Here is a 55255-nt window from a genome sequence, read left to right on the forward strand (position 1 = left end):
AGCTGTAGGCGGGTCGCCCCGGTTTGCGGGGGCGGATGTGTATCTCACACACGGCCAGTGGCAAGCGTTGGGGGGCCCCGCGCCGGGCGTGGCGGGGGGCCCCCCGGCTCACCGGCCGCTGTAGTTGGGCGCCTCGACGGTCATCTGGATGTCGTGCGGGTGCGACTCCTTCAGCCCCGCCGCGGTGATCCGGACGAACTTGCCGTTCGCCTGCAGCTCCGGCACCGAGCGGGCGCCGGAGTAGAACATCGACTGCCGCAGCCCGCCGACGAGCTGGTGGGCGACGGCTCCCAGCGGGCCGCGGTAGGGCACCTGGCCCTCCACGCCCTCGGGCACGAACCGGTCGTCGGAGGCGACGTCGTTCTGGAAGTAGCGGTCCTTGGAGAACGACCGGCCGCCCTGGCGGGTCTGCTGGGCGCCCAGGGAGCCCATGCCGCGGTAGCTCTTGAACTGCTTGCCGTTGATGAACACCAGGTCGCCGGGGCTCTCGTCGCAGCCGGCCAGCAGCGACCCGAGCATCACGGTGTCGGCGCCGGCGACCAGGGCCTTGGCGATGTCGCCGGAGTACTGCAGCCCGCCGTCGCCGATGACCGGCACGCCCGCGGGCTTGGCCGCGCGGGAGGCCTCGTAGATGGCCGTGACCTGCGGGACGCCGACCCCGGCGACGACGCGGGTGGTGCAGATCGAGCCCGGCCCGACGCCGACCTTGATGCCGTCCACCCCGGCGTCGACGAGGGCCTGCGCGGCGGCCCGGGTCGCGACGTTGCCGCCGACGACGTCGACGTGCGCGGCGGCGCTGTCGTTCTTCAGGCGGGAGATCATCTCCAGCACCGCGCGGGAGTGCCCGTGCGCCATGTCGACGACCAGGACGTCCACCCCGGCCTCGACCAGGCCCATGGCGCGCTTCCAGGCGTCCTCGAAGATGCCGATGGCGGCGGCCACCCGCAGCCGGCCGTTGTCGTCCTTGGTGGCCAGCGGGTACTGCTCGGACTTGACGTAGTCCTTGACGGTGATGAGCCCGGTGAGCCGGCCCGCCGCGTCGACGATCGGGAGCTTCTCGATCTTGTGCTGACGCAGCAGCTGCACGGCGTCGTCGGCGGAGATGCCGACGGGGGCGGTGACCAGCGGCGCCTTGGTCATGACCTCGCGCACGGGGCGGGAGAAGTCGCTCTCGAAACGCAGGTCGCGGTTGGTGACGATGCCCACGAGCGTGCCGTCGGGGTCGACGACGGGAACCCCGGAGATGCGGTAGCGGCCGCAGAGGGCGTCGACGTCGGCGAGGGTGGCGTCCGGCGTCGTGGTCACCGGCTGGGTGACCATGCCCGACTCCGAACGCTTCACCAGGTCGACCTGGACGGCCTGCTCCTCGGCGGAGAGGTTGCGGTGCAACACCCCCAGACCACCCTGACGGGCCATGGCGATGGCCATCCGGGACTCGGTGACGGTGTCCATGGCCGAGCTCAGCAGCGGGATCCGCAGGCTGACCCGCTTGGACACCCGGCTCGAGGTGTCGACCTCGGAGGGGATGACGTCGGACTCGCCGGGCAGCAGCAGCACGTCGTCGTAGGTCAGGCCCACGAAGCCGAAGGGGTCGTTTCCGGACGTCTCGGGGTTCTCCACTCTCACCCTGACGATGCTACGACCCGGCAGGGGTCTCCTCGGACGGCTCGGTGGCGGCCGGGGTGGGTTCGACGCCCGCGCTCGGGGACGGTTCGACGACCGGCAGCTCCGGGGTGACGACCCCGACCGGCACGCTGGCGACGGGTTCCTCGACGACGGCACCCGGGAGGGTCTCGCCGGGCGCCGGTTCCGTCGTCGGCTCCACGGGCGCGGTGGTCGGCGCGGGTTCGGCCGGGGGCACGGATGCGGCCGGCGGCACCGGCTCGGCCGGCGGCGTCCCGGTGTCCGTCGGCTCCGCGGGACCGGTGGTCGTCGGTGTCGACGTCGTGGGCGTCGTGGGCGTCGTCGGCGTGGTCGGCGTGGTCGGCGTGGTCGGCGTCGTCGACGGCTGCCCCTCCGTCGGCGTGGACGGGCTGGTCGGTCCGGTCGTGGGCCCCTCGGCCGGGGGGACGACCGGAACGACCGGGGACGTGGCCGGACGCCCCGGGGACGTGGCCGGACCCGTCGAGCCACCCGTCGACCCACCCGTGGCGCCGGGCGTCGGGGCCGGCGAGGACGGGGCGACCGGAGTGGCCGGCGAGGTCGTGGCCGGTTCCGTCCCGGTCGTCCGGCCCGTCCTCATCGGCGGGGCCCAGGTCGGGACGGTGCTCGGGCTCGGCGCCGTCGTGGGGGTGGCGACGTCGGCCAGCTTGCCCGTCGGGGACGCGGTGGTGCCCGAGGGCGAGGTGGTCGGGGTGCCGGTCGGGCCGGTGGCCTGCCCGACGAGCCCGTCGGCCTCGATGTCGGCGAGCGTCTGACGCACGGAGTCGGCGAGCGTCCGACGCACGGAGTCGGCGAGGTCGGCGTCGACGTCGGCGTCGCCGAGCTGCTTCTGCAGGTTCTTCAGCCGGGCAGCCGCGTACTCGCTGCGGCCCGCCTCGGCCTCCCGCAGGGCCTGGTCCAGTTCACGCTTCACGCGCTCCTCGGGAGTTCCCGCGAAGGCCCGGAAGACGGTGTCGGGGAACCAGCCGGGCAGCTGGGCGGCGAAGGAGGCCGCGACCTGACCGTCGCGGCCGCCGAGCGGACCGGTGCCGGTGGCCGCCGCGGCGGCGGTCCCGCCCAGCAGGGCCAGAACGGCCGCGGCCGCGACGGTTCCCCGGCCCACGCGCTGCAGCGTGCGGCGGTGGGCCAGCAGGACGCGCGGGGCGGACGCGGGGGCCGGCGTGGCCGGGTCGGCGTCGCCGCCCACGCCGACGCCGTCGAGGTCGGGCAGTTCGACGGGCCGGACGCCGGCCGTCTCGGGGTCGGCGTGCAGGGCGTAGGAGTCGAGGAAGCGGGCGACGGCGTCGCGCAGGTCGGCGTCGGTCGCCTCGTGCCGGCCGAGGCGGTCCAGGAGGGCGTCGGTGGCCAGCAGCTCGGGCACCGAGAACGAGTTGTCGTTCACGTCCTCCCCTCCCTGCTCGTCCGGGCCTGTGGTCGTTCCCGTGCTCGTCACGCTCGCGGCACCGCGCAGGTGCCCGTCGCGCAGGTGGCCGCGCTTGCCGTCGCGACCGTTCCCGTTGCCGCCGTTCGTCATGGCGCGACCTGCAGGGAGACGTCTTCCAGGGCCGTCTTGCGCAGCTTCTGCATCGCCCGGTGCTGGGCGACGCGCACCGCACCGGCGGTCATGTCGAGGGCGCGACCGGTCTCCTCGGCGGACATGCCCGCCCCGACCCGCAACGTGATGATCTCGCGCAGCTTGGGCGGCAGGGTGTCCAGGAGCCGCCCCACGGTCTCGGCGTCGAAGGCGTCGAGGGCGAGCTGCTCGGGGCCGGGTTCGGCCGTGGCGGCGTCGGGGACGTCGTCGGTCGGGACCGGCGCACGGTAGGAGGCCCGCTGGGCATCGGCGACCTTGTTGGCCGCGATGCGGTACACGAACGCCTCGAACGGGCGCCCGGTGTCCTTGTAGCGGGGCAGAGCCGTCAACACGGCGATGCAGACCTCCTGTGCCGCGTCTTCGGCGGCGTGATCAGCTCCGGGCAGGCGCCCGAGCTTCGCTCGGCAGTAGCGGTGGACGAGGCGGCGCACCGCTGCCAGGAGGTCGGCGACGGCGCCCTGTTCCCCCGACAGGGCACGCGCCGCCAGTTCCTGGAGCCCCCCGGCATCCGTGCTGTTCATCGGCCGGGTCCTGCCGGGCGTTACACCCTGTGCCGAAGTGGTTTCCGAGAGGCCCTCCCGCTCCCCGGCCTCGTCGGGGCGCTCGTCCGCGAAGTCGTCGGCGGAGTCGTCGGCGGAGTCGTCGGCGGAGTCGTCGGCGGCCTCGTCGGCGGCCTCGTCGGCGGCCTCGTCGGAGGGCTCCCCCGACGGGTCCACGTCGTCGTGCCTGGCCGGCGGGGGACCTGTCCGGGGAACGGCGGGCGCGACGGCGGGACCGACGTCCCGCCGTCCGCTCTCTGCATCGGGCCGGCCGCCGGCACGTGCGTCGACCGGCTCGTCGCCCCCGGGGCTCACCTGCCTACCGTACGAGACCCCAACGGAATCCCACAGCCACTGCCTGCGCACGGTCGGCTGCCTCCAGTTTGCGGAAGAGCCGGCGGGCGTGCGTCTTCACCGTGTCCTCGGACAGGAACAGCTCCCGGCCGATCTCGGCGTTGCTGCGCCCGCGGCTCATGCCGACGAGCACCTGCTGCTCGCGCTCGGTGAGCACGGGCGCCCGGCCCGTGAGCACCGCACGCGTGCGGTTGCCGCCACGACGACGGCTGACGTCCTGCAGCGCCTGGAGCACCGCCGTGGCGAGCTCCTCGCGCGAGACGTCCTTGACGAGGTAACCGCGAGCGCCGGCGGCGACCGCGCGGGCCACCCCGTCGCCGTCCTCGGCCATCGTGGCCATGAGGACGTTCGCCTCCGGGTGGCGCGCCAGGAGACGGCGGGCCGCCTCCACGCCACCGATGCCCGGCATCCGGACATCCATGATGACGAGCGAGGGCCGCTCGACGGGCCAGCGCTGGAGCGCCTCTTCGCCCGAGCTCGCACCCACGACGCGGGTCACGCCCGGGACGGCCGCCACCATGCGTCGCATGGCCTCGCGGGCCAGCGGAAGGTCATCGCAGACCAGTACCGTTGCCACCACAAACCTCTTCCCTGTGGGGTGGAGCGCGGCCATCCGTGGCCTCGCTGCGGCGCACGTCGGGTGCGGCCACGAAGAGAGTTGTCGGCACGCGACCGGCCGCACCTGAGGGGGAAGTGCGCATCTGGTGGCGATCACACGGCGCTCCGTGCTATTGCGCGACCGGTCACCGGGCGCCGGCCGGTGGGCGCCGGTCCCTAGGCGCCGACGGCGTCCAGGCACTGCGCGACGGCTTCCTCGAGGCCGGCGGCGTGCACGGTGCCGGGCAGCCGGGTCGTCACGTCCTGCGGCCAGCCGGGGCCGGTGAGGACGACCAGCGGGGCCGGACGCACCCGCAGGAGCGCCTCGAGCCCTTCGGGCAGGGCGCCGTCGCCCGCGCCGTGCACCAGCACCGCCGGGGGGCGGATCCGGCGGACGGCCGCGACGAGCATGCGCACCGGCACGCCGTCGCCGACGCTGCGTGCGCCGGCGCCGTGCTCGGCCAGGGCCGCGGCTGCGGCCAGCAGGACCGGGGTCCGGTCGGCGGGGTGGCTGGCGCTGGCCAGCAGGACCGACCGTTCGCCGATGGCCACCGGCAGCGTCGACAGCGCCCGGGCGACGGCGGCGTGCATCGCCGCGTCCCGGGTGGCCAGCGCGGGCCCGAGGACGGCGTCCCAGGCCGGGGCCACTCCACGGCTGCGGATCTCCTCGGCGAAGCGGTCGGCGAGGCTGGCGACGGCCCAGTCGGCGCTCTCGTCCTGCTCGTAGCCGTGGTGGCCGTCGTGGCCGGCGGCCGGACGGCTCTCGGCGTCCTCGGACTCGTCCTGCGAGGGGTCGGGCACGGTCAGCGCGCCGTCGAGGACGGCGTCGGGAGCCGCGTCCAGCGGGACCCCCGGCGTGGGGGCGAGCAGTCCCGACGTGGGGCCGGCGATGGCGGCCGCGTCGGTGACGGCGGCCTCGATGACGGCCGCGGGGATGGTCGAGACGCTGGCCAGCGCGAACCCGCCGTCGGCGACGGCGGTGGTCGCGGCGATCTGCGCCGCCTCGGCCGGGGACACCCCTTCGAGGGTGAGGCGCCGCATGACGACCAGGCGTGCGAGGTCGCTGGAGCTGTAGCGGCGGTGCGCTCCGGCGGTGTGCTCGGACGGTCCCAGGCCGTAGCGGCGGTCCCAGGTGCGCAGGGTGGCGGGGGCCACCCCGAGACGGCGGGCGACCGCGGCCACGGTCAGCGTCATCCGCGGCGTGGGCGGCACGGGGGCCCCCCGCCCGGCGGCGGCATCGGCAGCGGTCGACATGCGTCGAGTGTCCCAAGAGGGGTCCTGCGGCGCCACTCGCCACCGCGCCAGAAGTTGTTCAGACTTGTTCGCCGGAGGGTCGGCGTTGTTCAGCGCGCGGAGACGCCGACGTTCTGCATGTTGTTCACGTGTGGTTCAGCAGGTTGTTCAGCGAGGCGCCCACCGGAGGTCCAGGGAGCTCCGACGCGGTCGTGGCCCGTGGACGAAGATCGTGAACAAGTTCGCCACAGGTACTTGAACAACTTCTGACTCGGTTGTAGCTTCGGGGCAGTCAGCAAGATCCCCCCTCCCGCAAGGAGCGCACCATGGCCGAGATCTCCCGCCTCCCCGGACCCGTCGCCGACATCTGGGAGTGGCAGCTCGACGGCTCCTGCCGCGAGGCCGACCCGAACCTCTTCTTCCACCCCGAGGGTGAGCGCGGCCCCGCCCGCCGCAACCGCGACGCGGCCGCGCAGGCCATCTGCGCCGGCTGCCCCGTCCTGGAGCAGTGCCGCAAGCACGCGCTGAAGGTGCGTGAGCCGTACGGCGTCTGGGGCGGCCTGACCGAGGACGACCGTGAGGCGATCTACGCGACCGAGCGTCGTCGTGGGGGTCTGCGCGTCGCCGGCTGACCACCTGCGGTTCCACCCCCGTGCGCGGTGTGGTGCGGCGCACGGACCGTGTGATGGACGCGAAAGGGCCCGGCTCCCCGAGGGGAGCCGGGCCCTTCGCCGTGTCAGGAGGGGCGATCAGTGGCCGTGGCCGTGACCGTGACCCGCGGCGGCGGGCTCCTCCTCCTTCTTGTCCACGACGAGGGTGTCGGTGGTCAGGACCATCGACGCGATCGAGGCGGCGTTGCGCAGCGCGGACCGGGTGACCTTGACCGGGTCGAGGACACCGCCGGCCAGCAGGTCGACGTACTCGCCGGTGGCGGCGTTCAGGCCGTTGCCCGGCTCGAGCGAGCGGACCTTCTCGACCACGACGTAGCCCTCGAGGCCGGCGTTCTCGGCGATCCAGCGCAGCGGCTCGGAGGCCGCCTTGCGGACGAGGGCGACACCGGTCGCCTCGTCGCCGCTCTTGCCCAGGTTGCCCTCGAGCACGGAGACGGCGTGCACCAGGGCGGTGCCGCCGCCGGCGACGATGCCCTCCTCGATCGCGGCGCGCGTCGCGGAGACGGCGTCCTCGATGCGGTGCTTCTTCTCCTTGAGCTCGACCTCGGTGTGCGCGCCGACCTTGATGACGACGACGCCACCGGACAGCTTGGCGAGGCGCTCCTGGAGCTTCTCGCGGTCCCAGTCGGAGTCGGTGCGCTCGACCTCGGCCTTGATCTGGGCGACGCGGCCGGCGATGTCGTCGGCCGAGCCGGCGCCGTCGACGATCGTGGTGTCGTCCTTGGTGACCGTGATGCGGCGGGCGGTGCCCAGCGCGTCGAGGTCGACCTGGTCGAGCTTGAGGCCGACCTCCTCGGCGACGACCTGCGCGCCGGTGAGGGTGGCGATGTCCTGCAGGATCGCCTTGCGGCGGTCGCCGAAGCCGGGGGCCTTCACCGCGACGGCGTTGAAGGTGCCGCGGATCTTGTTGACGACCAGGGTCGACAGCGCCTCGCCGTCGACGTCCTCGGCGATGATCAGCAGCGGCTTGGAGGTCTTGAGGACCTTCTCCAGCAGCGGCAGCAGGTCCTGGACCGTCGAGATCTTGCCCTGGTGCACGAGCACGTAGGCGTCCTCGAGAACCGCTTCCTGACGCTCGGCGTCGGTGACGAAGTAGGGCGAGATGTAGCCCTTGTCGAACTGCATGCCCTCGGTGAAGTCCAGCTCCAGCGCGGTCGTGGAGGACTCCTCGACCGTGATGACACCGTCCTTGCCGACCTTGTCGAACGCGTCGGCGAGCAGTTCGCCGACGGTCGGGTCCTGGGCGGAGATCGTCGCGACGTGCGCGATGTCGCCCTTGCCGTCGACGTCGCGGGCCAGCTTCAGCAGCTGGTCGTTGACGGCCTCGACGGCCGCGTCGATGCCGCGCTTCAGACCCGAGGGGGCCGCGCCGGCCGCGACGTTGCGCAGGCCTTCCTTGACCAGGGCCTGGGCCAGGACGGTCGCGGTGGTGGTGCCGTCACCGGCGACGTCGTTGGTCTTGGTGGCGACCTCCTTGGCGAGCTGGGCGCCGAGGTTCTCGTACGGGTCCTCGAGCTCGACCTCGCGGGCGATCGTGACGCCGTCGTTCGTGATCGTCGGCGCACCCCACTTCTTGTCGATCACGACGTTGCGGCCCTTGGGGCCGAGGGTGACCTTGACGGCGTTGGCGAGGGCGTCGACGCCACGCTCCAGCGACTTGCGGGCGGTGTCGTCGAACGACAGCTGCTTGGCCATGAGTACTTCTTCCCTTCGTGTTCAGCACAACGAGGAACGCCCCGGGGGCCCGGTGACCGGGCGCCCCCGGGGCGTCAGAACCTCGTGCCGCTTACTTGGCGACCTTGGCGAGCACGTCGCGCGCCGAGAGGATCAGCAGCTCGTCGCCGCCGTACTTGACCTCGGTGCCGCCGTACTTGGAGTAGATGACCTTGTCGCCCACGGCGACGTCGACCGGGACGCGGTTGCCGTTGTCGTCCACGCGGCCGGGGCCGACGGCCAGGACCTCGCCCTCCTGGGGCTTCTCCTTGGCGGTGTCCGGGATGACGAGACCGGAAGCGGTCGTCTGCTCCGCGTCGAGCGGCTTGACGACGATGCGGTCCTCGAGCGGAGTGATGGAGACCGACACTGGTGCGGCCCTCCCCTTCTGCTTCAGCGAACTGGCGTACGGGACGGTCGGTGGGAGCGGACGTCCGTCGTCGCGGGTGCCGGCGGCCGCTGCCCGGTTGGCACTCCCCCGTGAGGAGTGCCACCGACGCTGCGCGAGACGTTAGCACTCACGGATGCCGAGTGCCAGAGATCCACACCTCCTGGCAGCATCGTCCGGGTGAACACCACCGACGTCGAGGCGCTGACGTCGCCGGCGGGCCGCGCCCTGCTGGCCGAGCTCACCGGCACGGCCGCCGAGGACCCCGTGGCGCTGGCCACCCGGTTGCGCCGTGCCGGGCACGACCCGGCCCTGGCCGCGCTGGCCACGACCCAGTCGCGGTTGCGGGCCAGGGCGGCGGCCAAGTTCGGGCCGCGGGCCCACGACCTGCTGTTCACCGCGGCCGGCGCCGAGCAGGCGACGCGCGCGGTGGTGGCCGCCGAGCACGCGCGGCGGTTCAGCGCCGCCGGCGTGCGCCGGGTGGCCGACCTGGGCTGCGGGGTGGGCGCGGACTCCCTGGCCTTCCTCGACGCGGGCCTGGACGTCCTGCCCGTCGACGCCGACCCCGTCACCGCCGCGGTCGCCTCCCACAACCTGGGCGTCCCCGTGCGCTGCGAGGACGTGACGGCGGGGATCGTCGAGGAGCTGTCGACCGCGGACGGGGCGTGGTTCGACCCCGCGCGCCGCACCAGCGGCGGACGGCGCGTGTTCGACCCCGAGGCCACCTCTCCCCCGCTGTCCTTCGTGCTGGCCACGGCCGCGCGTGTCCCGGCGACGGGCGCCAAGCTCGCCCCCGGCCTGCCGCACGACCTGGTCCCCGCCGCCGCGGAGGCGCAGTGGACCTCGGTCGACGGCGAGGTCGTCGAGTGCGCGCTGTGGTGCGGACCGCTGGCCCGGCGGGGGGTGTCGCGCAGCGCGCGGGTGGTGCGGGGCGCGGAGGTCTTCGACCTGGACTCGGTGGACCTGCCCGGGGCCGCCGTCGGCGAGGTCGGTGGTTTCCTGCACGAACCCGACGGCGCGGTCATCCGCGCCGGGCTCGTGGGGCGCGTCGCGGCGGACCTGGACGGCCGGCTGGTCGACGAGACGATCGCCTACGTGACGACGGACTCCCCCGCGCGTTCGCCGTTCGCGCGCCCGTTCCGGGTGCTGGACGTCGCGCCCTTCGGGTTGAAGACCCTCAAGGCGCGGTTGCGGGCGATGGACGTGGGACCGCTGACGGTCAAGAAACGGGGCACGGCCGTGGACCCGGACCAGTTGCGCCGGCAGCTGGCGCTCAAGGGTTCCCGGCCGGCGACGATCGTGCTGACCCGGGTGCGGGGCCGGCAGAGCGTCCTGTTCGTCGAGCCCCTCACGCCGTGAGGCCGGCCCGCATGATCAGCGCGTCGACGTCGTCGGGCTGGTAGTACCGGGCCCGGCGGGCGATCTGCTCGAAACCCTCGCTGCGGTAGAGGTTCTGCGCGGGCAGGTTGTCGGCGCGGACCTCCAGCAGCAGGTGGGTGGCACCGGCCCCGTGGGCCTGCGCGCGCAACGCCCGCAGCAGGGTCCGCCCCGTCCCGCGGCCCTGCTGCTCGCGGGCCACGCCGATGGTCTGCACGTCGGCGTCGGCCCCGGTGACCACGATCCCGCCGTAGCCCACGACGCGCCCGCCCTCGAGGGCGACGAGGAACCTGCGGTTGGGCTGGGCCAGTTCACCCCAGAAGGCCTCGACCGACCAGGCCGTCCGGCCGAACAGGTCGGCCTCGAGGGCGTGCACGTCGGCCACGTGCCACCAGCGCATCGGGTGCAGTTCCACGCCGTTCAGCGTAGGTGGCTCGCCGCGCACGGGCTGGCCGGGCACCGGTTTCCGCGGACGCCGACGGGCCCCGGTCCGAGGCGGGACCGGCCGGGCCGCCCCGCCCCCACCCTTCCCGGCGATCAAGGACTCAACGCTGACGATCAAGGATTCGCGGAGGGGTTCGAATCCTTGATCGTCGGGTTCGAATCCTTGATCGCCGGGGAGGGCGGGGCGAGCCTCAGCGCCGCAGCGCACCCCGGGGTTCGGACCAGTGCCCCCCGGCGCGCAGGTGCTCCGCGACGCACCGCTCCAGCCGTGTCCTCGGGTGCACCGCAACCGGATCCAGCACCTCCGCGACCGTGCGGCGGAAGACGAACTTCGCCGCCGCCCGGTCGCCGTGGTCGCCACGCTCGACGGCCCCGACCTCGAACCGCCGTGCGAAACCCGTGATGCGGCTGCCCTCCCCCAGCGCCGGCGGCAGCAGCGGGTCGAGCAGCCACGTCGTGCACGTGAACTCCCCCTCGCCGAACACCTCCACGGCCCGGGCCAGCGAGTCGTCCACCGCGGCCGGGTCCAGCGGCCCCGCCTCGGGCACGTGCACGGCCCGGCCGTCGGGGCGGGGAACCCGCTCGAACTGCAGCCGCCCCAGGGCGACGACGTCGGCGCGGGCCAGCCTCAGCAGCCAGCCGGCGCCGATCCCGACGTCGGGGCCGGCGGCCTCGGCCGTCCCGTAGAACTCCACCTTGCGCGCGACGTCGGCGAGGGTCTCCTGCGCGACGGTCTCGTCGAAACCCAGCTCGCCGAACCGCGCGAGGACCTCGGGTCGCAGTTCCTCCAGCGCCTCGACCACCCGGTCGACGGGGATCCCGGGGTCGGTCACGGTGTCGGCGGCCAGCGCGGCGCGCACCCGCTGCACGTCGTTCACGCCTGCCCCAGCAGCCGCAGCAGCCGCTCGACCTCGACGGCCACGGCCTCGCGGGCCGGTGCGACGTACCTGCGGGGGTCGACGAGCGCGGGATCGGCCTGCAGCCGTTCGCGGACGACGCGGGTGAACAACCCGTTGAGGTGGGTGGAGATGTTCACCTTGGTCACGCCGGCGCGGACGGCCGCGGCCAGCTGGTCGTCGGGAACCCCCGACGACCCGTGCAGCACCAGGGGAACGGGAACGGCCGCCGCGAGCTCGGCGACCAGGCCGAGGTCGAGCGTGGCGACGCGTTCGGTCATGGCGTGGGAACTTCCCACGGCGACGGCGAGGCTGTCGACCCCCGTGGCCGCGACGAACGCGACGGCCTCGGCAGGGTCCGTCCGCGCACCGGGGGCGTGCACGCCGTCCTTGCCGCCGACCTCGCCGAGTTCGGCCTCGACGGGAACCGACCGGTCGTGGCAGTGCCCGACGACCTCCCGGGTGCGGCGGACGTTCTCCTCGTAGGGCAGGGCCGACCCGTCGAACATGACGCTGCCGACCCCGGCCTCGACGGCGGCGTGCACGAGGTCGACGTCGTCGGCGTGGTCGAGGTGGACGACGGCGGGAACGGGGCAGCGACGGGCCACGGCGAGGGTGGCCAGCAGCAGGGGCTCGACGGCGCCGCCGTGGTACTTCACGCAGTTCTGGCTGATCTGCAGGACGACGGGGGCTCCGGCGCGGGCGGCGCCCTCGGCGATGGCCTCGGCGTGCTCGAGCAGGACGACGTTGAAGGCGCCGACACCGCGCGCACGGGCGCGGGCGTCGGCCAGGACCTCGGTGGGCGTGGGCACTTCGGCACCTCTCAGGGGACGGGCAGGGAGAACGGCTGCAGCGGGGCGGGCAGCCCGGGCAGTCGCGCGGCCAGGGCGGGCAGGTCCGCGGGATCGACCTCGCCGGCCGAGGGGCGCAGCACGGCCGCGGCCCCGAGCACGGCGGCCCAGCGCAGCGCCACCTCCGGGGGTGCCTGGCGGGCCCAGGCGGCGGCGATGCCCGCGGTCGCGGCGTCCCCGGCCCCCGTGGGGTTCCCGGCCACGCCGGGCACGGCGGGGTGCTCGCACCGGCCCTGGCCGTCGACGGCCAGCAGTCCGGCGGTGCCGCGGGAGACGACGACGCCCCGGGCACCCGCCCCCAGCAGCCGGTGCACCGCCGCCTCGAGGTCGGCGGCGCCGGTGGCCTCCCGGGCCTCCTCGGCGTTGGGCGTGAGCAGGTCCGCGCCCGCGGCGGCCGCGGCGAGCAGGCCGGGGCCGCTGACGTCGACGACCACGCGCGCGCCGGCCTCGTGCCCCGCGGCGACGAGCCCGGCCACCTGCCCGGCGCCGGCCCCCGGCGGCAGGGAACCGGAGACGACGAGCACTCCGCCTGCCGCGCACCGGATCCGGACGCGCTCGCACAAGGCCGCCCAGGTGCCGGCGTCCAGGACCGGGCCGGGTTCGGTGAGCACCGTGGGGTGCTCGACGTCGTCGACGACCGTCACGGTGCTGCGGGTCTCGCCCTCGACGGGCACGGAGTCGGTGCGGATCCCCTGCGCCGCCAGCTCACCGGCGACCCAGGCTCCCGCGCCGCCGCCCAGCGGCTGGACGGCGAGGACCTCCACGCCGAGGGTGTGCAGGACGCGGGCGACGTTGAGCCCCTTGCCGCCGGCCCGGCGCAGGACCTCGCGCACCCGCACCGTCCGCCCGATCCGCTGCCGGTCCACGCGGTAGGTGAGGTCGACGGCGGGGTTCGGCGTCACCACGGTCACGGGGGTCACCGCGGGCTCACCCGGCGGCGGTCGGCGGCGAGCATCGCCGCGCCGCGGGCGGCCGCGGTGTCGCCGTGCACGGCGGCGACCAGCGCGGGCCGGCGCAGCCCGGGCAGCAACTGCTGCAGCCGCTGCGCCAGCGGCTGCAGCAGCAGGTCGCCGGCCAGGGCCAGCCCGCCGCCGACGACGAGGACGCGGGGGGCCACGGTGGCGACCAGCCCGGCGAGGGCCTGCCCGAGCACGTCGACCGTCTCACCCCAGACGCGCTGCGCGGCGACGTCTCCGGCGCGCACGGCGGCGGCGACCTCACGGGCGCCGGCGGCGCCGGCCCGGCGCGCGGTGGCGGCCGCGGAGGCGACCTCCTCGACGCGGCGGCCGCCGAACGGGCCGTCGGCCAGGACGAGCTGCCCGATCTCGCCGGCCCAGCCGCCGGCGACCAGCGGCGCACCGTCGACGAGGACGGCGGCGGCGATGCCGGTGCCGACGGGGACGAACGCCACGACCCCCGCAGCCCCCACGGCGGCCCCCGTCCGGTGCTCGGCGACGGCCCCGGCGCGCACGTCGTGGCTGACGACGACGCCGTCACCGAGGGCGTCGGCCAGGGACCGGGCCAGGGGCAGGTCGCGCCAGCCGAGGTTCACCGAGTGCACGGCGGTGCCGGCGGTCTCGTCCACGACACCCGGCAGGGCGATCCCGACCGGGTCGCCCAGGCGGTGGCCGAGCCCGGCCGCCAGGGCCGCGACCGTCGCCACGACGCCCTCCCCGGTGGGGTCGGGGACAGGGGTCGACGCGCGGCGTTCGGCGAGGACCGTGCCGTCGCCACCCAGCCGCAGCGCCTTGACGGTGGTCCCGCCGACGTCGACGCCGACCGCCGGCCCGGCCGGCCTCACGTGAGGATGACCGAGCGCGTGAGCGAGCGGGGGTTGTCGGCGTCGAGTCCGCGGGCGCTCGCCACCGCGACGGCGAACCGCTGGGCGACGACGAGCGCGGCCTGGGGGTCGAGGTCGTGGGTGACGAACCGGGCTCCGGTGGCGGCGACCTCGTCGGCCAGCCCGGTGGGCACCTCCCCGAAGGCCCAGACGAGGCGTCCGGGCTCGGCGATGGCGACGGGACCGTGGCGGTAGTCCATGGCGGGGTAGGCCTCGGCCCAGAACCGGGCGGCCTCGCGGGTCTTCAGGCCGGCCTCGTGAGCGAGCCCGACGGTCCAGCCGCGGCCGAGGAAGGTGCACTGCTGCGCGTCCAGCAGGTCGTCCAGCTCGACCTCGAGGGCGGCCGCACCGTCGGCGACGAGGGCGTCGAGGTCGAGCAGGTCCGGGTCGGTGGCCGCGAGCGCGGCCCGCAGCAGGGTGAGCGCGCTGGTGGCGAACCGGGTCTGGACCACGGAGCGCTCGTCGGCGAAGTCCATCGCCACGACCGCGTCGGCCTGCTCGGCGGCGGGACTGTCGGCCACGGCCGTGACGAGGGTCGTCGGGCCGGCGACGGCGGCGAGCAGCTGGACCACCTCGGTCGTGGTCCCCGAACGGGAGATGGCCAGCACCCGGTCGTAGCTGCGGCCGGCCGGGAACTCCGAGCCGGCGAAGGCGTCGGTGAGGCCCTGGCCGGCCTGCTCGCGCAGGACGGCGTAGCTCATGGCGACGAACCAGCTGGTGCCGCAGCCGACGACGGCGACGCGTTCGCCCGGGCGGGGCAGGGCGTCGGCGACGGTGGGCGCCAGGGCGGCGGCGCGCCGCCAGACGTCCGGCTGGGAGGCGATCTCGGCGTCGACGAACGTGGAGGGCATCGGCTTCTTCCCGCTGGCGGCCACACACCGCACCACAGCGCGTTGTGTGACCGGTTCTGATCGATACCCTTCCATCTTGAGCAAGAATGGTCAGCGGCGTCAATCCCCGTCGTGCCATCCTGTGAGACCCGTCCCGAGGAGCCGCCGGACATGACCGCCCACCAGCGCCTCAACCAGGTCCTCGAACTGGTCATCGAGCGGGGCAACGTCTCGATCGCCGAGGTGTCGCAGGCCCTGGGCGTCTCCACCGCCACCGTCCGTCGCGACCTCAACCTGCTCGCCGAGCAGCGCCTGGTCACCCGCACCCACGGCGGGGCCGCCGTGCTCGGCTCGGGGTACGAGCTCCCCCTGCAGTACAAGATCGCCCGGCAGGCCGACGCCAAGCTGGCGATCGCGCGCGCCGTGGCCGACCTGGTCGCCCCCGGCGAGGCCGTCGGGCTGAACGGGGGCACCACCACGACCGAGGTGGCGCGCGCCCTGGGGGCCAGCGAACGGCACGGATCCACCGGCGGCGCGGCGGGGGTGACGATCGTGACCAACGCGCTGAACATCGCCTACGAACTGTCCGTGCGCGAGCACGTGAAGATCGTCGTGACCGGCGGCGTCCCGCGCAGCCAGTCCTACGAACTCGTCGGCCCCCTGGTCGGCTCCTCGCTGCGCGACTTCAGCCTCGACCTGGCCGTCCTCGGCGTCGACGGCCTGACCGGCCGCTTCGGTGCCACCACCGTGCACGAGGGCGAGGCCGAGGCCAGCCGGCAGATCGCGGCGGCCGCCGCCCGGGTCGTCGTGGCCGCCGACGCGACGAAGCTGGGCCGCACCACCTTCGCCCGGATCTGCCCGCTGGAGCGGATCGACGTGCTCGTCACCGACCAGCCCGTCCCGGCCGAGATCGGCGCCGACCTGTCGGCGGCCGGCGTCGAGGTCGTCGTCGCGGGAGCGGTCGACCCCCGCTGACCGCCCCACGCGCCCGACCAGGGCGTCACGACCCGCGGTGTTGCGTTCGTGTTTCGTCCTGCGCAGACGTCTGGTCGCGAGCTTCTCCGACGGCTACTGTCACTTCATGCTCGATCCGACCCTGAATGTGGCAAGTTCGCTCAAAGGTGAGATGAAGTGATCACGTCCGGTCTGCGCGTCGCCGTCATCGGCACCGGTGCCCGTTCCGTCATCGGCCACCACGTCCCCACCGCCCGTCCCGGTTCGGCCGTCACCGCGGTCGCCGACACCACGGCCGAGGGGCGCTCGCGTGCCGCGGAGTTCTTCCCCGGCGCCGCGGTCCACCCCGACCACACCGCGCTCGTGGCCGCCGGTGGGGTGGACGCGGCCGTGGTCACCACGCCCGACCACACCCACGCCGACATCGCCGTGGACCTGCTGCGCGCCGGGATCGCCGTCTACCTCGAGAAACCACTGGCCACGACGCTGGCCGACGCCGACCGCGTGCTCACCACCGCGGCCGAGACCGGCACGCCGCTGTACGTCGGGCACAACTTCCGGCACGCGGCCGTGGTGCGCACCATGCGCGGGATCGTCGAGCGCGGCGAGATCGGCGAGGTCAAGGCCGTGTGGGTGCGCCACTTCGTCGGCCACGGCGGCGACTTCTACTTCAAGGACTGGCACGCCGACCGCCGCCGCACCGGGTCCCTGCTGCTGCAGAAGGCCAGCCACGACATCGACGTGGTCCACCACCTCGCCGGCGGGTACACCCGGCAGGTCGTCGGCATGGGCGACCTGATGGTCTACGGCGCGATCGGGGACCGGCGCGAACGCGCCGGCGAGACGATGCCGGACTGGTTCTCGATGGACAACTGGCCGCCGGCCGCCCAGACCGGGCTCAACCCCGTCGTCGACGTCGAGGACGTCTCGATGGTGCTCATGCAGCTGGGCAACGGCGTGCTGGCCAGCTACCAGCAGTGCCACTTCACCCCCGACTACTGGCGCAACTACACCGTCATCGGCACCGAGGGACGGCTGGAGAACTTCGGCGACACCGCCGGCGGCGTCGTCCGGGTCTGGAACCGCCGCCACGAGTTCGCCGCCGCCGGCGACCGCGAGTACCCGATCGAGGGCGTCGCCAGCGGTCACGAGGACGCCGACCTGGCCACCATGACCGAGTTCCTGGCCCACGTCGCCGACGGCGGGCCCACCCTGGTCTCCCCGGTCGCCGCCCGCGAGGCCGTCGCCACCGGCGCGCTGGCCGCCGAGTCCCTGCGCGCCGGCTCGACCCCGCGCCGCGTTCCCGAACTGCCCCCGCACGTCCTGCAGCACTTCGCCTCCCGTCCCGCCGCCACCGAAGGGGTTCCCCGATGAGCAACCTCACCCTCCGCCCGACCCGCCGCACCACGCTGGCCGGCGCCGCCGCCGGCCTCGGGGCCCTGTTCACCGCCGCGGCGTGCGGCGACTCCGCCGACGACGCCGCGGGCAGCGCGGAGTACTCCGCGCCCGACGCCGACCTGCAGGCGCGGATCACCTACGGCCTGTGGGACCAGACGCAGGTGCAGGCGCTGCAGCAGAACATCGCGGCGTTCAACGAGCAGTTCCCGAACATCGAGGTCAGCGTCAACGTCACCCCGTTCTCGGAGTACTGGACGAAGCTGCAGACCCAGGCCACCAGCGACACCCTGCCCGACGTGTTTTGGATGAACGGCCCGAACTTCCAGCTCTACGCCTCCAACGGCAAGATCGCCCCGATCACCGGTGCCGTCGACGCCGGGGACATCGACCCGGCGAACTACCCCGAGGCGCTCACCGAGCTGTACAGCCTCGACGACGTCCGGTACGGGGTGCCCAAGGACTTCGACACCATCGGCGTCTGGCTGAACACCGCGCTGTTCCAGCGCGCCGGTGTCGAGGTCCCGTCGCCGGACTGGACGTGGGACGAGTTCACCGACACCGCGGTGCGCCTGTCGCAGGCCCTCGCGGCCGAGGGCGCGTTCGGCGCCGCCGGCGGCATGGACGGGCAGACGACCTACTACAACACCATCCTCGAGGCCGGTGGCCAGGTCATCGCCGACGGGAAGTCCGGGTACGCGAGCACGCAGAGCCAGGAGGGGCTGCAGTTCTGGGCCGACCTCATCGCCGCCGGCGGGTCGCCGACGGTGCAGCAGCTCACCGACACCACGGCCGACCAGTGGTTCACCTCCGGCAAGCTGGCGATGTACTGGGGCGGCAGCTGGTTCCGGGCCGCGCTGACCGACACCGACCTGGTGGACACCGTCACGGTGCTGCCGCTGCCGCGCGGTGCCGCCCAGGCCACCGTGGTCCACGGCGTGTCCAACGTCGTCGCCGCCTCCTCGAAGAACCTGCAGGCCGCGCAGGCCCTGCAGGTGTTCCTCGCGGGCGAGGCCGCGCAGAAGCAGCTCGGCGACGCCGGAGCGGTCATCCCGGCCTTCACCGGGACCCAGGAGGCGTTCACCGCCTCGATGCCGAACGCGGACCTGCAGGTGTTCCTCGACGCCCTCGACTACGCCCAGCCGCTGCCCGTCAGCGCCAACACCGCGGCGTGGAACGCGCTGGAGACCGAACTGCTGCCCGAGGCGTTCTCCGGCGCCCGCCCCGTGGCCGAGGTCGCCACCGAGCTGGCGCAGCAGATGGACGAGGTCCTCGCGGATGAGTGAGACGACCGCGCCCACGCCCACGCCCACCCGTTCCGGCCCCGCGCGCCCCCGGGCCGCGCTGCGCCGGGACGGGGCCTGGCCGTGGGCGTTCGTGGCGCCGCTGGCGCTGGGCGTGGCGGTGTTCTACCTGTGGCCCATCGCGCAGACGGCCTGGTACTCCCTCACGACGTTCGGCGTGTTCGGCGGCACGACGTTCTCCGGCCTGGACAACTACGCCGAGCTGCTGACCGACCCCACGTTGTACCGGTCGCTGGGCAACACGTTGCTCTACACCGCGATCGTGCTGCTGAACATCCCGCTCGCCGTCTGCCTGGCGAGCCTGCTGAACCTGCCCGGTCTGCGGTTCGCCGCGGTGTACCGGGTGCTGTACTTCCTGCCCTACGTCGCGATGCCGACCGCGGTGGCGATGGTGTGGCGCATCATCTTCAACGGCGACTTCGGCATCCTCAACTGGGCGCTCGGCCTCGTCGGCATCGACGGCCCCTACTGGATCAGCACCCCGGGTGCGGCGATCGTGGCCGTCGCGGTCGTCGGCCTGTGGTCGTCCCTGGGCTTCTCGATGATCGTGCTGTCGGCGGGCCTGAAGAACATCCCGCCGGAGCTGTACGAGGCGGCGGAGCTGGACGGGGCGAGCCGCTGGCGGCAGTTCCGGTCCATCACCGCGCCGCTGCTCACCCCCAGCACCTCGTTCCTGACGGTCGTGACCGTCATCGCCGGGTTCCAGCTGTTCGACCTGCTCTACGCGATCCTGGGCAGCACCAACCCGACGCTGTCGCGCAGCATGTCGCTGGTCTACTACTTCTACCGGGCCGGTTTCGTCGAGAACGACAAGGGACTGGCGGCCGCGACCGCCATGGTGGTCCTCGCGCTGGTGGCGCTGGCCACCCTCGTGCAGTTCCGGCTCCAGCGGCGGTGGGTGCACGGTGGTTGACCAGCTGGCGCAGCAGCGGCGCCCGTCCGTGGCCGCGGCCCGGCGCGCCACGGCGAAGGCCCAGCGCCGGCGGCGGGGTTCGCACACCGTGGCGCACGTCGTGCTGGGCCTCGGGGCGTTCGCGATGGCGTTCCCGTTCCTGTGGCAGGTCGTCATGTCGCTGTCGACGAACGCGGAGGTGCAGAGCGTCACGCCGACGTTCTGGCCGGAGTCGCTGCAGTGGGGCAACTACGCCGACGTCTTCGCGCGGCTGCCGTTCCTGGAGCAGTTCCGCACCTCGGTGGTCATCACGGTCGTCCGGGTCCTGGCGCAGATCCTGTTCTGCACCCTGGCCGGGTACGCGTTCGCCCGGATGCGGTTCCGCGGGAAGAACGTGCTGCTCGCGGCCGTCCTGTCGATCCTCATGGTGCCCTCGCAGGTGTACCTGCTCTCGCAGTACCAGATCGTGCAGCGGCTGGACCTGCTCGACAGCCTCGGCGGTCTCGTCCTGCCGGGCCTGTTCAGCGCGTTCGGGACGTTCCTCATGCGCACGGCCTTCCTCGGCCTGCCCGACGAGCTGGAGGAGGCGGCCCGCCTGGACGGCGCGAACCCGTTCCAGGTGTTCTGGCGCGTCATGCTGCCGCTGGCCCGGCCCACCATCAGCGTCCTGGCGATCACCGCGACGCTGTGGTCGTGGAACGAACTGCTCTGGCCGCTGGTCGTGTCGACCTACAGCGAGCGCATGCCGTTGTCGGCGGGCCTGGCGACCCTGGTCAGCGACCGGACCACCGACTACCCCGTCGTGATGGCCGCGAGCCTGCTGGCCATGGCGCCGGTGCTGGTCCTGTTCGTCGTCCTGCAGCGGCGGGTCATCGACGGGCTGGCCAGTTCCGGCCTGAAGTGACGCCGGACCCCGGTGGCCGACGGGTCGGCCACCGGGGTCCACGGGTCACGGGTCAGCGGGTGGCGCTGCCGTCGGGCAGTTCCTGCGGCGCCTGGTCGGCCTGCAGCAGGGTGTCGGCGCTCAGGCGGAACCGCGCGGTCCCGAGCATGAGCACGGCCGCCAGGAACGGCAGCACGCCCAGCGCGGCGACGCCCAGGGCGTCCGAACCGGTCGCGCCCACGATCCAGGCCCGCAGGTTCGGGGCCACGAACCCACCGAGGTTGCCCAGGGAGTTCACCAGGCCGATGCCGGCCGCCGCCGCGGTCCCGGACAGGAACGCCGTCGGGTAGGACCAGGTGATCGGGCCGATGCCGAGGAAGGAGGCCACGGCCAGGGTGATGAACACGATGCCCACGAGGGCGAACCCGTTCGCACCGGCCCAGGCCGACCCGAGGATGAAGACGCCGGTGGTGACGAACAGCACCGCGCCCCAGGTGCGGCGGCGGGCCACCGTCACGGCGTGCTTGCCGACGTAGTAGCAGGAGAAGATCCCGACGAACCACGGGATCGCGGTGACCAGCCCGACCTGCCAGCCGACGTCCTGGCCGAGCAGCCCGGAGACCTGGCTGGGCAGGAAGAACGTCACGCCGTACACGGCGATCTGCAGGCAGAAGTAGATGGCGGTGAAGTACCAGACCTTCCCGCTGCGCATGGCGGCCCACACACCGCTGGGGCCGTCGACGTCCTTGACGACGTTCTCGTCGGTCATGACGTCGCGCAGGACGCGCTTCTCGTCCTCGTCGAGGAACGTCGCCTCCTGCGGGGAGTTGACGAGGAAGAAGAACGCCGCGATGCCGGCGACGACGGCCAGCAGGCCCTCGACGGCGAACATCATCTGCCAGCCGGTGACCCAGTCGGTCCGGTTCCCGATCGAGATCAGTGCGCCGGACAGCGGCGAGCCGATCATCTGCGAGAACGGCTGTGCCAGGTAGAAGATCGCGAACATGCGGACGCGTTCGCGGTTGGGGAACCACTCGGCCAGGAACATGATGATGCCGGGGAACAACCCGGCCTCGGTGATGCCCAGCAGGCAGCGCAGGACGATGAACGACGTCTCGCCCTGGACGAAGGCGAAGCACGCCGAGACCAGACCCCAGGTGATGGCGATGCGCGCCAGCCAGGCCTTGGCCCCGAAACGCTGCAGCAGCAGGTTGCTGGGGATCTCGAAGATCGCGTAGGCGACGAAGAACACGCCGGCGCCGAAGGCGTACGCCGCGGCGGAGATCCCCCGGTCGACCTCCAGCGCCTGCTCGGCGAAACCCACGTTGGTGCGGTCGAGGAAGGCGACGACGTAGAGGATCACGATCATCGGCATCAGGCGCCGGGACGCCTTGGAGACGGCCGAGGCCAGGACGGGTGAGTGCAACCGGTCGTGCGCGGTACCGGCGTCGGACATGCCTGTGCTCCACTTCGAGGCTCAGATGCTCACAGCAACCACCGTGATATTCGATAGAAAAGCCTGGCCTCGGCGGAGTTGTCAAACCGCAAGCGTCTGGTCAACCGGTTGCACGCTCTCCTCCCTCGTCGCGGACCTCCAGCAGCCGGTCGGCGCGCAGCCGGAACCTCCGCGTCCCCCACATCAGCACCGCGGCCACGAACGGCAGGACCCCCAGCGCCGCGACGCCCAGGGCGTCCGACTCCGTGGCCGAGGCCACTCGCGAACGCAGGATCGGGGCGACGAAACCGCCGAGGTTGCCCAGGGAGTTGATCAGCCCGATGCCCGCCGCGGCGGCCGCGCCGGTGAGGAAGGCCGTCGGGTACGACCAGCTGATCGGGCCGATCGACAGGAACGAGGAGACCGCGACGGTGATGCAGACGATCCCCACGAGCGCGTAGCCGCTCGCCCCCGCCCACGCCGAGCCGATGACGAAGACCCCCGTGCTGACGAACAGCCACGCTCCCCACCGCCGCCGGCGGACGACGGTCACGGCGTGCCGGCCCACGAGGTAGCAGGCGAACATCCCGACGAACCACGGCACCGCGGTGATCAGCCCGACCTGCCAGCCGACCTCGCGGCCGGTCAGCCCCGACACCTGCGTCGGCAGGTTGAACGTGACGCCGTAGACGGCGACCTGCAGGCAGAAGTAGATCACCGTGAAGTACCAGACCCGGCCGTTGCGCATGGCCGCCCAGACCCCGCTGGGACCGTCCGCCGTGCGCAGGGTGTCCTCGTGGGCCATGGCCTCGCGCAAGGCGGACTTCTGCCCGGCCGACAGGAACTTCGCGTCCTCGGGGGAGTTCACCAGGAAGAAGATCGCCGCGATCCCGGCGACGACGGCCAGCAGCCCCTCGACCGCGAACATCAGCTGCCAGCCCGCGATCCCCTCGACGGCGTTCCCGAGGTCGATGAGGACCCCGGACAGCGGGGCTCCGACCATCTGCGAGAACGGCTGCGCGAGGTAGAAGATCGCGAACATCCGCACCCGTTCCCGGTTCGGGAACCACTCGGACAGGTACATGATGATGCCCGGGAACAGTCCGGCCTCGGCGACCCCGAGCAGGAACCGCAGCACGATGAACGACGTTTCGCCCTGCACGAAGGCGAAGCAGGCCGACACCAGCCCCCAGCTGATGGCGATGCGCGCCAGCCACGCCTTCGCGCCGAACCGGCGCAGCGCCAGGTTGCTGGGGATCTCGAAGATCGCGTAGCCGATGAAGAAGACCCCCGCCCCGAAGGCGTAGGCGGCGTCGGAGATCCCCCGGTCCAGCTCCAGGGCGTCCTCGGCGAAGCCCACGTTGGTGCGGTCGAGGAAGGAGACGACGTACAGGACCACGATCATCGGCATCAGCCGGCGCGAGGCGTGGCTGATGGCGGACCGCAGTTCGCCGGGTGCGTCGACGGCGTGGTCGGACACGGCGGGACCTCCTCGTCGAGGGACCCGGGTCAACCTACGCCGTGACGCGTTTGCGCGCTCCCGGTTCCGTGGCGTCGGGGCGACGCAGGTACAGCGGCTCCGGCGGCAGCAGCTCCCAGGTCCCCCGGCCGGCGAGACCGTCGACGACCAGCTGCGCCAGCGCGCCGCCGTCGACGTCGAACGGTGCGCGCACCGGGCCCAGGACGTCGGGGTACAGCCGGGTCCCGGCACCGACCACGGGCACGTCGGGGTGCACGTCGGCGGGCGCCACGACGTCCGGTCCCGCCGTGCGCCGCACCCCGGCGTCGGTGGCGACGTAGCGCGCCGTGTGCACCTCCCGGCGGCGGGCGTCGCTGGCGACGAGGAACTCCCCGCCCAGTCCCTCGGCGACGGCCTGCGCGGCCAGCGCGTCCAGCGAGCAGACCCCGTGCACCGCGGCGCCCCAGGCCAGCGCCAGCGTGCGGGCCGTGGCCAGCCCCACGCGCAGGCCCGTGTACGGGCCGGGTCCCACGCCCACCGCGATGTCGGTGACCTCCGTGCGCTCCCGCCCGGCCTCCTGCAGGACGGCGGCGACGGTGGGGACCAGCACCTCGTTGTGGTGCCGGGCGTCACCGGCGCGGGTGGCGGCGAGGACCCGGTTCCCGTCGTGGACGGCGACGGCCACGCCGTCGGTCGCGGTGTCGATGGCGAGCAGGAGCACGCCAGGAGTCTAGGCGGACCCCTCGTGGGTGGTGCGCCGCGCGAAGCGGACCGAGGCGGCGAAGGCGGCCGGGGCGTCCCGGTCGGAGGTCAGTTCGTGGAAGCTGTTGGCGTACACCACCTCCGTCACGTCCTGCGAGGCGATCCCGGCCAGCACCGTGCGCGCCGACAGGGCCGGGACGACGTGGTCGACGCGCGAGCGCAGCAGCAGGACGGGCTGGCGGACCAGCCCCAGGTCCCGGCGCACGTCACGCCATCCCCCGGTCTGCGAGACCAGGGCGCGCAGCGGCGTCCGGTCGTAGGCCAGGACCTCGACGTCGGGGTCGCACAGGTCGCCGGCGATCGCGGGCCAGCCCGGCAGCACCCGGCCCAGGGTCGCGACGGCCAGGGCGCGCGCGGGGTGCAGTGCGACGGCCGGGTTGGCCAGGACGAGACCGTGCACGCGGTCCGGTTCCAGCTGCGCCAGCCGCAGCGCCAGCCCACCGCCCATCGAGGTCCCGGCGACCACGACCCGCTCGTTGGCCAGCCGGTGCAACGCCGTACGGGCCGCGTCCAGCCAATCGGCCCACGTCGTGCGGTCGCAGTCGGCGACCGTCGTGCCGTGACCGGGCAGCAGCGGGACCTCGACGTCGAAACCCGCCGCGGCGAACTCCTCGGCCCAGCCCGCCACCGTCAGCGGGGTCGCGGTGAACCCGTGCAGGACGAGGACCCCCGTCCGGGGCCGCGGGTCGTGGTGGCGGGAGAAACCCCGCACCCGGTCGTCCCCGGTCCGCTCGGCGAGCTCGGTCGGGGACGTCACGACAGGTCCAGCCCCGCCCAGCGCGCGCCGATCCCCCGAACCCGCACGCGGCGGGGCTCGACGAGCAGTTCCCCGTGCGTCTGCGCGGCCCCGTGCGGGCGCAGCAGGTCGATCTCGAGGCGTTCGCCGGACAGTTCCTCGACCAGCCCGCGCCCCCACTCCACGACCGTCACGGCCTCACCCGCCGCGGTGTCCAGGTCGAGGTCGTCGACCTCGGCCAGCGAACCCAGCCGGTAGGCGTCCACGTGCACGAGAACCGGCCCACCGACCAGCGAGGGGTGCTCGCGGGCGATGACGAACGTCGGGGACGTCACCGGGCCGCGCACCCCGAGCCCGTCGGCCAGGCCCCGGGTGAACGTCGTCTTGCCCGCCCCCAGGTCCCCGGCCAGCACGACGAGGTCACCGGCGCGCAACTGCCTCCCCAGCCGCGCACCGAACTCCGCCGTCTCCTCGGGGGTGCCCAGTTCGAGGTCGAGTTCGAGTTCCGCTGTGCTCACCGCGACCTCCGTCGGGACCGGACCGGCAGGGGGACCACGACCTCGTCGGCCGCCGCGGCCGACGGGGTTCCCGCACGGGTCAGCAGCCGTTCCAGCCGGGCGGTGACGACGGTCGGGTGCTCGAGCATGATGAGGTGGCCCGCCCCGCGGACCAGGACGTGCTCGGCGCCGGGGATCGCGTCGGCGATCTGCCGGCCGTGCGCGGCGGGCGTCATGAGGTCGCGTTCGGCGGCCAGCACCAGCACGGGCCGGCCCGCCAGGCCCGCGAGTGCCTCCCGCACGTCGAGCGTCCCGAACGCCGGCAGCAGGTCGGCGATGACGTCGGTCGGGGTTCCGGCCATCATCCGCGCGGTGAGGCGGACCAGTTCGGGCGAGACGGGGCCGGCGAAGTTCCAGTGCCGCACCAGGCGCTGTTCGAGGTCGGCCCCCAGGCGCCGGCTGCGTTCCAGCGGCTCGTAGCGGCCGGCGGCCCGTTCCAGGGCGAGTTCGGCCCAGTGCACCAGGTGGTGCCCCAGCAGCGGCAGCCCGTGGTCGACCGCGGCCAGCCCGCCGGCGCTGGTGGTGACCAGGGCGACGGCGTCCAGCCGGGGCAGCAGGTCGGGGCGGCGGGCGGCCAGTTCCATGACGGTCATCCCGCCCAGGGAGTGGCCGACCAGGACGAAGGACCCCTGGCCCACGACCGCGTCGAGCACCTGCCCCAGGTCGTCGGCCAGCCGGGCGACGTCCAGCAGGCCGGCGGGCCCGCGCCCGGACCGCCCGTGCCCGCGCAGGTCGGGCAGGACGAGGCGGTACCGGCCGCGCAGCGCCAGCCGCTGGAAGTGCCAGCTGTCGCTGGACAGCGCGTACCCGTGGACGAAGACGACCGTCGGGGCGTCGGAACGGTCGGCGCGGTCGACGGGGTCGACCTCCACGTGCAGGCGGGCGCCGTCGTCGGTGACGACCTCGACGGCCTCGCCCACCAGCGGCTGCAGTTCCTCCCGGCGCGCACCGGAACGGTGCCGGCGGGCGACGCGCAGGGCAGGCCTCACGCCACGTCCCCGCCGGTCGGCCCCACGTACCGGCGGGGAACGCGCGAGCCGATGCGGGTGACGATCTCCCAGGAGATCGTCCCGGCCGCCGCGGCCCAGTCGTCGGCCGTGGCCTCGCCGTCGGCGCCGGGCCCGAAGACCAGGGCCGGGTCGCCGGGTGCGGCGACGTCGTTCCCGAGGTCGACGACGACCTGGTCCATGCAGACCCGTCCGGCGATCCGCCGCCGCGCGCCCGCGACGAGGACCTCCCCGGAGTGCTCCCCGTTCCAGGAGGCGTGCCGGGGGACGCCGTCGCCGTAGCCGACCGGCACCAGGCCGAGCGTCGTCTCGCGCGCCACGGTGTACGTCAGGCCGTAGGAGACGCCGGCCCCGGCCGGGACCCGGCGCACGTGGGCGAGCCGGGCGGCCAGCGTCATGGCCGGTCGCAGTCCGAGGTCGGCGCCCGTGGCCAGTTCCGGGGCCGGGCTGAGGCCGTAGACCGCCAGCCCGGCGCGCACGAGGTCGTAGCGCGCGGAGGGCACGAAGAAGGCCGCCGCCGAGTTCGCGTGGTGGCGCAGCCCCGGGTCGACGCCGTGCTCGCGCGCGGTGCGCAGGGCGTCCTCGAACGCCTGGAGCTGGGCCGGGACGGAGGCGTCCCCGGGCACGTCGGCGCTGGCGAAGTGCGCCCAGGTGCCGCGGACCTGCACGGCCCCCGCCTCGACGTGCTTGGCCACGGCGTCCAGCAGCGCGGGCCACTCCGCCGGCGAGGCGCCGCCGCGGGACATCCCGGTGTCGACCTCGAGGTGGATGCGCGCCCGCCGGCCGGTCGCGCGGGCGGCGGCCACGACCGCCTCCAGCGCCCACACGGCCGCGACCGAGACGTCGACCCCGGCGCGCACGGCGGGGACCAGATCGGTTCCGGGGGTGAGGATCCAGGCCAGCACGTCGGCCTCGACCCCCGCCTCGCGCAGGGCCAGCGCCTCGTGCACGTGGGCCACGCCGAGCCAGGTCGCGCCGCCGGCGAGCGCCGCGCGGGCCACCGGGACCAGGCCGTGACCGTAGGCGTCGGCCTTCACGACGGCCATCACCGCAGCAGCACCCACCCGCCGGCGCACGACGCCCACGTTGTGCGTGATCGCGGCGAGGTCGACGACTGCCTCAGCGGGCACGCCGGGTCGGGGTTGCACGCTCCGACGGTACCCGCCCCGGCTCAGGCCCGGACGTCCCATCCCGGCAGGCTGGTGAGGGCTGCGGGGACCGCGTCGGCGACGTCGAGGGCGGACAGCGGCCCACCGGCCGAGGCCAGGGTGGCCGCCCAGCCGTGCAGGACGGCGGCGTCGGCGGCGGTCTGGGCGGGGTCGCCCCCGGGCCGGCCCGCCAGGGCGGCGCCGAGGATCCCGGCCAGGACGTCACCGGCCCCGGCGGTGGACAACCAGTCCGGCGCCGCGGCCGCCGTCAGCACCCGGTCCCCGACCACGGTGGTGACCGATCCCTTGACCAGGACGGTCGCGCCGGTGCGCTCGTGCAGGCGGCGCGCGTGCCGCAACGGGTCGGCCTCGACGTCGGCGCGCCAGGCACCCAGCAGGCGGGCCAGTTCACCGGCGTGCGGGGTCAGCACGTGCTGCGGCCCCAGCGCGTCGGGCAGGTCGGCCAGCGCGCCGGCGTCGACGACGGCGGGCTCTCCCGAGGCCAGGGCCTCGCGGATGCGCTGCTGGGCGGGGTCGTCCGGGGAGACCCCGGGGCCGAGCACCCACGCCTGGACCCGGCCGGCGCCGACGACGGCCTCGGGGCGGCGCTGCCGGACGATCTCGGTGGGGTGCTCGGGGCCCAGGTAGCGGACCATCCCGGCGCCGGCGCGGACGGCGGCCTCGACGGCCAGCACGGCGGCGCCGGTGTAGTCCGGTCCCCCGGCCACGACGCCGACCACGCCCCGGGAGTACTTGTCGTCGGTGGGCCGGGCGCGTCGCCAGCGGGCGGCGACGTCGGCCGGCTCGACGCGTTCGACGGCGGGGGCGGGCAGGTCGCTCAGGCCGATGTCGACCACCAGGAGGCGGCCGCACAGCCCCGCGGCCGGACCGAGGAGGTGGGCGGGTTTGGCCGTGCCGAACGTGACGGTGAGGTCGGCGGCCATGACCTCGCCGGTGACCGTGCCGCTGTCGGCGTCCAGGCCGGAGGGGATGTCGACGGCCACGACGACCGGGCCGTCCAGGGCGACCAGACCTTCGAAGGGCGGGCGCAGTCCGCCGCGACCCCCGATGCCGGCGATCCCGTCGATCAGCAGGTCCGCTGCGGCGCAGACGTCCTCGTCACCGGCCCGCCAGGCGCGCAGGCGGACGCCGGCGCGCCGGGCGGCCCGGGCGCCCTCGTCGTGGACCCGCTCGGCGGTGCTCAGCGCGGTGACGGCCGCCCCGCGGCGGGCCAGCCGGCCGGCGGCGAACAGCGCGTCTCCCCCGTTGTCGCCCGAGCCCACCAGGACGACGACGGCGCGCCCGACGATCCCGCCGGTGGCGTCCCGCAGCGCCTGCGCGCACGCCACGTCGAGGGCGGCGGCGGCGCGCTGCATGAGCGTGCCGGGCGGGAGCCGGGCCATCGCGGCCAGCTCGGCGCGGCGGACGTCCTCCACGAGGTGCGCGGTGATCACGCTCCCAGCCTCCCCGCGATCAGGGGCGGGCGCCAGACGTCACAGGCTCTCGGCGACCACCATCGCGGTCGCGATGCCCGCGTCGTGCGAGAGCGAGAGGTGGAACGTGGTCACGCCCATCCCCTCGGCGATCTCCTTGGCGCTGCCGCGCACGACGATCTCGGGCCGGTGCCCGGCGTCGCGTTCGACGACGACGTCGCGCCAGACCAGCCCGACCGGTGCGCCCAGCGACTTGGCGACGGCCTCCTTGGCCGCGAACCGGGCCGCGAGCGACTCCGCCGGCAGCCCGCGCTCCCCGTCGCCGAACAGCCGCTCCAGCAGCAGCGGCGTCCGTTCGACCTGTCGCTTGAAGCGGGCGACGTCGACGACGTCGATCCCGATCCCGATGATCATCCGCGCATCCCTCCACGCCGTGCCACGGGGCCCCTCCCGCCGGCGTCACGTTCCCACGAGGGTCCGCGCCGCCGGACGGCGGGGTCACCGCGGCGCCGGGAGGCTCACTCGACGGTGACGGACTTGGCCAGGTTGCGCGGCTGGTCGACGTCCAGCCCCTTGGCCGTGGCCAGCTCGCAGGCGAACACCTGCAGCGGCACCACGGCCAGCAGCGGCGAGAGCAGGGTCGAGGTCTTCGGGATGCGGATGACGACGTCGGCGAACGGCTCCACGGCGGTGTCGTCCTGCTCGGCGATGACCAGCGTCCGGGCGCCGCGGGCGCGGACCTCCTGGATGTTCGAGACGACCTTGGCGTGCAGGGAGTCCCGGCCCCGCGGGCTCGGCACGACGACGAACACCGGCTGGCCGGGTTCGATGAGGGCGATGGGGCCGTGCTTGAGCTCACCGGCGGCGAAACCCTCGGCGTGGATGTAGGCGAGCTCCTTGAGCTTGAGCGCACCCTCCATCGCCACCGGGTAGCCGACGTGCCGGCCCAGGAACAGCACCGACCGGGTGTCGGCCATGTACCGGGCGATCTCGCGGACCTGCTCCAGGCCCTCGAGGACCTGGCGGACCTGGCCGGGGATCTCGTGCAGCTGCGCGAGGACGGTGCTCACCTCGTCGGCGAACTTGTTGCCGCGCAGCTGGGCCAGGTACAGGCCCAGCAGGTAGCAGGCGGTGATCTGGGCCAGGAACGCCTTGGTCGAGGCGACCGCGATCTCCGGGCCGGCGTGGGTGTACAGCGCCGCGTCGGACTCGCGCGGGATCGTCGAGCCGTTGGTGTTGCAGATCGCCAGGACCTTCGCGCCCTGCTCACGGGCGTGCCGCACGGCCATGATGGTGTCCATCGTCTCGCCCGACTGGGAGATCGCGACGACGAGGGTGCGCTCGGAGACGACGGGGTCGCGGTAGCGGAACTCGTGCGCCAGTTCCACCTCGACGGGGATGCGGCACCAGTGCTCGATGGCGTACTTGGCGACCTGGCCGGCGTACGCCGCGGTGCCGCAGGCGATCACGACGATCTTGTCGACGCTGCGCAGTTCGGCCTCGGAGATCTTCATCTCGTCCAGCTGCAACCGGCCGTTCACGTCGGTCCGCCCGAGCAGGGTGTCGGCGATGGCCTGCGGCTGGTCGTGGATCTCCTTGGCCATGAAGGACGGGTAGCCGCCCTTCTCCGCGGCCGCGGCGTCCCAGTCGACGTGGAAGTGGCGCCCCTGGGTCGGGGTTCCGTCGAACCCGACGACGCTGACCGACGAGGGGGTGATGGTGACGATCTGGTCCTGGCCCAGCTCCAGGGCCTCGCGGGTGTGCGCGATGAACGCGGCCACGTCGGACCCGAGGTAGTTCGCGCCCTCGCCCAGCCCCACGACCAGCGGGGAGTTGCGGCGCGCGCCGACGATCGCGTCGGGCGCGTCGGCGTGGACGGCCAGCAGCGTGAAGGCGCCCTCCAGGCGCGCGCACACGAGACGCATCGCCTCGGTCAGGTCGCCCGTGTACGCCCGCGCCAGCAGGTGGGCGACGACCTCGGTGTCGGTCTCGCTGGTGAACTCGACACCGTCGGCGAGCAGCTCGGCGCGCAGCGTCGCGAAGTTCTCCACGATGCCGTTGTGGATGACGGCGAGCTTCCCGCCGACCCCGACGTGCGGGTGGGCGTTCTCGTCGGTCGGCCCGCCGTGCGTGGCCCACCGGGTGTGGCCGATGGCCGTCGCGGCCTGCGGCAGCGGGTCGGCGCCCAGGAGCTCGACGAGGTTGGCGAGCTTGCCGGCCTTCTTGCGCACGTCCACGCCCCCGTCGGTGACGGTGGCGATGCCGGCGGAGTCGTACCCCCGGTACTCCAGGCGGCGCAGCCCCTCCAGAACGACATCGGTGCCCTGCTGGGCAGCCCCCACGTACCCGACGATTCCGCACATGCCATCGAGGGTACGGTCCGCGGGACCTGCTCCCGGTCATCTTGCACCGGTGCACGCCAGGTAGCCTCACGACGGTGAGCACGGGCGCACCTCCCTCCTTGACCGCCCCGCCGAGCTCCCCCACCCCCTACGTCGTCCTGGACCGGGCGCACTGGAGCGCGCTGCGCGCCAGCACCCCGCTGACGCTGACGGCCGAGGACGTGTCCCGGTTGCGCGGTCTGGGTGACCGGGTGGACCTGCGCGAGGTCGAGGACGTCTACCTGCCGCTGTCCCGGCTGCTGACGCTGTACGACCGTTCCGCCGGGTCGCTGCACGCGGCGACCTCGACGTTCCTGGGTGAGGGCGGCCGGCGCACGCCGTTCGTCATCGGCATCGCCGGGTCGGTGGCCGTGGGGAAGTCGACCACGGCCCGCGTGCTGCGCGAACTGCTGGCGCACTGGCCGGAGACCCCCCGCGTCGAACTGGTGACGACCGACGGGTTCCTGCTGCCGAACGCCGAGCTGGAACGCCGCGGCATCCTGCACCGCAAGGGTTTTCCCGAGAGCTACGACCGGCGGGCGCTGCTGCGGTTCGTGGCGGCCGTGAAGTCGGGGGTGCCCGAGGTGAGCGCCCCGGTGTACTCGCACCTGGTCTACGACATCGTCCCCGGCGCCGAGATCGTCGTGCGCCAGCCGGACGTGCTGATCGTCGAGGGGCTGAACGTCCTGCAGCCGGCGCGCGTGCGCGCCGACGGGACCCAGGGCGTGGCCGTCAGCGACTACTTCGACTTCTCGCTGTACGTCGACGCCCGCACCGAGGACGTGCGGAACTGGTACGTCGACCGGTTCCTGGAACTGCGCCGCACGGCGTTCTCCAAGCCGGAGTCGTACTTCCACCGGTACGCCGCGCTGACCGACGAGCAGGCCGTCGCCCGGGCCCGGCAGATCTGGGCCGAGATCAACGGGCCCAACCTCGTCGAGAACGTCCTGCCCACCCGCGGCCGGGCCACCTGCGTGCTGCAGAAGGGTCCGGACCACTCGGTGCGTCAGGTGCGGCTGCGCAAGGTGTGACCCGCAGGGTTCGGCGGACCGGGGCGACCGGGCCCCGGTCCCACGCCCCCGCCGGTCAGCCGGAGGCGGCGTTCACAGCGCCAGTTGCCTGCGCACCACGTCGGCCAGCCGGTCGGCGACGTCCTGGGCGTGGTCGGTGTGCGCCGCCTCGACCATGACCCGCACCAGCGGCTCGGTACCGCTGGGGCGCAGCAGCACACGGCCCGTCCCCCCCAGCTCGCGTTCGGCCTCGGCGACGGCGGCCAGCAGGTCCTCGTCGCTGCCGGCGCGGGACTTGTCGACGCCCCGGACGTTCACCAGCACCTGCGGCAGCCGTTCGACGACCCCGGCGAGCTCGGCCAGGCTGCGGCCCGTCTCGGCCATCCGGGCCAGCAGCTGCAGGCCCGTCAGGACGCCGTCGCCGGTCGTGGCGTACGCGGGCAGCACGACGTGACCGCTCTGCTCACCCCCGATGCTCCAGCCGCCGGAGTTCAGCGCCTCCAGGACGTAGCGGTCCCCGACGCCGGTCTCGACCATCGTCACGCCCTCGCGCTGCATGGCCAGCCGCAGGCCCAGGTTGCTCATGACGGTGGCGACCAGGGTCGCCTCGGTCAGCTGACCGCGGTCGCGCAGCGCCAGCGCCAGGACGGCCATGATCTGGTCGCCGTCGACGACGTTCCCGGCCCCGTCCACGGCCAGGCAGCGGTCGGCGTCGCCGTCGTGGGCGAGGCCGATGTCGGCCCCGTGCGCCAGGACGGCGGCCGTCAGGGGTTCGAGGTGCGTCGAACCGCAGCCGTCGTTGATGTTCAGCCCGTCCGGGGCGTCGTACAGCGTGGTGACCCGGGCCCCGGCCTCGCGCAGCACGCGCGGGGAGACGGCGCTCGCGGCGCCGTTGGCGCAGTCGACCACGACGTGCAGGCCCGCCAGGGAGCCCGGACCGCCGGGCAGGGAGGTGAGGAGGTGCTCGACGTAGGTGTCCTGCGCGTCCTGCTCGATGTCGGGACCGGAGTGCACGCGGCCGACGCCGGCGCCGGTGGGGCGGCGCCCCGTCCCGTTGCGGTAGGCCGACTCCACGGCGTCCTCGACGTCGTCGGGCAGTTTGCGCCCACCGCGCGCGAAGATCTTCAGCCCGTTGTCGGGCATGGGGTTGTGCGAGGCCGAGAGCATGACGCCGAAGTCGGCGCCGGAGGTGTCGACCAGGTGCGCCAGGGCGGGGGTCGGCACGACGCCGACGTCGAGGACGTCCACCCCGGCGCTGGCCAGCCCCGCGACCACGGCCGCGGACAGGAACTCCCCGGAGGCCCGCGGGTCGCGAGCCACCAGCGCGCGCGGGTGCGCCGTACCCCCCTCGTCGACGAGGACGGTGGCCGCGGCCACCGCCAGCCCGAGCGCCATGTCGGCGGTCAGGTCGACGTTCGCCAGTCCCCGCACACCGTCGGTTCCGAAGAGCCGCCCCACAGTGAGCTCCTTCCCCTGTTCGGCCGTATCGGCCCGGACATGCCACGACGGCCCCGGGAGAGTCCCGGGGCCGTCGTGACGGTACTCGTGCTGACGAGCGGAGATCAGCGCTTGCTGAACTGCGGCGCCTTGCGGGCCTTCTTCAGACCGGCCTTCTTGCGCTCGGTGGCGCGCGGGTCGCGGGTCAGGAACCCGGCCTTCTTCAGCGCCGGGCGGTTGGCCTCGAGGTCCACGGCGTTCAGCGCGCGGGCCACGCCCAGGCGCAGCGCGCCGGCCTGGCCGGAGGAGCCACCGCCGTGGATGCGGGCGATGACGTCGAACGACCCCTCGAGCGCGGTGACCCGGAACGGCTCGTTGACGAGCTGCTGGTGCACCTTGTTCGGGAAGTAGTCGCCCAGCTCACGGCCGTTGATCTTCCACTGGCCGGTGCCGGGGACGATGCGGACGCGGGCGATGGCCTCCTTGCGGCGGCCGGTGGCCCCGCCGGGGGCGATGATGCTGTTGCCGCCGGTGGCCGGGGCGGACGACTCGGACGTGTAGGTCCCGTCGAACTCGTCGGTCTCGGTGATGTCCTCGACGACGTCTTCGGTCGTGTACTCGCTCACGATGCTCCTCGCTTCGCTCAGTTGGCCGGGTTGGTGCCGCGGCTCACTGCGCGACCTGGGTGATCGTGAAGGGCACGGGCTGCTGCGCCGCGTGCGGGTGCTCCGGACCGGCGTAGACCTTGAGCTTGCTCAGGACCTGACGGCCGAGGGAGTTCTTGGGGATCATGCCGCGGATGGCCTTCTCGACGGCCTTCTCCGGGTTCTTGTCGAGCAGCTCGACGTAGCTGGTGGCCTTCAGGCCGCCCGGGTAGCCCGAGTGGCGGTAGGCGACCTTCTGCTCGCGCTTGGAGCCGGTCAGGGCCACCTTGGCGGCGTTGACGATGATGACGTAGTCGCCACCGTCGACGTGCGGCGCGAAGGTCGCCTTGTGCTTGCCGCGCAGAAGGGTCGCAGCCTGGACAGCCAGACGGCCCAGCACGACGTCCTCCGCGTCGATGACGAGCCAACGGCGGTCGATGTCGCCCGGCTTCGGGGTGAACGTGCGCACGGGGGTTGCCCATCTCCTCGAACGAATTGCGGACTGGGCCCGCGCTCGAGTCCTCCGGCACCAGGAAGGAGATCCCGGGATGAGTCGGCAGGCACTGCGTGGGCACAACGACTCATGACGTTACCTGCCGTTCGCCTGGTGGGTCAAAACGGCTGGTCCCACCGGACGGCGGCCGGGGGCCGGAAGCAGTTCGGCCGCAACGGCTCGAGGAGACTCAGACCGGAGCGGACCTCAACGTACCCGCTCGACCCGCGCCACGTCCCACACCGGCTCCGGCGTCTCCACCACCCGGCCGTCGGCGCCGAAGACGAGGAACCGGTCGAACCCGCGGGCGAACCAGCGGTCGTGCGTCACCGCGACGACCGTCCCCTCGAAGGCCTCCAGCGCCTGCTCCAGCGCCTCGGCCGAGTGCAGGTCGAGGTTGTCGGTCGGCTCGTCCAGCAGCAGCAGCGTCGCCCCCGACAGTTCCAGCAGCAGGATCTGCAACCGCGCCTGCTGACCGCCGGACAGGTGCTCGAAGCGCTGCTCGGCGGCCGCGGCCAGACCGTAGCGGTCCAGCGCCCGGGCGGCCGCCTCGCGGTCCAGACCGGAACGGTGGGAGTTGCCGCGGTGCAGCACGTCGAGCAGCGTCCTGCCGACCAGCGCCGGCTGCTCGTGCGTCTGGGCGAACCAGCCCGGCCGCACCCGCGCCCCCAGGCGCACGGTCCCGGTGTGCGCGACCGGGTCGGGGACGTGCTCGTCGACGGGCAGGTGCTCGGCGTCGGGGTCGGAGCCGCCTGCGGCCAGCAGGCGCAGGAAGTGCGACTTGCCCGAGCCGTTCGACCCCAGCACGGCGACCCGGTCGCCCAGCCACAGCTCGGCGTCGAACGGCTTCATGAGGCCGGTGAGCTCCAGGGAGTCCACCACGACGGCGCGCTTGCCCGTCCGGCCGCCGCGCAGGCGCATCCGCACGTCCTGGGTGGCCGGCGGGGCCTGCGGCGGACCGGCCTCCTCGAACTTGGCCAGCCGCGTCTGGGCGGCCGCGTACCGCGAGGCCATCCCGTCGTTGAACTTCGACTTCTCGCGCAGCGTCACCACCAGCGTGCGCAGCTTGACGCGCTCCTCGTCCCAGCGCCGGCGCAGCTCCTCCAGCCGCTCCCCGCGGGCCTGGCGGGCCGCGCCGTAGTCGGCGAAACCGCCGCCGTGGGTCCACGAGACCGCGCCCAGCGCACCGGGTTCGAGGGTGACGATCCGGTCGGCCGCGGCGGCCAGCAGTTCACGGTCGTGGCTGACCAGCAGCACCGACTTCGCCGTCGCCCGCAGCTGCTCCTCCAGCCACCGCTTGCCCGGCACGTCCAGGTAGTTGTCCGGCTCGTCGAGCAGCAGGACGCCTTCGGGGCCGCGCAGCAGCGCCTCCAGCACCAGCCGCTTCTGCTCGCCGCCGGACAGCGTGCGCACCAGCCGGTGCCGGCAGCCCTCGAAGGGGACGCCGAGGGCGGCCAGCGTGCACTCGTCCCAGAGCACCTCCTGCTCGTACCCGCCGGCGTCGCCGAAGTCGGCCAGCGCCTGCGCGTAGCGCATCTGGCTGCGTTCGGTCCCGTCCTCGATCATCGCCGTCTCGGCGGCGTCGACGGCCGCGAAGGCCCGGCGCAGCGGTTCGGGTGCGACCTGGGCCAGCAGCTCGGCCACGGAGGTCTCGTCGCGGACCGAGCCGACGAACTGGCGCATGACACCCAGGCCGCCGCTGCGCGCGATGGCACCGGCCTGGACGGGTTCGTCACCGGCGATGAGCCGCAGCAGGGTCGTCTTGCCGGTGCCGTTGGGTCCGACGAGGGCGGTGGTGGACCCGTCGGCCACGCGGAAGGCGACCTCGTGCAGCAGCGGCCGCCCGTCGGGCAGCTCGTGGCTGAGGCCGGAGACGTCCACGTGCCCGCTGTTCTGACTCACGAGGGGTCAGTCTGCCCGGCCGCGATCAGCTCGCGCTCGGGGTTTGCGCGCGGGCGGTGTGCACCTGCACGAGGCGGCAGCTGGTGCTGTCGGCGTCGGCCCACTCCCCCTCGACCGCGATGACGGCCAGACCGGCCGTGCGCAGCTGGACGACCTCACCGGTGAGCGACTCCACCAGGTCGCTGGCGCCCGGGTTGTGGGCCACGAGCACCACGACCGAGTCCGGGCGCTGGGTGTCCAGGCCGCGCACGATGCGCAGCAGGTCGCCGAGCGTGGCCTCGTACAGGCGTTCCTCGTCGACGATGACGGGTGCGGTCGCCCACCCGTCCAGGAGGCGGGCGGTGGTCTCCTCGGTGCGGCGGGCCGGGGAGGTCAGGAGGAGGTCGCAGCCGCCGACGGTGCGGGCCAGCCAGCGGCCGGCCTCCACGGCGTCGGCCTTGCCGCGGGGGGCGAGGGGGCGGGCGATGTCCTGCAGTCCGACCGGCGAATCGGCCTTCGCGTGGCGGACGACGACGAGCGTGGGCACCCCCCAACCCTGCCCGACGAGGCGCGCGTGGACCGCATCGCCCCTCCCCCGGCCACCTCCCGCCCTCCCGGCCCGGCGACCCCGCGGAAACAACAGTCTCCGCCCTCTGAGGGTCGTCTGGGCGTCGGAGACTGTTGTTTCCGCGGGAAGCCGAGCGGGAAGCCGAGGGGTCAGGGGAGCGTGCGGACGGCGCGGGACTGCGCGGCGCGGGCGGCGAGGTCGGCGTCGGGCGGGTAGACGACCTCCTCCAGCGTCAGGCCCTGCGGGCCCACGACGGCCACGGCGGGATCGCGCACGGCCGCGTCCTGCACGAGCCGGGGCCAGTCGACGTCGCGGCGGCCGTCGCCGACGGCCAGGGCCGCGCCGACCAGGGCGCGGACCATCGAGTGGCAGAACGCGTCGGCCTGGACGTCGGCCACCAGCAGCCCGTCGGTGCTGCGGCTCCAGGAGTAGGCCAGCAGCGTCCGGACCGTCGTGGCGCCCTCCCGGGGCTTGCAGAAGGCCGCGAACTCGCGCAGCCCGACGAGGCTGCGGGCCGCCACGTCCATCGCGCTCACGTCCAGCGGCCGCCGGTGGTGCAGCACGTCGAAGCGGCGCAACGGCGGAAGTCCGGCGGGGTCGTCGCAGACCCGGTAGGCGTACCGGCGCCGCACCGCCCCGAACCGGGCGTCGAACCCCTCAGGGGCCACCGAGGCCCGGTGCACGCGCACGTCGGGCGGCAGGACGCCCGCCAGCCGCCGCACGAGGGCGGTCCCGGGCGGACCGTCCGACCGGCCGGGAAGGGCCTGCCAGGAGGCTCGCGGCACGTCGAGGTGGGCCACCTGCCCGGAGGCGTGGACCCCGGCGTCGGTGCGCCCGGCCACCGTCAGCCTCGGGGCCGGGTCCAGGCGCAGCACCCGGCCGAGGGCGGCGGTCAGCTCCCCCTGGACGGTCCGCAGGCCGGGCTGCTCGGCCCAGCCGCTGAAGGCCGTGCCGTCGTACCCCAGGTCGAGCCGGACCCTGACGTCGGTGGGGACACGGACGAGCCCGCCCTCCCCGGGATCGGGGAGGGCGGGCTCGTCAGCGGGGAGAGAGGCGCTCAGGCCTGGTCCTTCTTCTCCGCGTCGGTCTCGTCGCTCGGGTCGGCCTCGGCCGCGTCGACCTCGACGCCCTCGTCGGCGGTCGCCGGGGCGTCCGCGTCGGGCAGGGTGTCGGGCTGGTCCACGCTGCCGGCCTCGACCTGGGTCTCCTCGGCCGGGGTCTCGTCGGCAGCCACGGCCGGGGCGGACGCCGCGGCGGCCTGCTCGGCCTCGCGGACGACGCCCTGCTTGGCGCTGACCGGCTCCATGACGAGCTGGATCACGGCCATGGGGGCGTTGTCGCCCTTGCGGGGACCGATCTTGACGATGCGGGTGTAGCCACCGTTGCGCTCGGCCATGGCCGGGGCGATCTCGGTCATCAGGAAGTGCACGACCGACTTGTCCCGCACGGTCTTCATCACCTGACGACGCGAGGCCAGGTCGCCCTTCTTGGCGATGGTGATGAGCCGCTCGGCGTGCGGACGCAGGCGCTTGGCCTTGGCCTCCGTCGTCGTGATGCTGCGGTGTTCGAAGAGCGCCGTCGCCAGGTTGGCGATGATCAGCTTCTCGTGGGCCGGCCCGCCGCCGAGCCGCGGACCCTTGGTGGGGGTGGGCATTGTGTTGTCTCCTCGGTGGGACCCCTCCCCCGCGTCAGCGGGGAAGAGGACTACGGACGGTCAGAGCTGCTCGTCCTCGGCGAACGACTGGTCGTCGTCCTCGAAGTCGTTGACGACGGCGCTCGGGTCGAACCCGGGCGGGGAGTCCTTGAGGTGCAGGCCCATGCCGACCAGCTTGGCCTTGACCTCGTCGATGGACTTCTGCCCGAAGTTGCGGATGTCGAGCAGGTCGGCCTCGCTGCGCGAGACCAGTTCGCCGACGGTGTGGATGCCCTCGCGCTTGAGGCAGTTGTACGACCGGACCGTCAGGTCCAGCGCCTCGATCTCCAGCGCCAGGTCCGCCGCCAGCGCGGCGTCGGTCGGCGAGGGGCCCATGTCGATGCCTTCGGCCTCGACGTTGAGCTCACGGGCCAGGCCGAACAGCTCGGTCAGCGTCTTGCCGGCCGAGGCGACGGCGTCGCGCGGGGAGATGGCGTGCTTGGTCTCCACGTCCACGACGAGGCGGTCGAAGTCCGTCCGCTGCTCGACGCGGGTCGCCTCGACCTTGTACGTCACCTTCAGGACCGGCGAGTAGATCGAGTCGACCGGGATCCGGCCGATCTCCTGCTCACCCGTCTTGTTCTGCGCCGCCGAGACGTAACCGCGGCCGCGCTCGACCGTCAGTTCCAGCTCGAGCTTGCCCTTGCCGTTCAGCGTCGCGATGTGCAGGTCGGGGTTGTGCACCTCGACACCCGCGGGCGGGGCGATGTCGGCCGCGGTGACCGCGCCCGGGCCCTGCTTGCGCAGGTACATCACGACGGGTTCGTCGTGCTCGGAGGAGACGACGAGGTTCTTGATGTTGAGGACGATCTCGGTGACGTCCTCCTTGACCCCCGGCACGGAGGTGAACTCGTGCAGGACGCCGTCGATGCGCAGGCTGGTCACCGCCGCGCCCGGGATGGACGACAGCAGGGTGCGGCGCAGCGAGTTGCCGAGGGTGTACCCGAAGCCGGGTTCGAGGGGTTCGATGACGAAGCGCGAGCGGTACTCGTCGACGACGTCCTCGGTGAGGGTGGGGCGCTGTGCGATCAGCACGGAGGTTCCTTCCCGCGGGCGTCCGCCATATGACGCCCCGCACGCCCGTCAGCATCGGTCCACCGACGGGGTCTGACTACTAGAACTGGGTTCCGATCGGGCCGGCCCCGACACCCACCACGACGGTGGACGTCAGGGCCGGACCCTCGTCAGACGCGCCGACGCTTGGGCGGACGGCAGCCGTTGTGCGGGCTGGGGGTGACGTCCTGGATCGCGCCGACCTCCAGGCCGGTGGCCTGCAGCGAGCGGATCGCGGTCTCGCGGCCCGAGCCCGGGCCCTTGACGAAGACGTCCACCTTGCGCATGCCGTGCTCCTGCGCACGACGTGCGGCCGCCTCGGCGGCCATCTGCGCGGCGAACGGGGTCGACTTGCGCGACCCCTTGAACCCGACCTGACCGGCCGACGCCCACGCGATGACCGCGCCCGTCGGGTCGGTGATCGAGACGATCGTGTTGTTGAACGTCGACTTGATGTGCGCGTGGCCGTGCGCGACGTTCTTCTTCTCCTTGCGACGCGGCTTGCGCGTCGCCGTGGCCTGACGGCTCTTGGGAGGCATGCTCTCCGGACTCCTGGATCGCTTCGACTGAGTTCGAGGGCGAACGGTGAGGTTCGCGAGGCGGCCCGCTGGTGGACCGCGGGGTGCTTACTTGCGCCCGGCCTTCTTCTTGCCGGCCACGGTGCGCTTGGGGCCCTTGCGGGTGCGCGCGTTGGTCTTGGTGCGCTGACCGCGGACGGGCAGCCCGCGGCGGTGCCGCAGACCCTGGTAGGTGCCGATCTCGACCTTGCGGCGGATGTCGGCGGCCACCTCGCGGCGGAGGTCACCCTCGACGCGGTAGTTGCCCTCGATGTGGTCGCGCAGGGCGACCAGGTCGTCGTCCGTGAGTTCGCGGACACGCAGGTCCGGGCTGACGCCCGTCGCCGCGAGCGTCTCCTTGGCGCGGGTGCGTCCGACGCCGAAGATGTACGTGAGCGCGATCTCCAGCCGCTTTTCGCGGGGGAGGTCGACGCCGACGAGACGTGCCATGCGGGATGGTCCCTCTTCTGTCGCGGAGGTCTGCCGCAGGACCGGCCCCGCCGTCTCGAGCGGGTCCCCGGCCTCCGACCGGGGGTGTCACCAGCCACGTCCTTCGACGCTGCTGGTGGGTCCTGCGAATGGGTGGTGCGTCCTACGTGAAGCTGCGGTGCTGCGGAACGATCCGCTGCGTCAGCCCTGGCGCTGCTTGTGGCGCAGGTTGTCGCAGATGATCATGACCCGGCCGTGGCGGCGGATCACCTTGCACTTGTCGCAGATCTTCTTGACGCTCGGCTTGACCTTCATCGTGTCTCCGGTCGTGCAGAACCCACCCCGTGCGCGGGGCGGGCCGGCGGCCAGTGGGTGGTCACTTGTAGCGGTAGACGATGCGCCCGCGGGACAGGTCGTAAGGGCTGAGTTCGACCACCACGCGGTCCTCGGGGAGGATGCGGATGTAGTGCTGCCGCATCTTCCCGGAGATGTGCGCAAGCACCTTGTGACCGTTGCTCAGCTCGACGCGGAACATCGCGTTCGGCAGGGCCTCGATCACAGTGCCTTCGATCTCGATGACACCGTCCTTCTTCGGCATGTCCTCCGCTTTTCATCAAGTGTCGGTTGAGGTCTGCCCACCCCTGCTGGAAGGACCAACGGAAGGCATGGCGGACCGACGGTCAAGCTTACGCGACGGCGCGCCGTGGGCGAAATCGGGTGATCATGCCCGTGGAGTGGGTTGCGGCGCAACCGAAAGCGCGCCTCCGGCGCTGCCCGCCGGCTCCAACCCGACCGCGGGGACGGGCGCGGCACGCTCGGAGGACTACTCCTCGGGGACCCGCACGCCGAAGGCCGCGAGCTCGGAGGCTCCCCCGTCCGGCGCGGTGAGCACCCACAGCCCCTCCTCGAGGACGGCCACGGTGTGCTCCCAGTGCGCGGCGCGGGTGCCGTCGGAGGTCACGACGGTCCACTCGTCGGCCAGCACGTCGGTCTCGACCCCACCGCGGGTGCACATCGGCTCGATGGCCAGCACCAGGCCCGGCTTGACCTTCGGGCCCTTCTCCCGCACGCGGTAGTTCAGGACCTCGGGCGCCATGTGCATGGCCCGGCCGATGCCGTGGCCGGTGTACCCGTCCACGATGCCCAGCCGGCCGTCCACGGCGTCCTCCACGGCCGCCCCGACGTCCCCGACGCGACCGCGGGCGTCCAGTGCCGCGATGCCGGCCCACATCGCCTGCCGGGTGATCTCGACGAGGTCGACGTCGCCGGCGTCCTTCGGCTCCCCCACGATCGCGGTGAAGGCGGAGTCACCGTGCCAGCCGTCGACGACGCAGCCGCCGTCGACCGAGACGACGTCACCCTCGGCCAGCTCGGTGTCCCCGGGGATGCCGTGGACGACGACCTCGTTGACCGAGATGCACAACGTCTTCGGGTACCCGTGGTACCCGAGGAAGTTCGACGTGCCGCCGCCGGCGCGGATGACCTCCGCGCCGATGGCGTCCAGCTCGTCCAGCGTGATGCCGGGGCGCAGCGCGCCGCGCACGCTCTCCAGGGCCGCGTACGTCAGCAGCCCGGCCTTGCGCATCGCCAGGACCTGGTCGGGGGTCTTGTACTCGACCCGTTCTCGTCCGAACACGTCAGACGGTGTGCAGGCCCAGGGCCGCCACGAGTCGCTCGGTGACGGCGGTGATGTCGCCCAGGCCGTCGACCGAGCGCAGCAGGCCGCGGTCGGAGTAGACCTTCACCAGCGGCGCGGTCTGCTCCAGGTAGACCTGCTGACGGGTGCGGATGACGTCCTCGGTGTCGTCGCTGCGGCCCTGCTCCAGGGCGCGGCGCGACAGCCGGCGGACGAGTTCGTCGGTGTCGGCGGTGATCTCGAGGACGTGCTCGAGCTTGGCGCCGGAGTCGTTGAGCATGTCGTCCAGCTCGCGGACCTGGTCGGTCGTGCGGGGGTAGCCGTCGAGGATGAAGCCCTCGACCGCGTCGTCCTGCTGGAGGCGGTCGCGCACCATGGCGTTGGTCACCCGGTCCGGCACGTACTTGCCGGCGTCGAGGTACTCCTTGACGGTCAGCCCCAGTTCGGTCCGGTTCGCGACGTTGGCGCGGAAGATGTCCCCGGTGGAGATGGCCGGGACGCGCAGGCGCTCGGACAGGAGCTTGGCCTGGGTGCCCTTGCCCGCGCCGGGCGGACCGAGGAGGACGAGTCGAGTCATCGCAAGAACCCTTCGTAGTTGCGCTGCTGGAGCTGGGACTCGATCTGCTTCACCGTCTCGAGCCCGACCCCGACGATGATCAGGATCGACGTGCCCCCGAAGGGGAAGTTCGTGTTGGCATTGAAGAGCACGAACGCGATGAGCGGAAGCAGGGAGATGAGCCCCAGGTACAGCGATCCTGGCAGGGTGATGCGGGTGAGGATGTAGTCCAGGTACTCCGCGGTGGGCCGGCCGGCCCGCACCCCGGGGATGAAACCGCCGTACTTGCGCATGTTCTCAGCGACCTCGTCCGGGTTGAACGTGATCGCGACGTAGAAGTACGCGAAGAAGATGATGAGCAGGAAGTAGCCGGCCATGTAGATCGGGTGATCGCCGCGGACCAGATGGTCGTTGATCCAGATCACCCAGCCGGCGTTCGGGTCGTTGAACTGCGCCAGGAGTGCCGGGAGGTACAGCAGGGACGAGGCGAAGATCACCGGGATGACGCCGGCCATGTTGACCTTGAGCGGGATGTACGTGGAGGTGCCCCCGTACATGCGGCGCCCGATCATCCGTTTGGCGTACTGCACGGGCACGCGGCGCTGGGACTGCTCGACGGCCACGACGGCCGCGACGACCACCAGGCCGACGAGCAGGATGGCGGCGAAGGTCAGCCAGCCGTTCTCCTGGCCGATGGCCCACAGCGAGGTCGGGAAGGTGGCGGCGATCTGGGCGAAGATCAGCAGCGACATGCCGTTGCCGACGCCGCGCTCGGTGACGAGCTCACCCATCCACATGATCAGGCCGGTGCCCGCGGTCATCGTCAGGACCATCAGCAGGATCGTCGGGATGCTCTGGTCCGGCAGCACCTGGGCGTTGCACTGGGTGCCGAACAGGCGGGACGGGTCGCGCGCGATGGTGACGTAGGTCGTGGACTGCAGGATGGCCAGACCGATGGTCAGGTACCGCGTGTACTGGGTCAGCTTGCTGGTGCCCTGCTGACCCTCCTTCTTGAGCTCCTCGAAGCGCGGGATGACCACCGTGAGCAGCTGGATGATGATGCTCGCGGTGATGTACGGCATGATCCCGAGCGCGAAGACGCTCAGCTGGAGCAGCGCACCGCCGGAGAAGAGGTTGGCCAGCCCGAGCAGGTCGTTGCCGGACTCGGCCAGGTCGATGCACTGCTGCACGGCCGGGTACGAGACGCCGGGCGCCGGCACGAAGGAGCCCAACCGCACCAGGACGATGATCCCGATCGTGAAGAGCATCTTGCGGCGCAGGTCGGGCGTCCGGAAGGCGCGACCGATTGCGGTGAGCACTACGACCTCCTGCACCGCGCTCCCTGGAGGAGACGGGTTGTCACTGACGGGTCGGACGGTTGGGCCGAAAGAGCATGTCGACAGCCCTGGTAGACCCTACCTCCCCTGGAACGCACACACGGCGGCAGCAGACGATCACTCGTCGCTACCGCCGTGTGGCAGTGTCTCGCCGGGTCAGCGAACGGTCGTGGAACCGCCCGCAGCCGCGATCTTCTCGGCCGCCGAGGTCGAGAACTTGTCGGCCGTCACCTGCAGGGCCACGGTGATCTCACCGGTGCCGAGCACCTTGACGGGCTGGCCCTTACGGACCGCGCCCTTGGCGACGAGCTCGTCGACACCCACGGTGCCGCCCTCGGGGAAGAGGGAGCCGAGCTTGTCGAGGTTGACGACCTGGTACTCGACGCGGAACGGGTTCTTGAACCCGCGCAGCTTCGGCAGGCGCATGTGCAGCGGCATCTGGCCGCCCTCGAACGCCTCGGGCACCTGGTAGCGGGCCTTGGAGCCCTTGGTGCCACGGCCGGCGGTCTTGCCCTTGCTGCCCTCACCGCGACCCACACGGGTCTTCGCGGTGTTCGACCCCGGAGCGGGGCGCAGGTGGTGCAGCTTCAGGACGTGTTCACCCTGGTTCGCCATCAGTCGACCTCCTCAACCTTCACGAGGTGCGCGACCGTGTTGGCCATGCCGCGGAACTCGGGCTTGTCGTCCTTGACGACCGACTGCCCGATCTTGTGCAGTCCGAGGCTGCGCAGCGTGTCGCGCTGGTTCTGCTTGCCACCGATGCCGGACTTCAGCTGGGTGACCTTGATGCGACCCATCAGGAAGCCACCCCCGCAGCCTGAGCACGGAGCAGCGCCACCGGCGCCACGTCCTCGACGGCCAGGCCACGACGCGCCGCGACCTGCTCGGGACGCTCGAGGCCGCGCAGGGCCTCGATCGTCGCGTGCACGATGTTGATCGCGTTGTCGCTGCCGAGGGACTTCGACAGGACGTCGTGGATGCCCGCGCACTCGAGCACGGCGCGGACCGGGCCACCGGCGATGACACCGGTACCCGGGGAGGCCGGGCGCAGCATGACCACGCCGGCGGCCTTCTCACCCTGGATGGGGTGCGGGATGGTGCCCTGGATGCGCGGGACGCGGAAGAAGTTCTTCTTCGCCTCCTCCACACCCTTGGCGATGGCCGCGGGAACTTCCTTGGCCTTGCCGTAGCCGACACCGACGGTGCCGTCGCCGTCGCCCACGACCACGAGGGCCGTGAAGCTGAAGCGACGACCGCCCTTGACGACCTTGGCCACACGGTTGATCGTCACGACGCGCTCGACGAAGTTGCCGCGGTCACCCGCGTCACCACGCCCGCGGTTGTCACGGCCGCCGTCGCGGCGGTTGTCACGGCCACCACCGCGGTTGTCGCCGCCGCGGTTGTCGCCGCCGCCGGCCGCACCGGCGCCTCGGCGCTGGGGTCCAGGCATCAGACGTTCCTCATCTCATCGACTTCGTGGGTCATCACAGGGCCAGGCCCGCCTCACGGGCGCCGTCGGCGATCGCCGCGACGCGTCCGGCGTACCGGTTGCCACCGCGGTCGAAGACCACGGCCTCGATGCCGGCCGCCTTGGCCCGCTCGCCGACGAGGACGCCGACGGCCTTGGCCTTGGCCGACTTGTCGTCGCTGCTGGCGCGCAGGTCCGCCTCCATGGTCGAGGCCGACGCGAGGGTGTGACCCGCGGCGTCGTCGATGACCTGGACGAAGACGTGACGCGTGGACCGCGTGACCACGAGACGAGGACGCACGGCGGTGCCGACGACCTTCTTGCGGACGCGGGTGTGACGGCGCTTGCGCGCAGGCGCAGTGCCCTTCTGGGTCTTCTGGGTGGAGAGTCCCATCGTCACTTACCAGCCTTTCCGACCTTGCGGCGGATCTGCTCGCCGGCGTAGCGCACGCCCTTGCCCTTGTACGGGTCGGGCTTGCGGAGCTTGCGGATGTTCGCAGCGACCTCGCCGACCTGCTGCTTGTCGATGCCGGCCACCGAGAACCGGGTGTTGTTCTCGACCGCGAAGGTGATGCCCGCCGGCGCCTTGACGACGACCGGGTGGCTGAAGCCGAGGGCGAACTCGAGGTCGGTGCCCTTGGGCGTGACGCGGTACCCCGTGCCGACGATCTCGAGCTTCTTCTCGTAGCCCTGGGTCACGCCCTGGACCATGTTCGCGATGAGGGTGCGGGTCAGGCCGTGGAGCGAGCGCGAGCTGCGCTCGTCGTCGGGCCGCACGACCTGCAGCGTGCCGTCCTCCGCGCGCTCCACCGAGATCGGGGAGGCGACGGTGTGGCTCAGCTCGCCCTTGGGGCCCTTGACCGTGACGGCTGCGCCGTCGATGGTCACGTCCACCCCAGCGGGGACGGTGATCGGGAGTCGACCGATGCGCGACATGAGTTCTCCTCCCTCACCAGACGTAGGCGAGGACTTCCCCACCCACGCCTCTCTTGTTGGCCTGCTTGTCGGTCAGCAGCCCCGAGGACGTGGACAGGATCGCCACGCCGAGGCCACCGAGCACGCGGGGCAGGTTGGTCGACTTCGCGTAGACCCGCAGACCGGGCTTGCTCACGCGGCGCAGGCCGGCGATCGCACGCTCACGGTTGGGGCCGAACTTCAGGTTCAGCGTCAGCTTCTTGCCGACCTCGGCGTCCTCGACCGTCCAGGAGGCGATGTAGCCCTCGGCCTGGAGGATCTCGGCGATGTGCGACTTCAGCTTGCTGTACGGCATGGAGACGGTGTCGTGGTACGCCGAGTTGGCGTTCCGCAGACGCGTCAGCATGTCCGCGATGGGGTCAGTCATCGTCATCGGGCTCGTCCGCCCTTCCTCGCCGGGGTTTCCGCACCGCGCTGGGCGGTGCGGACCTTCGGCGTCTCAGTGTTCAGGGTCGTGAAGTACGTGGTCACCAGCTGGACTTGGTCACACCGGGCAGCTCGCCACGGTGTGCCATCTCCCGCAGGCAGATGCGGCAGATGCCGAACTTGCGGAAGACCGCGTGCGGGCGACCGCAGCGCTGGCAACGGGTGTAGGCGCGCACCTTGAACTTCGGCTTGCGCGCGGCCTTGTGGATCAGGGCAGTCTTGGCCACGGTCAGTTCTCCTTGAACGGGAAGCCCAGAGCACGCAGCAGCGCACGGCCTTCGTCGTCGGTCTTCGCCGTCGTCACGACCGTGATGTCCATACCGCGGACCCGGTCGATCTTGTCCTGGTCGATCTCGTGGAACATCGACTGCTCGTTGAGACCGAAGGTGTAGTTGCCGTTGCCGTCGAACTGCTTCGGCGACAGCCCGCGGAAGTCGCGGATGCGCGGCAGCGCCAGCGACAGCAGGCGGTCCAGGAACTCCCACATCCGGTCCCCGCGCAGGGTGGTGTGGCAGCCGATCGGCATGCCCTCGCGCAGCTTGAACTGCGCGATGGACTTGCGGGCCTTGGTGATCTGCGGCTTCTGGCCGGTGATGGCCGTCAGGTCGCGGACCGCGCCGTCGATCAGCTTGGAGTCACGAGCGGCCTCGCCGACACCCATGTTCACCACGACCTTGACCAGGCCGGGGATCTGCATGACGTTCGGGTACGAGAACTGCGTGTGCAGCTGACCCTTGATCTCTTCGCGGTAGCGCTGCTTCAGACGGGGAAGGGCGCGCGCTTCAGTGGTGGTGGTCATCAGATGTCCTTGCCGGAACGCTTGGCGACGCGGATGCGGTTGGTCTTGGTGCGACCGTCGCGCTCGACCTTCTCCTCGCGGATGCCGACGCGGGTCGGCTTCTTGGTCTCCGGGTCGACGAGCTGCACGTTGCTGATGTGGATCGGGGCCTCGCGCTCGACGATGCCGCCTTCCACACCCGGGCGGGCCTTGGTGTGGCGCTTGATGCGGTTCACACCCTCGACCAGGACGCGCTGGGTCTCGGCGTTGACCTCGAGGACCTTGCCCTGCTTGCCGAGGTCCGAGGTCTTCGTGCCGTCGGCGTTGCGCCGGCCGCGGACCTTGGTGATGACCTGGACGAGGTCACCCTTCTTGATGCGGATCTTCGCCATGGTCAGAGCACCTCCGGGGCCAGCGAGATGATGCGCATGAACTTCTTCTCGCGCAGTTCACGACCGACGGGCCCGAAGATGCGGGTACCGCGCGGGTCACCGTCGGCGCGGAGGATCACCGCAGCGTTCTCGTCGAAACGGATGTAGGAACCGTCGGCGCGCCGACGCTCCTTCTTGGTGCGGACGATGACGGCCTTGACCACGTCGCCCTTCTTGACGTTTCCGCCGGGGATGGCGTCCTTGACCGTGGCCACGATCACGTCACCGATACCGGCGTAGCGGCGGCCGGAGCCACCGAGCACGCGGATGCACAAGATCTCCTTGGCACCCGTGTTGTCGGCGACCTTGAGCCGCGACTCCTGCTGGATCACTCTCTACTCCTTCGTCGCGCCGGTTCTCGACCACCCGCGAGGGGGCGAGCCTGGCCGAACGGACATGGAATCTGGGGGTGGGCCACACCAGCGGCCCACCCTCGGTCGAACGCGCCCGAGAGCGCGCGCATCACTTCGCGCGGTCTTACTTGGCGCGCTCGAGCACCTCGACGACGCGCCAGCGCTTGGTGGCCGACAGCGGCCGGGTCTCGGCGATGAGGACGAGGTCGCCCACACCCGCCGTCTCGACCTCGTCGTGCGCCTTGACCTTGGTCGTGCGGCGGATGACCTTGGCGTAGAGCGGGTGCTTCACGCGGTCCTCGACCTCGACGACGACGGTCTTCTGCATCTTGTCGCTGACGACGTAGCCGCGGCGCGTCTTGCGGTAGCCGCGCTCGCTCGTCGTAGCAGTGGTCTGCTCGCTCACTTGGCAGCCTCCTTCGTGATCGGCGCCTCGGTGATGCCGAGCTCGCGCTCGCGCATCGTCGTGTAGATGCGGGCGATGTCCCGCTTGACGGCCTTCAGCCGGGAGTTGTTCTCCAGCTGACCGGTGGCGGACTGGAAGCGCAGGTTGAACAGCTCTTCCTTCGCCTTCTTCAGCTCGTCGACCAGCTTCGCGTCGTCGAACTCACGCAGCTCGTCGGCGCTCAGGCCCTTGGTCCCGATGGCCAACTCACTCACCACCTTCGCGGCGCACGATCTTGCACTTGACGGGCAGCTTGTGGATGGCGCGGGTCAGCGCCTCCGCAGCGACCTTCTCGTTGGGGAACGACAGCTCGAACATGACGCGTCCGGGCTTGACGTTCGCGATCCACCACTCCGGCGAACCCTTGCCGGAACCCATGCGGGTCTCGGCGGGCTTCTTCGTCAGCGGCCGGTCCGGGTAGATGTTGATCCAGACCTTGCCGCCACGACGGATGTGGCGGGTGATGGCGATACGAGCGGACTCGATCTGCCGGTTGGTCACGTAGCCGCCTTCGACGGCCATGATCCCGTACTCGCCGAACGTGACGCGGGTGCCGCCGCTGGCCGCACCACGCCGCGTGGGGTGGTGCTGCTTGCGGTGCTTGACTCGCCGTGGGATGAGCACGACTCAGGCCTCCGTTCCGTTGGTGCCCTTGCCGGTGACCGGCTGCGCAGCAGCGGTACCGGTCGGAGCGGCGCCGGCAGCCGCGGCCTCGGCCACGGGAGCGCTCTCCTGCGTCGGACGGCGACGGCCGCGGCCCTCGCCGCGTTCGCCGCGCTCACCACGACGCGGGGCGCGCGGAGCGGCGGCCTGCGACTGGGCGAGCTCACGGCTGGTGACGTCACCGTGGTAGATCCAGACCTTCACGCCGATGCGGCCGAAGGTCGTGCGGGCCTCGTAGAAGCCGTAGTCGATGTTCGCGCGCAGCGTGTGCAGCGGAACCCGACCCTCGCGGTAGAACTCCGAGCGGCTCATCTCGGCGCCGCCGAGACGGCCGGCGCACTGCACCCGGATGCCCTTGGCGCCCGAGCGGAGCGAGGTCTGCATCCCCTTGCGCATGGCGCGACGGAACGAGACGCGGCTCGCGAGCTGCTCGGCGATGCCCTGGGCGACCAGCTGGGCGTCGGTCTCGGGGTTCTTGACCTCGAGGATGTTCAGCTGCACCTGCTTGCCGGTGAGCTTCTCGAGCTCACCGCGGATGCGGTCGGCCTCCGCACCACGACGGCCGATGACGATGCCCGGCCGGGCGGTGTGGATGTCGACGCGCACACGGTCGCGGGTGCGCTCGATCTCGACCTTGGAGATGCCGGCCCGCTCCATGCCCTTGGACATGAGGCGGCGGATCGCGACGTCCTCCTTGACGTAGTCGGCGTAACGCTGACCAGTCTTGGTGGAGTCGGCGAACCAACGGCTCTTGTGGTCGGTGGTGATGCCCAGTCGGAACCCGTGCGGGTTGACCTTCTGCCCCATCAGCGGGTCCTCCTCGTCTTCTTGGCGCCCTTGACGGCGGGTGCGACGACCACGGTGATGTGGCTGGTGCGCTTCAGGATGCGCCCCGCGCGCCCTTGGGCACGGGGACGGAAGCGCTTCATCGTCGGACCTTCGTCGACGTGGATCGCCTTGACGACGTACTCAGCCGGGTCGAACGCCTCGGAGTGCTTGTCCGCGTGGAACTTGGCGTTCGCCATCGCGCTCTCGACGAGCTTGCGCACCGGCTCGGCCGCCGACTGCGGGGCGAACGAGAGCACGGCGACGGCCTCAGTGGCCTGCTTGCCCCGGACGAGGTCGACGACTCGGCGCGCCTTCTGGGGCGTGACGCGGAGGTACCGCGTCTGCGCCTTGGCTTCCATCCCTAGTCCTGCCTTCTGATTCGGTCTCTAAGTGGTGTCGCGAGCACGAGGCTCAGCGGCGACGACCCTTGCGGTCGTCCTTCTCGTGGCCCTTGAACGTCCGCGTGGGCGCGAACTCGCCGAGCTTGTGCCCCACCATCGCCTCGGTGACGAAGACGGGGGTGTGCTTGCGGCCGTCGTGCACCGCGAACGTGTGACCCAGGAAGTCCGGGGTGATGACCGAACGGCGGGACCAGGTCCGGATGACGTTGTGCGTACCGGCCTCGTTCTGGACGTCCACCTTCTTCTGCAGGTGGTCGTCGACGAACGGGCCCTTCTTCAAGCTGCGAGGCATGGCCTGAACTCCCTATCAGCGCTTCTTGCCGGTGCGGCGGCGACGGACGATGAGCTTGTCGCTCTCCTTGCCCGGACGCCGCGTGCGGCCCTCAGGCTGACCCCAGGGGCTGACGGGGTGACGACCACCGGACGTCTTGCCCTCACCACCACCGTGCGGGTGGTCGATCGGGTTCATGGCGACACCACGGACGGTCGGGCGCTTGCCCTTCCAGCGCATGCGGCCGGCCTTGCCCCAGTTGATGTTCGACTGCTCGGCGTTGCCGACCTCACCGATGGTGGCGCGGCAGCGGACGTCGACGTTGCGGATCTCGCCCGACGGCATGCGCAGCTGGGCGAAGCGGCCCTCGCGGGCCACCAGCTGGACGCTCGCGCCGGCCGAACGCGCGATCTTGGCGCCGCCACCGGGACGGAGCTCGATCGCGTGGATCACGGTGCCGACCGGGATGTTGCGCAGCGGCAGGTTGTTGCCGGGCTTGATGTCGGCGGTCGGGCCGTTCTCGATGCGGTCGCCCTGCTTCAGCTTGGCGGGGGCGATGATGTAGCGCTTCTCGCCGTCCACGTAGTGCAGCAGCGCGATGCGCGCGGTGCGGTTGGGGTCGTACTCGATGTGCGCGACCTTGGCGTGCACGCCGTCCTTGTCGTGACGACGGAAGTCGATGACGCGGTAGGCACGCTTGTGGCCACCACCGATGTGACGGGTGGTGATGCGCCCGGTGGAGTTGCGGCCACCGGACTTGGTCAGCGGACGGACGAGCGACTTCTCCGGCTCGCTCCGCGTGATCTCGACGAAGTCGGCGACGGACGAGCCACGGCGGCCCGGCGTCGTCGGCTTGTACTTGCGGATTCCCATTGCAGCGATTCCTCGGGTTCGAAGGTTTCTACGGCGATCGTGCGAGCCCTGGGGCTCAGGCGACCGAGCCGCCGAAGATGTCGATCGTGCCCTCGCGCAACGTCACGATGGCCCGCTTGGTGTCCTTGCGCTTACCAGTACCGAACTTGGTGCGCCGGCTCTTGCCCTGACGGTTCGCGGTGTTCACCGCGGAGACCTTGACGCCGAAGACCTTCTCGACCGCGATCTTGATCTCGGTCTTGTTGGCCCGCGGGTCCACCAGGAACGTGTACTTGCCCTCGTCGATGAGCCCGTAGCTCTTCTCGGAGACGACCGGCGCGAGCAGGATGTCGCGCGGGTCCTTCTGCGTGCCGCCGATCGCGCTCACAGAGTGCTCCCTTCGGATTCCGCCGCCACCGCGGTCGCGCTGCGACCCTTGGGCGCACCTGCCACGAAGGCGTCGAGCGCCGCGCGGGTGAAGACGACGTCGTCGCTCTTCATCACGTCGTAGGTGTTGAGCTGGTCCGCCGGCAGGACGTGCACGTTGTCGAGGTTGCGCAGGGACTTCTGCGAGACCTCGTCGTCGCGGGTCAGGACGACCAGCACGTTCTTGCGACCGGACAGGGCCGCGATGAGCTGGCGCGCCGTCTTGGTCGAGGGGCTCTCGCCGACGGCCAGACCCTCGACGACGTGCAGACGCTCGTGACGCACCCGGTCGGAGAGGGCACCGCGCAGGGCGGCGGCCTTCATCTTCTTGGGGGTCCGCTGCGAGTAGTCGCGCGGCTGCGGGCCGTGGACGGTGCCACCGCCGGTGAACTGCGGAGCGCGCAGCGAACCCTGACGGGCGCGGCCGGTGCCCTTCTGCTTGTACGGCTTCTTGCCGCCACCACGGACGTCCCCGCGCGTCTTGGTCGCGTGCGTGCCCTGACGGGCCGCGGCGAGCTGCGCGGTGACGACCTGGTGGATCAGGGCGACGTTCGCCTGACGGCCGAAGTCCTTCGCCGGCAGGTCGACAGTGCCGTTGGTGCCACCGTCGGCGGTCCGCACGGGGACGGTGATGGCCTCAGCGGTCTGAGTCGTGTCAGTCATCTCAGGCCTCCTTCACGCGCGCCTTGGACGCGCTCTTGATGAGCACGAGGCCGCCGCGGGGACCGGGGATGGCGCCCGTGATGAGCAGCAGCCCCTTCTCCGCGTCGATCGCCTGCACGGTCAGGTTCTGGGTGGTCTGGCGGACCGCGCCCATGCGGCCGGCCATGCGCATGCCCTTGAACACGCGACCCGGGGTGGCGCAGCCGCCGATCGAGCCGGGCTTGCGGTGGTTGCGGTGCGCACCGTGGGAGGCGCCCACACCGGCGAAGCCGTGACGCTTCATGACACCGGCGAAGCCCTTGCCCTTGGTGGTGCCCACGACGTCGACGGTCGCGCCGGTCTCGAAGACCTCGGCGGTGACCTCCTGGCCGAGCTCGTACGAGCCGGCGTCCGTCGTGCGCAGCTCCACCAGGTGACGACGCGGCGCGACGCCGGCCTTCTCGAAGTGGCCCGCAGCGGGCTTGTTGGCCTTGCGCTGCGCGATGGCCGCGGTGGCCAGCTGGACGGCTTCGTAGCCGTCGGTGGTAGTGGTGCGGATCTGGGTCACGACGTTCGGCTCGACCTTGACGACCGTCACCGGGACGACGCGGTTGTCCGCGTCCCACAGCTGGGTCATGCCGAGCTTGGTGCCGAGCACCCCTCGCACTTGCCTGTTGCTCATCGTGTGGAGTCCCTCAGAGCTTGATCTCGATGTCGACACCGGCCGGGAGGTCGAGACGCATGAGCGAGTCGACGGTCTTCGGCGTGGGGTCGATGATGTCGATGAGGCGCTTGTGCGTGCGCATCTCGAAGTGCTCGCGGCTGTCCTTGTACTTGTGCGGCGAGCGGATGACGCAGTACACGTTCTTCTCGGTCGGCAGCGGCACGGGCCCGGCGACCGAAGCACCGGTACGGGTCACCGTGTCGACGATCTTGCGCGCCGAGCTGTCGATGACCTCGTGGTCGTAGGCCTTGAGCCTGATGCGGATCTTCTGTCCCGCCATGGCGTCGTCTGACTCTCTCTCTTCGTACCGCTACTGACTCGCGCACGGCGCAGAGCGCCCGGCTGCCGTGGGCAACCGCCTTGCGCTCCGACCCCCGAGGTCGGGCGTGTCGCGCTCTCGCACGCTCTGCACCCTCGCCCGGTTGCCCGGTGTGGTCCTGTCGTCCTGTTCAGGTTGCCCTGGGGGTCCAGGTGAACCATCCGCCGCCCGTACGAGACGTTCGACGTTCGCGGTTGCCGGCCGTCGTCCTGATCCGGTCCCCGGATCGGATGGAATCTTGATCCAGGCGCGGTCCAGCGGCGCAGCAACCCGGACAGTCTGCCAGACGCAGGGGGCTGTTGGCGAATCGAGCAGCGGCAGCTGGTCGATGCAGGGTCCGCCCACGACGAAGGGGCGGGTCCGGGTGGACCCGCCCCTCACGCCTGGGCGAGCGATCCGCTGCGGGGAACGTCCTCCCCCGCAGCGGGTCAGCTCACTTGATGATCTTCGTGACCCGACCGGCGCCGACGGTGCGGCCACCCTCACGGATCGCGAACTTCAGGCCCTCTTCCATCGCGATGGGCTGGATGAGGTCGACCTTCATCTCGGTGTTGTCACCGGGCATGACCATCTCGGTGCCCTCAGGCAGCGAGACGACGCCCGTGACGTCGGTCGTCCGGAAGTAGAACTGCGGACGGTAGTTGT

General features: G+C 72.4%; 68 protein-coding genes (1 of these 68 cut by a window edge). 8 read left to right on the forward strand and 60 right to left on the reverse strand.

Going from position 1 to position 55255, the window contains the following annotated elements; all coding sequences use genetic code 11:
* Nucleotides 1-108 precede the first annotated feature (108 nt).
* The 5 genes from guaB to ACRYR2_RS18590 form a co-directional block, all read right to left on the reverse strand.
* Entirely contained in the window at nt 109-1626 is a 1518-nt protein-coding gene (gene guaB / locus ACRYR2_RS18570; RefSeq protein WP_432564382.1) for an IMP dehydrogenase, read from the reverse strand.
* A gap of 10 nt (nt 1627-1636) precedes the next feature.
* Nucleotides 1637-3175 carry a hypothetical protein gene (locus tag ACRYR2_RS18575; RefSeq protein ID WP_432564383.1) on the reverse strand — a complete coding sequence of 513 codons (1539 nt, stop codon included), beginning with the start codon at nt 3173-3175 and terminating at the stop codon, nt 1637-1639.
* A complete protein-coding gene (shbA, locus tag ACRYR2_RS18580; RefSeq protein WP_432564384.1) occupies nt 3172-3951 on the reverse strand; it encodes an RNA polymerase sigma factor ShbA in 780 nt (259 codons plus the stop codon). Before shbA ends, ACRYR2_RS18575 begins: the two co-directional genes overlap by 4 nt.
* A 142-nt stretch (nt 3952-4093) precedes the next feature.
* Nucleotides 4094-4705: a response regulator transcription factor gene (locus ACRYR2_RS18585; RefSeq protein WP_179750673.1), complete on the reverse strand. Its 612-nt coding sequence runs from the start codon at nt 4703-4705 to the stop codon at nt 4094-4096.
* A 197-nt stretch (nt 4706-4902) separates the two neighbouring features.
* A complete protein-coding gene (locus ACRYR2_RS18590; RefSeq protein ID WP_432564437.1) occupies nt 4903-5919 on the reverse strand; it encodes a MerR family transcriptional regulator in 1017 nt (338 codons plus the stop codon).
* A gap of 365 nt (nt 5920-6284) precedes the next feature.
* Between ACRYR2_RS18590 and ACRYR2_RS18595 the strand changes: the two genes are divergently transcribed.
* Entirely contained in the window at nt 6285-6590 is a 306-nt protein-coding gene (locus ACRYR2_RS18595; RefSeq protein WP_432564385.1) for a WhiB family transcriptional regulator, read from the forward strand.
* Between the two features lie 117 nt (nt 6591-6707).
* Here the strand turns inward: ACRYR2_RS18595 and groL are convergent, their stop codons facing one another.
* Nucleotides 6708-8324: a chaperonin GroEL gene (groL, locus tag ACRYR2_RS18600; protein WP_432564386.1), complete on the reverse strand. Its 1617-nt coding sequence runs from the start codon at nt 8322-8324 to the stop codon at nt 6708-6710.
* Between the two features lie 91 nt (nt 8325-8415).
* Entirely contained in the window at nt 8416-8712 is a 297-nt protein-coding gene (gene groES, locus ACRYR2_RS18605; RefSeq protein WP_012084928.1) for a co-chaperone GroES, read from the reverse strand.
* 198 nt (nt 8713-8910) lie between these two features.
* On the opposite strand from groES, the gene ACRYR2_RS18610 reads away from it, so the two are divergent.
* A complete protein-coding gene (locus ACRYR2_RS18610; RefSeq protein ID WP_432564387.1) occupies nt 8911-10089 on the forward strand; it encodes a class I SAM-dependent methyltransferase in 1179 nt (392 codons plus the stop codon).
* Here ACRYR2_RS18610 and rimI read toward each other — a convergent pair.
* From rimI to ACRYR2_RS18640, 6 genes are all read right to left on the reverse strand, one after another.
* Complete coding sequence (gene rimI / locus ACRYR2_RS18615; protein WP_432564388.1) at nt 10079-10522, reverse strand: ribosomal protein S18-alanine N-acetyltransferase; 444 nt, start codon at nt 10520-10522, stop codon at nt 10079-10081. The genes ACRYR2_RS18610 and rimI overlap by 11 nt on opposite strands.
* 220 nt (nt 10523-10742) lie before the next feature.
* A complete protein-coding gene (locus ACRYR2_RS18620; protein ID WP_432564389.1) occupies nt 10743-11429 on the reverse strand; it encodes a hypothetical protein in 687 nt (228 codons plus the stop codon).
* Nucleotides 11426-12259 (reverse strand): class II fructose-bisphosphate aldolase, encoded by an 834-nt coding sequence (locus ACRYR2_RS18625; protein ID WP_432564390.1) that lies wholly within the window; start codon nt 12257-12259, stop codon nt 11426-11428. Before ACRYR2_RS18625 ends, ACRYR2_RS18620 begins: the two co-directional genes overlap by 4 nt.
* A gap of 11 nt (nt 12260-12270) precedes the next feature.
* Nucleotides 12271-13218 carry a 1-phosphofructokinase family hexose kinase gene (locus tag ACRYR2_RS18630; RefSeq protein WP_432564391.1) on the reverse strand — a complete coding sequence of 316 codons (948 nt, stop codon included), beginning with the start codon at nt 13216-13218 and terminating at the stop codon, nt 12271-12273.
* Complete coding sequence (locus ACRYR2_RS18635) at nt 13215-14099, reverse strand: ROK family protein (protein WP_432564392.1); 885 nt, start codon at nt 14097-14099, stop codon at nt 13215-13217. Before ACRYR2_RS18635 ends, ACRYR2_RS18630 begins: the two co-directional genes overlap by 4 nt.
* Complete coding sequence (locus ACRYR2_RS18640) at nt 14096-14989, reverse strand: SIS domain-containing protein (RefSeq protein ID WP_432564393.1); 894 nt, start codon at nt 14987-14989, stop codon at nt 14096-14098. The genes ACRYR2_RS18635 and ACRYR2_RS18640 overlap by 4 nt, the downstream gene beginning before the upstream one ends.
* A 150-nt stretch (nt 14990-15139) precedes the next feature.
* Here ACRYR2_RS18640 and ACRYR2_RS18645 point away from each other — a divergent pair, with 150 nt between their 5' ends.
* The 5 genes from ACRYR2_RS18645 to ACRYR2_RS18665 all read left to right on the forward strand — a co-directional run bounded on the left by ACRYR2_RS18645 (nt 15140) and on the right by ACRYR2_RS18665 (nt 20417).
* Nucleotides 15140-15943, forward strand: coding sequence for a DeoR/GlpR family DNA-binding transcription regulator (locus ACRYR2_RS18645; RefSeq protein ID WP_432564394.1), 804 nt, complete (start codon nt 15140-15142; stop codon nt 15941-15943).
* Nucleotides 15944-16099: 156 nt separating this feature from the next.
* A complete protein-coding gene (locus tag ACRYR2_RS18650) occupies nt 16100-17296 on the forward strand; it encodes a Gfo/Idh/MocA family protein (RefSeq protein WP_432564395.1) in 1197 nt (398 codons plus the stop codon).
* Nucleotides 17293-18603, forward strand: coding sequence for an ABC transporter substrate-binding protein (locus tag ACRYR2_RS18655; protein ID WP_432564396.1), 1311 nt, complete (start codon nt 17293-17295; stop codon nt 18601-18603). Before ACRYR2_RS18650 ends, ACRYR2_RS18655 begins: the two co-directional genes overlap by 4 nt.
* Nucleotides 18596-19534, forward strand: a complete 939-nt coding sequence (locus ACRYR2_RS18660) for a carbohydrate ABC transporter permease (RefSeq protein ID WP_432564397.1) — start codon at nt 18596-18598, stop codon at nt 19532-19534. Before ACRYR2_RS18655 ends, ACRYR2_RS18660 begins: the two co-directional genes overlap by 8 nt.
* Nucleotides 19527-20417 (forward strand): carbohydrate ABC transporter permease, encoded by an 891-nt coding sequence (locus ACRYR2_RS18665; RefSeq protein WP_432564398.1) that lies wholly within the window; start codon nt 19527-19529, stop codon nt 20415-20417. The genes ACRYR2_RS18660 and ACRYR2_RS18665 overlap by 8 nt, the downstream gene beginning before the upstream one ends.
* 52 nt (nt 20418-20469) lie before the next feature.
* On the opposite strand, the gene ACRYR2_RS18670 is transcribed toward ACRYR2_RS18665, so the two are convergent.
* The 10 genes from ACRYR2_RS18670 to glmS form a co-directional block, all read right to left on the reverse strand.
* Nucleotides 20470-21852: an MFS transporter gene (locus ACRYR2_RS18670; RefSeq protein WP_432564399.1), complete on the reverse strand. Its 1383-nt coding sequence runs from the start codon at nt 21850-21852 to the stop codon at nt 20470-20472.
* 100 nt (nt 21853-21952) lie between these two features.
* The gene (locus ACRYR2_RS18675) at nt 21953-23311 is read right to left on the reverse strand and encodes an MFS transporter (protein ID WP_432564400.1); all 1359 of its coding nucleotides are present in this window, start codon (nt 23309-23311) and stop codon (nt 21953-21955) included.
* 34 nt (nt 23312-23345) lie between these two features.
* Nucleotides 23346-24011: a tRNA (adenosine(37)-N6)-threonylcarbamoyltransferase complex dimerization subunit type 1 TsaB gene (gene tsaB / locus ACRYR2_RS18680; RefSeq protein WP_432564401.1), complete on the reverse strand. Its 666-nt coding sequence runs from the start codon at nt 24009-24011 to the stop codon at nt 23346-23348.
* Nucleotides 24012-24020: 9 nt separating this feature from the next.
* Nucleotides 24021-24809: an alpha/beta hydrolase gene (locus ACRYR2_RS18685; protein WP_432564402.1), complete on the reverse strand. Its 789-nt coding sequence runs from the start codon at nt 24807-24809 to the stop codon at nt 24021-24023.
* On the reverse strand, nt 24806-25306 hold the full coding sequence (gene tsaE, locus ACRYR2_RS18690) for a tRNA (adenosine(37)-N6)-threonylcarbamoyltransferase complex ATPase subunit type 1 TsaE (RefSeq protein ID WP_432564403.1): 501 nt from the start codon (nt 25304-25306) through the stop codon (nt 24806-24808). Before tsaE ends, ACRYR2_RS18685 begins: the two co-directional genes overlap by 4 nt.
* Nucleotides 25303-26334, reverse strand: a complete 1032-nt coding sequence (locus tag ACRYR2_RS18695; RefSeq protein WP_432564404.1) for an alpha/beta fold hydrolase — start codon at nt 26332-26334, stop codon at nt 25303-25305. Before ACRYR2_RS18695 ends, tsaE begins: the two co-directional genes overlap by 4 nt.
* Nucleotides 26331-27500 carry an alanine racemase gene (gene alr / locus ACRYR2_RS18700; RefSeq protein WP_432564405.1) on the reverse strand — a complete coding sequence of 390 codons (1170 nt, stop codon included), beginning with the start codon at nt 27498-27500 and terminating at the stop codon, nt 26331-26333. Before alr ends, ACRYR2_RS18695 begins: the two co-directional genes overlap by 4 nt.
* A 23-nt stretch (nt 27501-27523) precedes the next feature.
* Nucleotides 27524-28954: an NAD(P)H-hydrate epimerase gene (locus tag ACRYR2_RS18705; RefSeq protein ID WP_432564406.1), complete on the reverse strand. Its 1431-nt coding sequence runs from the start codon at nt 28952-28954 to the stop codon at nt 27524-27526.
* A gap of 39 nt (nt 28955-28993) precedes the next feature.
* Nucleotides 28994-29347 (reverse strand): holo-ACP synthase, encoded by a 354-nt coding sequence (locus ACRYR2_RS18710; RefSeq protein WP_432564407.1) that lies wholly within the window; start codon nt 29345-29347, stop codon nt 28994-28996.
* 104 nt (nt 29348-29451) lie between these two features.
* The gene (gene glmS, locus ACRYR2_RS18715) at nt 29452-31296 is read right to left on the reverse strand and encodes a glutamine--fructose-6-phosphate transaminase (isomerizing) (protein WP_432564408.1); all 1845 of its coding nucleotides are present in this window, start codon (nt 31294-31296) and stop codon (nt 29452-29454) included.
* Between the two features lie 74 nt (nt 31297-31370).
* Here glmS and coaA point away from each other — a divergent pair, with 74 nt between their 5' ends.
* The gene (gene coaA, locus ACRYR2_RS18720; protein WP_432564409.1) at nt 31371-32345 is read left to right on the forward strand and encodes a type I pantothenate kinase; all 975 of its coding nucleotides are present in this window, start codon (nt 31371-31373) and stop codon (nt 32343-32345) included.
* Between the two features lie 72 nt (nt 32346-32417).
* On the opposite strand, the gene glmM is transcribed toward coaA, so the two are convergent.
* The 37 genes from glmM to tuf form a co-directional block, all read right to left on the reverse strand.
* Complete coding sequence (gene glmM / locus ACRYR2_RS18725) at nt 32418-33782, reverse strand: phosphoglucosamine mutase (protein ID WP_432564410.1); 1365 nt, start codon at nt 33780-33782, stop codon at nt 32418-32420.
* Between the two features lie 104 nt (nt 33783-33886).
* Nucleotides 33887-34408 carry a 30S ribosomal protein S9 gene (gene rpsI, locus ACRYR2_RS18730; RefSeq protein WP_432564438.1) on the reverse strand — a complete coding sequence of 174 codons (522 nt, stop codon included), beginning with the start codon at nt 34406-34408 and terminating at the stop codon, nt 33887-33889.
* A 22-nt stretch (nt 34409-34430) separates the two neighbouring features.
* Nucleotides 34431-34874 (reverse strand): 50S ribosomal protein L13, encoded by a 444-nt coding sequence (rplM, locus tag ACRYR2_RS18735; protein ID WP_432542761.1) that lies wholly within the window; start codon nt 34872-34874, stop codon nt 34431-34433.
* 231 nt (nt 34875-35105) lie between these two features.
* Nucleotides 35106-36800, reverse strand: a complete 1695-nt coding sequence (locus tag ACRYR2_RS18740; RefSeq protein WP_432564411.1) for an ABC-F family ATP-binding cassette domain-containing protein — start codon at nt 36798-36800, stop codon at nt 35106-35108.
* A gap of 25 nt (nt 36801-36825) precedes the next feature.
* The gene (locus ACRYR2_RS18745) at nt 36826-37326 is read right to left on the reverse strand and encodes a SixA phosphatase family protein (RefSeq protein ID WP_432564412.1); all 501 of its coding nucleotides are present in this window, start codon (nt 37324-37326) and stop codon (nt 36826-36828) included.
* Between the two features lie 170 nt (nt 37327-37496).
* Nucleotides 37497-38312, reverse strand: coding sequence for a tRNA pseudouridine synthase A (locus tag ACRYR2_RS18750; protein WP_432564439.1), 816 nt, complete (start codon nt 38310-38312; stop codon nt 37497-37499).
* Between the two features lie 92 nt (nt 38313-38404).
* The gene (rplQ, locus tag ACRYR2_RS18755) at nt 38405-39001 is read right to left on the reverse strand and encodes a 50S ribosomal protein L17 (protein ID WP_432564413.1); all 597 of its coding nucleotides are present in this window, start codon (nt 38999-39001) and stop codon (nt 38405-38407) included.
* Between the two features lie 60 nt (nt 39002-39061).
* On the reverse strand, nt 39062-40075 hold the full coding sequence (locus ACRYR2_RS18760) for a DNA-directed RNA polymerase subunit alpha (RefSeq protein WP_432564414.1): 1014 nt from the start codon (nt 40073-40075) through the stop codon (nt 39062-39064).
* Nucleotides 40076-40224: 149 nt separating this feature from the next.
* Nucleotides 40225-40632: a 30S ribosomal protein S11 gene (rpsK, locus tag ACRYR2_RS18765; protein ID WP_106209584.1), complete on the reverse strand. Its 408-nt coding sequence runs from the start codon at nt 40630-40632 to the stop codon at nt 40225-40227.
* A gap of 87 nt (nt 40633-40719) precedes the next feature.
* Nucleotides 40720-41100 (reverse strand): 30S ribosomal protein S13, encoded by a 381-nt coding sequence (rpsM, locus tag ACRYR2_RS18770; RefSeq protein ID WP_432564415.1) that lies wholly within the window; start codon nt 41098-41100, stop codon nt 40720-40722.
* A 180-nt stretch (nt 41101-41280) separates the two neighbouring features.
* Complete coding sequence (gene rpmJ / locus ACRYR2_RS18775) at nt 41281-41394, reverse strand: 50S ribosomal protein L36 (protein WP_106209588.1); 114 nt, start codon at nt 41392-41394, stop codon at nt 41281-41283.
* 61 nt (nt 41395-41455) lie between these two features.
* A complete protein-coding gene (gene infA, locus ACRYR2_RS18780; RefSeq protein WP_012084955.1) occupies nt 41456-41677 on the reverse strand; it encodes a translation initiation factor IF-1 in 222 nt (73 codons plus the stop codon).
* 225 nt (nt 41678-41902) lie between these two features.
* Complete coding sequence (map, locus tag ACRYR2_RS18785; protein ID WP_432564416.1) at nt 41903-42715, reverse strand: type I methionyl aminopeptidase; 813 nt, start codon at nt 42713-42715, stop codon at nt 41903-41905.
* A gap of 1 nt (nt 42716) precedes the next feature.
* On the reverse strand, nt 42717-43292 hold the full coding sequence (locus tag ACRYR2_RS18790; protein WP_432564417.1) for an adenylate kinase: 576 nt from the start codon (nt 43290-43292) through the stop codon (nt 42717-42719).
* Complete coding sequence (gene secY / locus ACRYR2_RS18795; protein WP_432564418.1) at nt 43289-44590, reverse strand: preprotein translocase subunit SecY; 1302 nt, start codon at nt 44588-44590, stop codon at nt 43289-43291. The genes ACRYR2_RS18790 and secY overlap by 4 nt, the downstream gene beginning before the upstream one ends.
* 174 nt (nt 44591-44764) lie before the next feature.
* On the reverse strand, nt 44765-45223 hold the full coding sequence (gene rplO / locus ACRYR2_RS18800; protein WP_432564419.1) for a 50S ribosomal protein L15: 459 nt from the start codon (nt 45221-45223) through the stop codon (nt 44765-44767).
* Nucleotides 45223-45405, reverse strand: a complete 183-nt coding sequence (rpmD, locus tag ACRYR2_RS18805; RefSeq protein ID WP_432564420.1) for a 50S ribosomal protein L30 — start codon at nt 45403-45405, stop codon at nt 45223-45225. The genes rplO and rpmD overlap by 1 nt, the downstream gene beginning before the upstream one ends.
* Nucleotides 45405-46058 (reverse strand): 30S ribosomal protein S5, encoded by a 654-nt coding sequence (gene rpsE / locus ACRYR2_RS18810; protein ID WP_432564421.1) that lies wholly within the window; start codon nt 46056-46058, stop codon nt 45405-45407. The genes rpmD and rpsE overlap by 1 nt, the downstream gene beginning before the upstream one ends.
* Nucleotides 46059-46092: 34 nt before the next feature.
* Nucleotides 46093-46470 carry a 50S ribosomal protein L18 gene (gene rplR / locus ACRYR2_RS18815; RefSeq protein ID WP_106210138.1) on the reverse strand — a complete coding sequence of 126 codons (378 nt, stop codon included), beginning with the start codon at nt 46468-46470 and terminating at the stop codon, nt 46093-46095.
* 2 nt (nt 46471-46472) lie between these two features.
* Nucleotides 46473-47012: a 50S ribosomal protein L6 gene (gene rplF, locus ACRYR2_RS18820; RefSeq protein ID WP_432564422.1), complete on the reverse strand. Its 540-nt coding sequence runs from the start codon at nt 47010-47012 to the stop codon at nt 46473-46475.
* Nucleotides 47013-47025: 13 nt separating this feature from the next.
* On the reverse strand, nt 47026-47424 hold the full coding sequence (gene rpsH, locus ACRYR2_RS18825; protein WP_432564423.1) for a 30S ribosomal protein S8: 399 nt from the start codon (nt 47422-47424) through the stop codon (nt 47026-47028).
* 94 nt (nt 47425-47518) lie between these two features.
* The gene (locus tag ACRYR2_RS18830; RefSeq protein WP_432564424.1) at nt 47519-47704 is read right to left on the reverse strand and encodes a type Z 30S ribosomal protein S14; all 186 of its coding nucleotides are present in this window, start codon (nt 47702-47704) and stop codon (nt 47519-47521) included.
* Between the two features lie 2 nt (nt 47705-47706).
* On the reverse strand, nt 47707-48276 hold the full coding sequence (gene rplE, locus ACRYR2_RS18835) for a 50S ribosomal protein L5 (RefSeq protein ID WP_432564425.1): 570 nt from the start codon (nt 48274-48276) through the stop codon (nt 47707-47709).
* Nucleotides 48276-48647: a 50S ribosomal protein L24 gene (gene rplX, locus ACRYR2_RS18840; protein WP_432564426.1), complete on the reverse strand. Its 372-nt coding sequence runs from the start codon at nt 48645-48647 to the stop codon at nt 48276-48278. Before rplX ends, rplE begins: the two co-directional genes overlap by 1 nt.
* 2 nt (nt 48648-48649) lie before the next feature.
* Nucleotides 48650-49018, reverse strand: a complete 369-nt coding sequence (rplN, locus tag ACRYR2_RS18845) for a 50S ribosomal protein L14 (protein WP_012084971.1) — start codon at nt 49016-49018, stop codon at nt 48650-48652.
* Between the two features lie 145 nt (nt 49019-49163).
* Nucleotides 49164-49445 carry a 30S ribosomal protein S17 gene (rpsQ, locus tag ACRYR2_RS18850; RefSeq protein ID WP_432564427.1) on the reverse strand — a complete coding sequence of 94 codons (282 nt, stop codon included), beginning with the start codon at nt 49443-49445 and terminating at the stop codon, nt 49164-49166.
* On the reverse strand, nt 49442-49690 hold the full coding sequence (rpmC, locus tag ACRYR2_RS18855; protein WP_370441320.1) for a 50S ribosomal protein L29: 249 nt from the start codon (nt 49688-49690) through the stop codon (nt 49442-49444). Before rpmC ends, rpsQ begins: the two co-directional genes overlap by 4 nt.
* A gap of 1 nt (nt 49691) precedes the next feature.
* On the reverse strand, nt 49692-50108 hold the full coding sequence (gene rplP / locus ACRYR2_RS18860; RefSeq protein WP_166609820.1) for a 50S ribosomal protein L16: 417 nt from the start codon (nt 50106-50108) through the stop codon (nt 49692-49694).
* A 3-nt stretch (nt 50109-50111) separates the two neighbouring features.
* Complete coding sequence (gene rpsC, locus ACRYR2_RS18865; protein WP_432564428.1) at nt 50112-50954, reverse strand: 30S ribosomal protein S3; 843 nt, start codon at nt 50952-50954, stop codon at nt 50112-50114.
* Nucleotides 50954-51334, reverse strand: coding sequence for a 50S ribosomal protein L22 (gene rplV, locus ACRYR2_RS18870; protein WP_012084976.1), 381 nt, complete (start codon nt 51332-51334; stop codon nt 50954-50956). The genes rpsC and rplV overlap by 1 nt, the downstream gene beginning before the upstream one ends.
* Before the next feature lie 52 nt (nt 51335-51386).
* Nucleotides 51387-51668, reverse strand: a complete 282-nt coding sequence (rpsS, locus tag ACRYR2_RS18875) for a 30S ribosomal protein S19 (protein WP_432564429.1) — start codon at nt 51666-51668, stop codon at nt 51387-51389.
* Nucleotides 51669-51683: 15 nt separating this feature from the next.
* Nucleotides 51684-52520, reverse strand: a complete 837-nt coding sequence (rplB, locus tag ACRYR2_RS18880) for a 50S ribosomal protein L2 (protein WP_432564430.1) — start codon at nt 52518-52520, stop codon at nt 51684-51686.
* Between the two features lie 55 nt (nt 52521-52575).
* Entirely contained in the window at nt 52576-52878 is a 303-nt protein-coding gene (gene rplW / locus ACRYR2_RS18885; RefSeq protein WP_179756392.1) for a 50S ribosomal protein L23, read from the reverse strand.
* A 5-nt stretch (nt 52879-52883) separates the two neighbouring features.
* Nucleotides 52884-53588, reverse strand: coding sequence for a 50S ribosomal protein L4 (rplD, locus tag ACRYR2_RS18890; RefSeq protein ID WP_432564431.1), 705 nt, complete (start codon nt 53586-53588; stop codon nt 52884-52886).
* Between the two features lies 1 nt (nt 53589).
* The gene (gene rplC, locus ACRYR2_RS18895) at nt 53590-54249 is read right to left on the reverse strand and encodes a 50S ribosomal protein L3 (RefSeq protein WP_432564432.1); all 660 of its coding nucleotides are present in this window, start codon (nt 54247-54249) and stop codon (nt 53590-53592) included.
* Between the two features lie 13 nt (nt 54250-54262).
* Nucleotides 54263-54571 (reverse strand): 30S ribosomal protein S10, encoded by a 309-nt coding sequence (rpsJ, locus tag ACRYR2_RS18900; protein WP_012084982.1) that lies wholly within the window; start codon nt 54569-54571, stop codon nt 54263-54265.
* A 472-nt stretch (nt 54572-55043) separates the two neighbouring features.
* Nucleotides 55044-55255, reverse strand: the 3' portion of a protein-coding gene (tuf, locus tag ACRYR2_RS18905) for an elongation factor Tu (RefSeq protein WP_432564433.1). The gene runs 982 nt beyond the window's last position; only the last 212 of its 1194 coding nucleotides appear in the window; the start codon falls outside the window, past its right edge — the gene reads right to left on this strand; it ends in the stop codon at nt 55044-55046.

Origin of the sequence: Kineococcus deserti (assembly GCF_050871945.1) — a bacterium.
Classification (GTDB): domain Bacteria; phylum Actinomycetota; class Actinomycetes; order Actinomycetales; family Kineococcaceae; genus Kineococcus.

Bases quoted from the DNA above. Each gene is read 5' to 3' on its own strand.
- rplV (WP_012084976.1), bottom strand. From the start codon at position 51,334: ATGGAAGCCAAGGCGCAGACGCGGTACCTCCGCGTCACGCCCCAGAAG.
- ACRYR2_RS18595 (WP_432564385.1), top strand. From the start codon at position 6,285: ATGGCCGAGATCTCCCGCCTCCCCGGACCCGTCGCCGACATCTGGGAG.
- rpsE (WP_432564421.1), bottom strand. From the start codon at position 46,058: ATGCCTGGACCCCAGCGCCGAGGCGCCGGTGCGGCCGGCGGCGGCGAC.
- rplE (WP_432564425.1), bottom strand. From the start codon at position 48,276: ATGACCACCACCACTGAAGCGCGCGCCCTTCCCCGTCTGAAGCAGCGC.
- rpsC (WP_432564428.1), bottom strand. From the start codon at position 50,954: ATGGGGCAGAAGGTCAACCCGCACGGGTTCCGACTGGGCATCACCACC.
- groL (WP_432564386.1), bottom strand. From the start codon at position 8,324: ATGGCCAAGCAGCTGTCGTTCGACGACACCGCCCGCAAGTCGCTGGAG.
- rplX (WP_432564426.1), bottom strand. From the start codon at position 48,647: ATGGCGAAGATCCGCATCAAGAAGGGTGACCTCGTCCAGGTCATCACC.
- rplC (WP_432564432.1), bottom strand. From the start codon at position 54,249: ATGAGCAACAGGCAAGTGCGAGGGGTGCTCGGCACCAAGCTCGGCATG.
- ACRYR2_RS18710 (WP_432564407.1), bottom strand. From the start codon at position 29,347: ATGATCATCGGGATCGGGATCGACGTCGTCGACGTCGCCCGCTTCAAG.
- rplF (WP_432564422.1), bottom strand. From the start codon at position 47,012: ATGTCGCGCATCGGTCGACTCCCGATCACCGTCCCCGCTGGGGTGGAC.
- ACRYR2_RS18790 (WP_432564417.1), bottom strand. From the start codon at position 43,292: ATGACTCGACTCGTCCTCCTCGGTCCGCCCGGCGCGGGCAAGGGCACC.
- rpsH (WP_432564423.1), bottom strand. From the start codon at position 47,424: ATGACGATGACTGACCCCATCGCGGACATGCTGACGCGTCTGCGGAAC.
- rpsM (WP_432564415.1), bottom strand. From the start codon at position 41,100: ATGGCACGTCTCGTCGGCGTCGACCTCCCCCGCGAAAAGCGGCTGGAG.
- glmS (WP_432564408.1), bottom strand. From the start codon at position 31,296: ATGTGCGGAATCGTCGGGTACGTGGGGGCTGCCCAGCAGGGCACCGAT.
- ACRYR2_RS18590 (WP_432564437.1), bottom strand. From the start codon at position 5,919: ATGACGCTGACCGTGGCCGCGGTCGCCCGCCGTCTCGGGGTGGCCCCC.
- ACRYR2_RS18660 (WP_432564397.1), top strand. From the start codon at position 18,596: ATGAGTGAGACGACCGCGCCCACGCCCACGCCCACCCGTTCCGGCCCC.
- rplR (WP_106210138.1), bottom strand. From the start codon at position 46,470: ATGGGACTCTCCACCCAGAAGACCCAGAAGGGCACTGCGCCTGCGCGC.
- rpsJ (WP_012084982.1), bottom strand. From the start codon at position 54,571: ATGGCGGGACAGAAGATCCGCATCAGGCTCAAGGCCTACGACCACGAG.
- rplD (WP_432564431.1), bottom strand. From the start codon at position 53,588: ATGACTGACACGACTCAGACCGCTGAGGCCATCACCGTCCCCGTGCGG.
- rpsK (WP_106209584.1), bottom strand. From the start codon at position 40,632: ATGCCTCCCAAGAGCCGTCAGGCCACGGCGACGCGCAAGCCGCGTCGC.
- rplO (WP_432564419.1), bottom strand. From the start codon at position 45,223: ATGGCGAACCAGGGTGAACACGTCCTGAAGCTGCACCACCTGCGCCCC.
- ACRYR2_RS18670 (WP_432564399.1), bottom strand. From the start codon at position 21,852: ATGTCCGACGCCGGTACCGCGCACGACCGGTTGCACTCACCCGTCCTG.
- rplB (WP_432564430.1), bottom strand. From the start codon at position 52,520: ATGGGAATCCGCAAGTACAAGCCGACGACGCCGGGCCGCCGTGGCTCG.
- ACRYR2_RS18645 (WP_432564394.1), top strand. From the start codon at position 15,140: ATGACCGCCCACCAGCGCCTCAACCAGGTCCTCGAACTGGTCATCGAG.
- ACRYR2_RS18575 (WP_432564383.1), bottom strand. From the start codon at position 3,175: ATGACGAACGGCGGCAACGGGAACGGTCGCGACGGCAAGCGCGGCCAC.
- infA (WP_012084955.1), bottom strand. From the start codon at position 41,677: ATGCCGAAGAAGGACGGTGTCATCGAGATCGAAGGCACTGTGATCGAG.
- ACRYR2_RS18640 (WP_432564393.1), bottom strand. From the start codon at position 14,989: ATGCCCTCCACGTTCGTCGACGCCGAGATCGCCTCCCAGCCGGACGTC.
- rplQ (WP_432564413.1), bottom strand. From the start codon at position 39,001: ATGCCCACCCCCACCAAGGGTCCGCGGCTCGGCGGCGGGCCGGCCCAC.
- ACRYR2_RS18655 (WP_432564396.1), top strand. From the start codon at position 17,293: ATGAGCAACCTCACCCTCCGCCCGACCCGCCGCACCACGCTGGCCGGC.
- rpmJ (WP_106209588.1), bottom strand. From the start codon at position 41,394: ATGAAGGTCAAGCCGAGCGTCAAGAAGATCTGCGACAAGTGCAAGGTG.
- rpmD (WP_432564420.1), bottom strand. From the start codon at position 45,405: ATGGGTCGCATCAAGGTCACCCAGCTGAAGTCCGGCATCGGTGGCAAG.
- rpsS (WP_432564429.1), bottom strand. From the start codon at position 51,668: ATGCCTCGCAGCTTGAAGAAGGGCCCGTTCGTCGACGACCACCTGCAG.